54 protein-coding genes (1 of these 54 running past the window's edge) are annotated in these 57,671 nt (G+C 49.6%); 49 read left to right on the forward strand and 5 right to left on the reverse strand.

What is annotated here, in order from left to right; genetic code table 11:
- From OMP95_RS05775 to OMP95_RS05840, 14 genes are all read left to right on the forward strand, one after another.
- Positions 1-1,949, forward strand: a 1,949-nt coding sequence (locus OMP95_RS05775) for a type I secretion C-terminal target domain-containing protein (protein ID WP_266326890.1), incomplete at its 5' end; no start/stop codon positions are given.
- A 141-nt stretch (positions 1,950-2,090) separates the two neighbouring features.
- A complete protein-coding gene (locus OMP95_RS05780) occupies positions 2,091-2,219 on the forward strand; it encodes a hypothetical protein (protein ID WP_266326892.1) in 129 nt (42 codons plus the stop codon).
- Between the two features lie 3 nt (positions 2,220-2,222).
- Positions 2,223-2,630, forward strand: coding sequence for a flagellar basal body rod protein FlgB (gene flgB / locus OMP95_RS05785; protein WP_266326894.1), 408 nt, complete (start codon positions 2,223-2,225; stop codon positions 2,628-2,630).
- A 6-nt stretch (positions 2,631-2,636) separates the two neighbouring features.
- Complete coding sequence (flgC, locus tag OMP95_RS05790; RefSeq protein ID WP_266326896.1) at positions 2,637-3,050, forward strand: flagellar basal body rod protein FlgC; 414 nt, start codon at positions 2,637-2,639, stop codon at positions 3,048-3,050.
- A 23-nt stretch (positions 3,051-3,073) separates the two neighbouring features.
- The gene (locus OMP95_RS05795; RefSeq protein ID WP_266326898.1) at positions 3,074-3,754 is read left to right on the forward strand and encodes a flagellar hook assembly protein FlgD; all 681 of its coding nucleotides are present in this window, start codon (positions 3,074-3,076) and stop codon (positions 3,752-3,754) included.
- Positions 3,755-3,766: 12 nt separating this feature from the next.
- Positions 3,767-5,038: a flagellar hook protein FlgE gene (flgE, locus tag OMP95_RS05800; protein ID WP_266326900.1), complete on the forward strand. Its 1,272-nt coding sequence runs from the start codon at positions 3,767-3,769 to the stop codon at positions 5,036-5,038.
- A gap of 54 nt (positions 5,039-5,092) precedes the next feature.
- Complete coding sequence (locus OMP95_RS05805) at positions 5,093-5,836, forward strand: flagellar basal body rod protein FlgF (RefSeq protein ID WP_266326902.1); 744 nt, start codon at positions 5,093-5,095, stop codon at positions 5,834-5,836.
- Between the two features lie 31 nt (positions 5,837-5,867).
- Entirely contained in the window at positions 5,868-6,653 is a 786-nt protein-coding gene (flgG, locus tag OMP95_RS05810) for a flagellar basal-body rod protein FlgG (RefSeq protein ID WP_266326904.1), read from the forward strand.
- Between the two features lie 339 nt (positions 6,654-6,992).
- Entirely contained in the window at positions 6,993-7,700 is a 708-nt protein-coding gene (gene flgH, locus OMP95_RS05815) for a flagellar basal body L-ring protein FlgH (protein WP_266326906.1), read from the forward strand.
- A 12-nt stretch (positions 7,701-7,712) separates the two neighbouring features.
- Positions 7,713-8,804 (forward strand): flagellar basal body P-ring protein FlgI, encoded by a 1,092-nt coding sequence (locus tag OMP95_RS05820; RefSeq protein WP_266326908.1) that lies wholly within the window; start codon positions 7,713-7,715, stop codon positions 8,802-8,804.
- Between the two features lie 2 nt (positions 8,805-8,806).
- Positions 8,807-9,781 carry a flagellar assembly peptidoglycan hydrolase FlgJ gene (flgJ, locus tag OMP95_RS05825; RefSeq protein WP_266326910.1) on the forward strand — a complete coding sequence of 325 codons (975 nt, stop codon included), beginning with the start codon at positions 8,807-8,809 and terminating at the stop codon, positions 9,779-9,781.
- A gap of 34 nt (positions 9,782-9,815) precedes the next feature.
- Positions 9,816-11,213: a flagellar hook-associated protein FlgK gene (gene flgK / locus OMP95_RS05830; protein WP_266326912.1), complete on the forward strand. Its 1,398-nt coding sequence runs from the start codon at positions 9,816-9,818 to the stop codon at positions 11,211-11,213.
- A gap of 9 nt (positions 11,214-11,222) precedes the next feature.
- Positions 11,223-12,128: a flagellar hook-associated protein FlgL gene (gene flgL / locus OMP95_RS05835; protein WP_266326914.1), complete on the forward strand. Its 906-nt coding sequence runs from the start codon at positions 11,223-11,225 to the stop codon at positions 12,126-12,128.
- A 62-nt stretch (positions 12,129-12,190) separates the two neighbouring features.
- Positions 12,191-14,545 carry a glycosyltransferase gene (locus OMP95_RS05840; protein ID WP_266326916.1) on the forward strand — a complete coding sequence of 785 codons (2,355 nt, stop codon included), beginning with the start codon at positions 12,191-12,193 and terminating at the stop codon, positions 14,543-14,545.
- Positions 14,546-14,571: 26 nt separating this feature from the next.
- Here OMP95_RS05840 and OMP95_RS05845 read toward each other — a convergent pair whose 3' ends face one another.
- Genes OMP95_RS05845 through OMP95_RS05855 form a run of 3 tightly spaced genes read right to left on the reverse strand, consistent with a single transcriptional unit; the run spans position 14,572 to position 17,347 of the window.
- A complete protein-coding gene (locus OMP95_RS05845) occupies positions 14,572-15,753 on the reverse strand; it encodes a Gfo/Idh/MocA family protein (RefSeq protein WP_266326918.1) in 1,182 nt (393 codons plus the stop codon).
- Positions 15,725-16,900 (reverse strand): ATP-grasp domain-containing protein, encoded by a 1,176-nt coding sequence (locus OMP95_RS05850; protein WP_266326919.1) that lies wholly within the window; start codon positions 16,898-16,900, stop codon positions 15,725-15,727. Before OMP95_RS05850 ends, OMP95_RS05845 begins: the two co-directional genes overlap by 29 nt.
- A gap of 3 nt (positions 16,901-16,903) precedes the next feature.
- Positions 16,904-17,347 carry a sugar 3,4-ketoisomerase gene (locus OMP95_RS05855; RefSeq protein WP_266326921.1) on the reverse strand — a complete coding sequence of 148 codons (444 nt, stop codon included), beginning with the start codon at positions 17,345-17,347 and terminating at the stop codon, positions 16,904-16,906.
- A 220-nt stretch (positions 17,348-17,567) separates the two neighbouring features.
- Between OMP95_RS05855 and OMP95_RS05860 the strand changes: the two genes are divergently transcribed.
- The 18 genes from OMP95_RS05860 to fliJ all read left to right on the forward strand — a co-directional run bounded on the left by OMP95_RS05860 (position 17,568) and on the right by fliJ (position 38,447).
- Entirely contained in the window at positions 17,568-18,710 is a 1,143-nt protein-coding gene (locus tag OMP95_RS05860) for a DegT/DnrJ/EryC1/StrS family aminotransferase (protein ID WP_266326922.1), read from the forward strand.
- A 9-nt stretch (positions 18,711-18,719) separates the two neighbouring features.
- Positions 18,720-22,841 carry a glycosyltransferase gene (locus OMP95_RS05865; protein ID WP_266326924.1) on the forward strand — a complete coding sequence of 1,374 codons (4,122 nt, stop codon included), beginning with the start codon at positions 18,720-18,722 and terminating at the stop codon, positions 22,839-22,841.
- A gap of 85 nt (positions 22,842-22,926) precedes the next feature.
- Positions 22,927-23,763: a flagellin gene (locus OMP95_RS05870; RefSeq protein ID WP_266326926.1), complete on the forward strand. Its 837-nt coding sequence runs from the start codon at positions 22,927-22,929 to the stop codon at positions 23,761-23,763.
- Between the two features lie 182 nt (positions 23,764-23,945).
- Entirely contained in the window at positions 23,946-24,779 is an 834-nt protein-coding gene (locus tag OMP95_RS05875) for a flagellin (RefSeq protein ID WP_266326928.1), read from the forward strand.
- A 73-nt stretch (positions 24,780-24,852) separates the two neighbouring features.
- On the forward strand, positions 24,853-25,242 hold the full coding sequence (locus OMP95_RS05880) for a flagellar protein FlaG (RefSeq protein ID WP_266326930.1): 390 nt from the start codon (positions 24,853-24,855) through the stop codon (positions 25,240-25,242).
- A gap of 56 nt (positions 25,243-25,298) precedes the next feature.
- Positions 25,299-26,669 carry a flagellar filament capping protein FliD gene (fliD, locus tag OMP95_RS05885; protein WP_266326932.1) on the forward strand — a complete coding sequence of 457 codons (1,371 nt, stop codon included), beginning with the start codon at positions 25,299-25,301 and terminating at the stop codon, positions 26,667-26,669.
- A gap of 17 nt (positions 26,670-26,686) precedes the next feature.
- Positions 26,687-27,088, forward strand: coding sequence for a flagellar export chaperone FliS (gene fliS, locus OMP95_RS05890; RefSeq protein WP_266326934.1), 402 nt, complete (start codon positions 26,687-26,689; stop codon positions 27,086-27,088).
- 13 nt (positions 27,089-27,101) lie between these two features.
- Positions 27,102-27,404: a flagellar protein FliT gene (locus OMP95_RS05895; protein WP_266326936.1), complete on the forward strand. Its 303-nt coding sequence runs from the start codon at positions 27,102-27,104 to the stop codon at positions 27,402-27,404.
- Positions 27,405-27,611: 207 nt separating this feature from the next.
- Positions 27,612-29,102, forward strand: a complete 1,491-nt coding sequence (locus OMP95_RS05900) for a sigma-54 interaction domain-containing protein (RefSeq protein WP_266326938.1) — start codon at positions 27,612-27,614, stop codon at positions 29,100-29,102.
- A gap of 315 nt (positions 29,103-29,417) precedes the next feature.
- Entirely contained in the window at positions 29,418-29,711 is a 294-nt protein-coding gene (locus tag OMP95_RS05905) for a GIY-YIG nuclease family protein (protein WP_266326940.1), read from the forward strand.
- 226 nt (positions 29,712-29,937) lie between these two features.
- Positions 29,938-31,122, forward strand: a complete 1,185-nt coding sequence (locus OMP95_RS05910; RefSeq protein ID WP_266326942.1) for a sensor histidine kinase — start codon at positions 29,938-29,940, stop codon at positions 31,120-31,122.
- Between the two features lie 11 nt (positions 31,123-31,133).
- Entirely contained in the window at positions 31,134-32,501 is a 1,368-nt protein-coding gene (locus OMP95_RS05915) for a sigma-54-dependent transcriptional regulator (protein WP_266326944.1), read from the forward strand.
- 40 nt (positions 32,502-32,541) lie between these two features.
- Positions 32,542-32,877: a flagellar hook-basal body complex protein FliE gene (gene fliE / locus OMP95_RS05920; RefSeq protein ID WP_266326947.1), complete on the forward strand. Its 336-nt coding sequence runs from the start codon at positions 32,542-32,544 to the stop codon at positions 32,875-32,877.
- Positions 32,878-32,910: 33 nt separating this feature from the next.
- On the forward strand, positions 32,911-34,596 hold the full coding sequence (gene fliF / locus OMP95_RS05925; RefSeq protein ID WP_266326949.1) for a flagellar basal-body MS-ring/collar protein FliF: 1,686 nt from the start codon (positions 32,911-32,913) through the stop codon (positions 34,594-34,596).
- A complete protein-coding gene (gene fliG, locus OMP95_RS05930; protein WP_266326951.1) occupies positions 34,596-35,606 on the forward strand; it encodes a flagellar motor switch protein FliG in 1,011 nt (336 codons plus the stop codon). Before fliF ends, fliG begins: the two co-directional genes overlap by 1 nt.
- On the forward strand, positions 35,593-36,285 hold the full coding sequence (locus OMP95_RS05935) for a flagellar assembly protein FliH (RefSeq protein WP_266326953.1): 693 nt from the start codon (positions 35,593-35,595) through the stop codon (positions 36,283-36,285). The genes fliG and OMP95_RS05935 overlap by 14 nt, the downstream gene beginning before the upstream one ends.
- Positions 36,275-37,705, forward strand: a complete 1,431-nt coding sequence (gene fliI / locus OMP95_RS05940; RefSeq protein ID WP_266327012.1) for a flagellar protein export ATPase FliI — start codon at positions 36,275-36,277, stop codon at positions 37,703-37,705. The genes OMP95_RS05935 and fliI overlap by 11 nt, the downstream gene beginning before the upstream one ends.
- A gap of 292 nt (positions 37,706-37,997) precedes the next feature.
- The gene (gene fliJ / locus OMP95_RS05945) at positions 37,998-38,447 is read left to right on the forward strand and encodes a flagellar export protein FliJ (RefSeq protein ID WP_266326955.1); all 450 of its coding nucleotides are present in this window, start codon (positions 37,998-38,000) and stop codon (positions 38,445-38,447) included.
- A 106-nt stretch (positions 38,448-38,553) separates the two neighbouring features.
- Here fliJ and OMP95_RS05950 read toward each other — a convergent pair whose 3' ends face one another.
- The gene (locus OMP95_RS05950; RefSeq protein WP_266326957.1) at positions 38,554-39,522 is read right to left on the reverse strand and encodes an IS481 family transposase; all 969 of its coding nucleotides are present in this window, start codon (positions 39,520-39,522) and stop codon (positions 38,554-38,556) included.
- A 259-nt stretch (positions 39,523-39,781) separates the two neighbouring features.
- Between OMP95_RS05950 and OMP95_RS05955 the strand changes: the two genes are divergently transcribed.
- The 14 genes from OMP95_RS05955 (at position 39,782) to OMP95_RS06025 (ending at position 53,975) form a co-directional block, all read left to right on the forward strand.
- Entirely contained in the window at positions 39,782-39,970 is a 189-nt protein-coding gene (locus OMP95_RS05955) for a hypothetical protein (RefSeq protein WP_266326959.1), read from the forward strand.
- Between the two features lie 13 nt (positions 39,971-39,983).
- On the forward strand, positions 39,984-40,268 hold the full coding sequence (locus OMP95_RS05960) for an STAS domain-containing protein (RefSeq protein WP_266326960.1): 285 nt from the start codon (positions 39,984-39,986) through the stop codon (positions 40,266-40,268).
- 68 nt (positions 40,269-40,336) lie between these two features.
- A complete protein-coding gene (locus tag OMP95_RS05965; RefSeq protein ID WP_266326962.1) occupies positions 40,337-40,699 on the forward strand; it encodes a response regulator in 363 nt (120 codons plus the stop codon).
- A 51-nt stretch (positions 40,700-40,750) separates the two neighbouring features.
- Complete coding sequence (locus tag OMP95_RS05970; RefSeq protein ID WP_266326964.1) at positions 40,751-42,820, forward strand: chemotaxis protein CheA; 2,070 nt, start codon at positions 40,751-40,753, stop codon at positions 42,818-42,820.
- A 6-nt stretch (positions 42,821-42,826) separates the two neighbouring features.
- Entirely contained in the window at positions 42,827-43,327 is a 501-nt protein-coding gene (locus tag OMP95_RS05975; RefSeq protein ID WP_266326966.1) for a chemotaxis protein CheW, read from the forward strand.
- A 16-nt stretch (positions 43,328-43,343) separates the two neighbouring features.
- On the forward strand, positions 43,344-44,111 hold the full coding sequence (locus OMP95_RS05980; RefSeq protein ID WP_266326968.1) for a ParA family protein: 768 nt from the start codon (positions 43,344-43,346) through the stop codon (positions 44,109-44,111).
- Positions 44,104-46,488, forward strand: coding sequence for a methyl-accepting chemotaxis protein (locus OMP95_RS12495; RefSeq protein WP_323135111.1), 2,385 nt, complete (start codon positions 44,104-44,106; stop codon positions 46,486-46,488). Before OMP95_RS05980 ends, OMP95_RS12495 begins: the two co-directional genes overlap by 8 nt.
- Before the next feature lie 58 nt (positions 46,489-46,546).
- Positions 46,547-47,392: a CheR family methyltransferase gene (locus tag OMP95_RS05995; RefSeq protein ID WP_266326970.1), complete on the forward strand. Its 846-nt coding sequence runs from the start codon at positions 46,547-46,549 to the stop codon at positions 47,390-47,392.
- Positions 47,389-48,015, forward strand: a complete 627-nt coding sequence (cheD, locus tag OMP95_RS06000; protein ID WP_266326972.1) for a chemoreceptor glutamine deamidase CheD — start codon at positions 47,389-47,391, stop codon at positions 48,013-48,015. The genes OMP95_RS05995 and cheD overlap by 4 nt, the downstream gene beginning before the upstream one ends.
- 15 nt (positions 48,016-48,030) lie before the next feature.
- Entirely contained in the window at positions 48,031-49,101 is a 1,071-nt protein-coding gene (locus OMP95_RS06005) for a protein-glutamate methylesterase/protein-glutamine glutaminase (protein WP_266326974.1), read from the forward strand.
- A 70-nt stretch (positions 49,102-49,171) separates the two neighbouring features.
- Complete coding sequence (locus tag OMP95_RS06010) at positions 49,172-50,335, forward strand: methyl-accepting chemotaxis protein (RefSeq protein ID WP_266326976.1); 1,164 nt, start codon at positions 49,172-49,174, stop codon at positions 50,333-50,335.
- Positions 50,336-50,424: 89 nt separating this feature from the next.
- On the forward strand, positions 50,425-51,942 hold the full coding sequence (locus OMP95_RS06015; protein ID WP_266326978.1) for a flagellar hook-length control protein FliK: 1,518 nt from the start codon (positions 50,425-50,427) through the stop codon (positions 51,940-51,942).
- A gap of 40 nt (positions 51,943-51,982) precedes the next feature.
- The gene (locus OMP95_RS06020; protein ID WP_266326980.1) at positions 51,983-53,176 is read left to right on the forward strand and encodes a methyl-accepting chemotaxis protein; all 1,194 of its coding nucleotides are present in this window, start codon (positions 51,983-51,985) and stop codon (positions 53,174-53,176) included.
- 238 nt (positions 53,177-53,414) lie between these two features.
- A complete protein-coding gene (locus tag OMP95_RS06025) occupies positions 53,415-53,975 on the forward strand; it encodes an ATP-dependent zinc protease (RefSeq protein WP_266326982.1) in 561 nt (186 codons plus the stop codon).
- A gap of 60 nt (positions 53,976-54,035) precedes the next feature.
- Here the strand turns inward: OMP95_RS06025 and pyrF are convergent, their stop codons facing one another.
- Positions 54,036-54,734 carry an orotidine-5'-phosphate decarboxylase gene (pyrF, locus tag OMP95_RS06030; protein WP_266326984.1) on the reverse strand — a complete coding sequence of 233 codons (699 nt, stop codon included), beginning with the start codon at positions 54,732-54,734 and terminating at the stop codon, positions 54,036-54,038.
- A 122-nt stretch (positions 54,735-54,856) separates the two neighbouring features.
- Between pyrF and tgt the strand changes: the two genes are divergently transcribed.
- From tgt to secD, 3 genes are all read left to right on the forward strand, one after another.
- The gene (tgt, locus tag OMP95_RS06035; protein WP_266326986.1) at positions 54,857-55,957 is read left to right on the forward strand and encodes a tRNA guanosine(34) transglycosylase Tgt; all 1,101 of its coding nucleotides are present in this window, start codon (positions 54,857-54,859) and stop codon (positions 55,955-55,957) included.
- Positions 55,958-56,042: 85 nt separating this feature from the next.
- Positions 56,043-56,375 (forward strand): preprotein translocase subunit YajC, encoded by a 333-nt coding sequence (gene yajC, locus OMP95_RS06040; protein ID WP_266327013.1) that lies wholly within the window; start codon positions 56,043-56,045, stop codon positions 56,373-56,375.
- Positions 56,376-56,427: 52 nt separating this feature from the next.
- Positions 56,428-57,671, forward strand: partial view of a protein translocase subunit SecD gene (gene secD, locus OMP95_RS06045; protein WP_266326988.1) — the 5' portion only. It continues 610 nt past the right edge of the window; the window shows 1,244 of its 1,854 coding nt (coding positions 1-1,244); it begins with the start codon at positions 56,428-56,430; its stop codon lies beyond the right edge, outside the window.

The raw sequence follows: 57,671 nt of genomic DNA on the forward strand, positions 1-57,671 counted from the left end.
CTGGAGTAGGCAGTCTGACTATCAATGCAAATGGTACTTATACCTTCACGCCTGAAGCGGATTACAACGGTGATGTGCCAGTTGCGACCTATACGGTGACAGACGGTACAGATACCAATGATTCGACACTGACTATCACGATTAACCCGGTGAATGATTCGCCTCAGGTAACGACTGACAGCGTAATTATTTCCGAAGAGGGCTTGCTTGGAGCTATTCCTGATGCAGAGGGTGAAGAAGATGCAACTAATGATGCATCAGCTAATGGTCAGGTAACTGCGACAGATGCAGATGGTGATGGTGATACGCTGACGTATACCCTTGACACGCCTCCTGCTGGTTTAACTTCTGGTGGAGTAGGACTCACGTGGGACGGTGTTGGTACTAACACGCTCACTGGTTCTGTGGGTGCAACTACTATCATCGTTATCACAATCGGTTCTGATGGCGCCTGGACTGCGACACTTGAGGGACCACTCGATCATGATGATGCATCAATTGAAGATGACCTGACATTTACTGTTGGTGTAAAAGTGTCTGATAGTACTGTTGATGTGAATGATACCCTTTCAATCACTGTTGAGGATGACTCGCCCATCATTAGCCATGTTGAGAGTACGGTGGTTGATAACACTGCATCCACATTCAACGGTGTTTGGAACTACTTGGCTGGTGCTGATGGGTTAGCTGACAGTGGAATCAATCCATCATTAATATCTAATCCAGATCTTATTGATCATTGGTCAACGACTGATATCTCTGGAGGTGTTGAGCTGACCGCTTATCTGGATGCTGGTGAGACTGAAGTATTCTTCATTCTGACGATGAAGGAAGATGGTACTTATACCTTTGAGCTGGTAACCCCAAATCCTTCAACAACTATCACAGAAACCGTAAGTTTATCAGGTTCTGTGGGTGGTAATAGCGCTGAATTGTATGCTGAGCAAATTGCTGATGCAAAAGGTAACCCTGATCCTGTAACTGATATTAAATTTACATCACATTTAGGTTGGACTAGTGGAGCAAACCTTGGCACACCAGATACAGTGAATACCAATAATAATGGTATTGGTGCTGGTAGCGGTGCGGGAGGTTTGCGAGTAACCGGTACTGAGTCCTTAACGCTTGAGTTCTTGGTTGGTGATGCTGATACTGATGGAGATACACATCCAACAACAGCTCAAGGTGTCGATGAAGTCAAACTGACCTTTGATGTCACGAAAGGTGATGGTACTACCGATCTTCATATTATTACTTATGATGAATTTGGGAGCGTGCTTGATGAGTACGATACAGCGGTTGCTAATGGCGGCATTATTACTGTCACAAATACGGGTGAACCTATCTACGCGGTTACAGTTGTGAATAGTGATACCGATGGTGGGCAATTCTTCATCTCGGGCTCAGAAACGACTATTACTGAAACAACATTGCCAGATGATCTTCAGCTGGATTTCAATGTGGAAACAGTAGATGGTGACGGAGATACTGCGACCTATGACTTTACAATAGCGATTGATACTGATGGTAGTTTAACAGGAACATCTGGTGATGATGCTATCTTGGGTACTGATGGTGACGATATTATCATCGGTGGACTCGGTGATGATATCCTGACCGGTGGTTTAGGTGCCGATGCATTCACATGGAATGATGGTGATACAGGTACAGACGAAGTCACAGATTTTAATACCAGTGAAGGGGATGTCTTGAACCTGGCAGATTTGTTAGATCCAACAGGGGCTCTTGATATCGGAGGCACACATAGTCTGGATAATTACCTAAAAGCCAGTTTTGATGATGATAGCAACACCACAACCATTGAGGTCTACACCAATGGCGATGCTAATGCAGCTGGTAGCATCGATCAGACTATCGTTGTTAATGGAGATGTGAGTGATCTCACTACCTTGTTGAATGACGGTAATCTGAATGTGGATCAAAGCTAAAAGATAACAATAATAATAAGTTATCAAAGTAGTAAACCTAGGCCGGCTTTTTAGCCGGCCTTTTTTATGCGGTCTGACACAGAACCCGGCTGTAACCGGGCAAGCTATCTGTAGCCGTGGTAACCGGAGCGGAAAATTAAGGTGGCAAAGCTTGCCGCCGCCATAGCTATTTTGTTGCCGCTTATTGCTCTGAAGCCTTTACAAACAGGGCTTTTCATTTCTGGCATGCTTGCTGCTTATGCTAAACCAAGACACATGATTTTGGGATAGCACATGCCGATTACATTTGATTCCGCTTTGGGTATACATGCCGACGCTCTGCGACTTCGCTCGCAGCGGGCAGAACTGCTGGCGACCAATCTGGCCAATGCGGATACGCCTGAGTTCAAAGCCCGTGACATTGATTTCAAAACGGCTTTGAGTATGGCGAGCGCCGGTCAGACATCAGGCCATATTCAAACAACTCATCAGAATCACATCTCAACCAATGCCGGTGGCAGTGACATGATGCTCACGCAAGCACAATACCGCGTCGCTGTTCAGGACTCTCTGGATGGCAATACCGTTGATGAACAGATTGAACAGGCACAGTTCATGCAAAACGCTGTCCAGTATCAGGCGAGTTTGGAGTTTCTTGGCGCACGGTTTCAGGGCCTGAGCAAGGCAATTAAAGGGGAGTGATGAGCGATGTCTCTGTTTAATATTTTTGATATTGCCGGTAGCGGTATGAGCGCGCAGTCACTGCGGCTTAATACTACGGCCAGTAACCTGGCAAATGCTGACAGTGTCAGCAGCAGTGTGGATCAGACTTACCGTGCCAGGCAGACAGTGTTTGCTGCGGTACTGGATGATGCTCAGCAAGGTTATAAAGCGGGTTCGGTTCAGGTTCAAGGCGTAGTCGAAAGCCAGGCGCCGGTCAGACAGGAATATAACCCGTCACATCCATCGGCAAACGAAGACGGCTATGTGTTTCATTCCAACGTCGATCCGATTGCCGAGATGGCTAATATGATGTCGGCATCCCGCTCGTATCAGAACAATGTCGAGATCGCCAATACATCCAAACAACTCCTGCTGCGTACTTTGCAGCTGGGTAGATAACAAGAGCATAGGAGTATCTGAAGATGGCAATTAACGGAATTGGCGATAATCCTTATGCCTTTCTCAACAGTAATTCTTCGACGAGCTCGACTGAAACTGAGCAGGATTCCGGTCAATTAGCGATGGAAGATTTCATGTCGTTAATGACCACGCAGCTGATGAATCAGGATCCGCTCAAGCCGATGGAGAGTGGCGACTTTCTGGGCCAGATAGCTTCGTTCGGTACCGTCAGTGGTATTTCAGACTTGCAGCAGTCATTCGATAGCTTTGCTAAATCCATGCAGTCTGATCAGGCCTTGCAGGGTTCTTCACTGGTCGGTCGTTCGGTCTTGGTGCCGTCTTCGATTGGTGTGATGGGGGAAGACGGATTAAGAGGCCAGATCAATGTGGCAGAAAGCGTCACTGATCTGGAAGTGAAAGTTTACAACGAAGCGGGGGCATTGGTCAGGACGCTGGAGATGGGTTCCGCATCCGGCTATACCAATTTCACCTGGGATGGTTTCAGTGAAAACGGCGAAGCCATGCCGGCAGGGGTTTATCAGTTTCAGGCCACCGGCACCGTGGGCGGGGTTAATACCGCTTTTTCCACGGCGACGGTAGCAAAAGTGGACAGTGTTTTGGTCGGTAGCGGCAGTCAGGGTCTGACGGTGAATTTAGCGGGCATTGGCTCAGTGCCATTCAGCGAAGTACAAGAGATTATTTAGGGAGATCGGGTTATGTCATTTAATACAGCTTTAACCGGTTTGAATGCCGCCACTGCGGATTTGAACGTCAAGTCAAACAACATCGCCAACGTCAATACAACCGGTTTTAAAGGTTCACGTGCCGAGTTTGCCGATGTCTACGCGGTGTCGGCTTTTGGTAGCAGCAATACCGCTATCGGCAGCGGTGTAGTGTTGAACAATGTGGCCCAGCAGTTTGAACAGGGCAACCTCGAGTTCACTGATAATTCTTTGGATCTGGCGATCAGCGGACAGGGCTTTTTTGCGCTGGCACCGAGTCAGAGCAGTGGCGAAGTTATCTACACGCGTGCCGGTGCGTTTGGTATTGATTCTGATGGCTTTGTGGTCAACAGTTCCGGTCAGTTTTTGAGAACATTCCCGGTCAACTCTGACGGTACGGTCTCATCTACCAGCATGTCCAGCACGACGCCTTTACAACTGCCCAGTGCAGCCGGTGTGCCGCAGGCAACGGCAAACGTGGATCTGGCCGCTAACCTGCCTTCAACAGCAGCTGATATTGCGGCGGCTACAGCGATTGATCCGACTGATCCGACCACCTATACCAATTCTACTTCGGTCACGGTTTATGATTCTCTGGGTAACGAGCACATTGTCACTCTTTATTATCAGAAAACCGATGCCGCCAGTAACCAGTGGAATGTTGATGCTTATATTAATGAGCCGGATGGCCTGGGCGCTTCGCAAACCCAATTAGGCACAACCAAAGTGTTGGATTTTGACCCACTGACAGGCGGCTCTTTGTCTACCACGCCAAGTGATCAGACATATTCCATTACCTCACTTGATAGTGGTGCGGCAACTCCACAGGCTATCGTAATTGATTATGCCGGTACCACCCAGAATTCAGGAGGCTTTACCGTCACGTCACTGACCCAGGATGGTTTTACAACCGGCCGTCTGAGTGGTCTTGATATCAGTAGCGATGGTTTGGTGAAAGCAACCTATACCAATGGTCAATCAACACCACTGGGTAAAATCGCGCTGGCAAATTTCCCTAACCCGCAAGGGTTGAAGCAAATTGGTAATACTGCGTGGCGGGAAACCATTGATTCAGGTGAGGTACTGGCCGGTGAAGCTGGCACAGGCAGTTTTGGCCTGATTCAATCCGGGGCGCTGGAAGCTTCCAATATTGATTTGACCAAAGAACTGGTGGGATTGATTACCGCCCAGCGTAACTTCCAGGCCAACTCGAAAGCGATTGAAACCAACAACGCTATTACCCAGACCATTATCAACCTTCGTTAATCACCTTCTGACCTTGGCCCTGCCATTAAGGCAGGGCTTTAGGGGGACAAACTTATGGATCGCAGTCTTTATATCGCCATGAATGCCGCTCAGCAGACCATGCTGGCACAGGCAACGAATACCAATAATCTGGCCAATGTAAATACCACCGGATTTCGCGCTGATCTGGAGCAGTTCCGCAGTATGCCGGTGTTTGGTGAAGGTCTGCCCACCCGGGTCTATTCAATGACGGAAAGACCGATGACCGATTACCAACAAGGGTCGGTACAGTCAACGGGGCGGGAACTGGATATTTCAGTGCAAGGCGAGGGATTTATTGCCGTTCAGGGTAAGGATGGCCGTGAAGGTTATAGCCGCGCCGGTGATCTGCATATGACAGAAACCGGTCAGCTGGTGACCGGCACCGGCCTTGCTGTGTTAGGTGAAGGCGGCCCTATTGCGATTCCACCTGCTGAGAAAGTGGAAATCGGCTCCGACGGTACCATCTCCATTCGTCCGGTGGGGGCGGCATCCAATGCTTTGGCCGTTCTGGACCGAATCAAACTGGTCAAGCCGGAATTGCAGGATGTATTTAAAGATACAGATGGCTTGATCCGTATGCTTGATGGCAGTGAGGCGCCGCTGGATGCGACGGTTCAGGTCTCTTCCGGCACGCTGGAAAGCAGCAATGTCAACGCTGTCGGCGCGTTGGTGAAAATGATTGAGTTACAAAGACAGTATGAAATGCAGGTAAAAATGATGAAAACGACGCAGGAAAACAGCGCTGCATCGGCACGATTAATGCAAATGAGTAATTAGGTTTAATGGCGTCACTTCAGGAGAATCAATAATGAATCAGGCTTTATGGATTGCCAAAACCGGACTCGATGCGCAACAGACGCGGATGTCGGTGATTTCAAACAATCTGGCTAACGTGAATACCACCGGCTTCAAACAGGATCGGGCGGTGTTTGAAGACTTGCTGTATCAGACGATTCGTCAGCCGGGGGCCGAGTCTTCGGCCAGTACGCAGCTACCCTCGGGTTTGATGCTCGGTACCGGTGTGCGCACCGTCGCAACAGAAAAGATGCACAGCCAGGGTAATATCGTTCAAAGCGGCAACGCGCTGGATATCGCGATTCAGGGCCGGGGTTTTTTCCAGATCCTGATGCCGGATGGCTCTCTTTCCTACACCCGTGACGGTACTTTCCAGCTTGATTCTACCGGTCAGGTGGTGATGTCGAACGGTTATCCGCTGGAACCGGCTATTACGATTCCGGATGATGCGCAAAGCATCACTGTGGGTTCAGATGGCACTGTCAGTGTGTTACAGCCGGGCGATAACGCACCGACAATTGTCGGCAATATTGATTTGGCTGACTTTGTGAACCCGACCGGTTTACAGGCGGTTGGTGAAAACCTGTTTAAAGAAACCGGCGCCAGCGGCACGGTCATCACCGACACGCCTGGACTGACCGGTCTGGGTACGCTTGTAGGCGGTGCTTTGGAAACCTCTAATGTCAATGTCGTCACTGAACTGATAAACATGATTGAAACCCAGCGTGCCTATGAAATGAATTCCAAGGCGATTTCCACCGCCGATCAGATGCTGCAATACGCTAGTCAGAATCTGTAAGTCTGATGTTTAAGGCCTGTTAACTCTAATCTGGCTCCCATACCCTGCGTGGGAGCCAAACCTAATAGGGTGTGTTACCTCGAGCGCAAATCATTATGTCATTTCGAGCGTAGCCGAGAAATCCAGGAGATGCCTCCGCTGCTGTTATGTCCAGAGAAGGACGGGGTTTCCCTTCCCAATAGAGTAAGGAGCCCATGCTTTCTCCCTGGAATTCATGGGGATCCCTCAGGGGCTGATGTCATTGCCACTGGATTATTAGGGAGGACCGTGGGAACCAGCGAAGTTATGTTGGCATAAAGCCTGCATCAAGAATCGTTAGAATGAATCCGGAGAAAAATCATGATAACTATGCGGCATAGTTTGATTATTCTGGCGCTGCTTATATTGGCCGGTTGTAACAACAATAACGTTAAGCGTGACCCCGCTTATGCGGCTGTGCGTCCGCTAGCCGTGGAGCCGCAGCAGAGACAGGACGGCGCGATTTTTGACGTCCGTAATAATATTGCCTTGTTTGAAGATTACCGTGCCCGCCGGGTTGGCGATATTTTGACGGTGCGTCTGGAAGAACAAACCGATGCCGAAAAAGAATCTGAAACTACGGTGAGCAAGAGTAATAGCAACAGCATCAATAATCCGGTTCTGTTCGGTACCACGCCGCAGTTTGATCTACCGAGCCAGTTACCGCTGGCTAGCACCAAAGACAATAATCTAGCATTCAGTCTGGGGTCAGAAAGTGACTTCGAGGGTGAGGGCGAGAGCGAACAGAATAATAAACTGAGCGGCAATATCAGTGTATCGGTGGTCGAGGTGTTGCCCAACGGCAATATGATTATTCGTGGTGAAAAAGTCATCACTATCAATCAGGGAAACGAATATATCCGCCTGGCCGGCATGGTAAGTCCTCGTGATATTGCGGCCGATAATTCGATTTCCTCGGTACGCATTGCTGATGCACAAATTTCCTATGTTGGTGACGGGGCTCCTAATGATGCCAATGTGATGGGCTGGTTGAGCCGGTTTTTTGTCAGTGCCTTGATGCCTTTTTAAGAGATTTGACAGATGAAAATAAGAATACTGCTGCTAGCTTTGCTGTTGATGACCACGGGCCTGGCTCAGGCTGAGCGCATCAAGGATTTGGCATCTATTGCCGGGGTGCGTAGTAACCAACTGGTGGGGTATGGTCTGGTGGTGGGGCTTAACGGCACCGGCGATAAAACCAAGTTCACCGGTCAGACCCTGCGTAACATGCTGGTAGAGATGGGCATTAATATTCCTCCCGGCACCGATCCCAAAAGCAAGAACGTGGCGGCCGTATCCGTGCATGCGGAACTGCCGGCTTTTATTAAACCCGGACAGACTATTGATGTGACCGTGTCTTCTCTGGGAGATGCCAAAAGCCTGCGTGGCGGCAGTTTGCTGATGACACCGCTGAAAGGGGCTGATGGTCAAGTTTATGCCATGGCGCAAGGTAATATGGTGGTGGGTGGTTTTGGTGCTGATGCCGGTGATGGTTCCCGGGTCACCGTGAATATTCCCAGTGCCGGGCGCGTGCCCAATGGCGCTACTGTCGAACGTACTGTCCAAAACGCTTTTAATGTGGGCGATAGTATTATTCTGAATTTGCATAATCCCGACTTTACGACGGCCAGCCGCCTGAGCGATGCCATTAATCACACGCTGGGTAAGGGCACGGCACGGTCAATGGATGGTTCATCGATTAAGGTTAACGCACCGCGGGATCCCAGTCAGCGCGTGCCGTTTTTATCTTTGATTGAAAATCTGGAACTCAATCCGGGTGAAGCGCCGGCCAGGGTGGTGGTTAATTCGCGCAGTGGCACGGTGGTCATCGGACAGCATGTGCGGGTCAGTCCTGCTGCGGTCACCCATGGCAATCTGTCAGTGACCATCTCAGCCAATCCGGAAGTGAGCCAACCTAACCCCTTGTCACAGGGGCAGACGGTGATCACGCCGAACTTTGATATTGAGATTACGGAAGAAAACAGCCGTATGTTTGTGTTTAACCCCGGTGTGTCTCTGGATGAGATTGTCCGAGCGGTGAATCAGGTCGGCGCCGCGCCGGGTGATCTGGTGGCGATTCTGGAAGCATTGAAACAGGCCGGTGCTTTGCGCGCTGATCTGGTGGTGATCTGAACATGGCCTACGATTCTCCGGTGGCGCAATCGGCGATTGATTTTCATGGCCTGAATGCATTGCGATACTCCGCCAATCAGGATAGCGAGAATCAGCAAACCCTGCGCCAGGTTGCCGGTCAGTTTGAGTCGTTGTTTGTCACCATGATGTTGAAATCCATGCGTCAGGCCAGCCTGGGCGAAGGCATTTTTGATTCATCCCAGAGCAAGATGTATCAGGATATGACGGATCAGCAGCTGGCATCGGATTTATCCGCAGGCGGCGGCTTGGGCTTGCAGGATGTGATTTTGCGTCAACTCGGGGGCCAGCAGGCCGCCACCGGCAATAAAGTGACAGCCGGTCAGACATACAGCATTGATACCGTAATCATTCGTCCGGCTTTGGGGGCACGGGTTAACGCCCGCATTATTGAACAAATCCGTGAATCAATGGGGTCAGAGTCATTGATTTTGCAAAACCCAAAAATCAATGACTCTGACCCCATTGATTTTGGATCGCCACAGGACTTTGTTGAAAAATTATGGCCATACGCAAAAGCAGCTGCCGATAAAATCGGGGTGGCACCGGAAGTGATCCTGTCTCAGGCGGCATTGGAAACCGGTTGGGGTAAACATATTCTGCAGACAACCGGCGGCGATAGCAGTTTCAACCTGTTCAATATCAAGGCGGATGCCAGTTGGAACGGTGAGTACACAACGATCAATGCGCTGGAATACCGCCATGGCAAAGCCATCAACGAAGCCGCGGATTTTCGCGCTTATGATTCGTATCAGCAAAGTTTTGACGATTATGTTCAGTTTCTGCAAACCCAGCCGAGATATCGGGAAGCACTGCAGCATGTGGATGATGCTGAGGCGTTTGTTGAGCATTTGCACAAAGCCGGCTATGCCACTGATCCACAGTATGCAGACAAGATTAAACGCATTATGAACAGCGCAACGCTGGCACAGATTTCGCTGGATCTGGGAACCGCCTGATGGTTGACGTCAAGCGTGATATGAGGATTCGAAAATGAGCAGCATTCTGAATATTGGCACTTCGGCACTGTCGACCGCACAAACGGCGTTGTCGACGACCAGTAACAATATCAGCAACGTGAATACGGAAGGCTATAACCGGCAGCGGACGGAACAAGTTACCCATCCTTCCCATTATCAGGGATCGTTTTACCTGGGGGCCGGTGTTACCGTCGGCAGTGTCGAGCGGCTTTATGACAGTTTTCTTGCCAGTCAGGTCAGAAGTTATACCTCGCAGGAAGCGCAGCAGGATGCTTTCTTGTCACTGTCCAAACAGGTCGATGATTTGCTTGGATCGTCAGAGTTGAGCATCAGTGACGGGCTGGATAATTTTTTTGGCGCCATTCAGGAAGTGGCTAATGCCCCGACTTCGCTTGCTGCCCGTCAGGTGGTGTTGACCGAAGGCGAGCTGCTGGCTAACCGTTTTAATACGCTGGATCAGCAACTGACACAACTGGATAAACGTATCGACAGTGATCTGGGGGTTGCCGTTAATGATATTAACAATCTGACCCGGGGTATCGCTGAACTTAACCAGGCTATTCTGGCTGCCAAAGGCAGTAATGGTGTTGAACCCAATGATTTGCTCGACAAACGTGACAACCTGATCAATCAGCTTTCTGAATATGTTTCGGTCACCACGCTGGCGCAGGAAAACGGCACCGTCAATATTTTTGTCGGTAACGGTCAGGGACTGGTGATTGGCACCTCGCAAGTTAACCTGTCGACCATTGCTGATAATTCAACCAACCCGCCCAGACTGGGTATCGGTTATGGGCCTTCACAAACCAATGTCACCAACCAACTGGCTGGTGGCAGTATCGGCGGTGCGATTCAATTCCGCGCCGATATTATTGATGGTACCCGAGCCGACCTGGATTTTTTGGCTGAATCAGTCGTTACCGCTTTTAACACTATGCATACCAATGGTTTTGATTTGGACGGCAATGCCGGCGGCAATTTCTTCAATCCGGCGGCAATAACTGCAGGCAATATCAATGTCGTGATTACCGATCCGCGTGCTATTGCTGCTTCGTCCGGCACTAATATTGGCCCCGGCAACAATGAAAACGCACTGGCACTGGCGGATTTGCAGACTGACAAGACTGCCGTTGTGATCAATCCGGGGCCGCCGGCGGTGACCCGGTCATTCGCTGAACAATATGGTGTGATAGTCTCTGAGGTGGCCACACGTACCCGGCAGGCACAGGTCAGTCAGGAAACGCAGCAGGCTTTACTGCAACAAACCCGACAGCGGTTTGATAGTATTTCCGGCGTCAATCTGGATGAAGAAGCGGCGAATTTGATCAAATATCAACAGGCATATCAGGCAGCATCACAAATTGTCGTGGTGTCCAACACCATTTTTGAATCGCTGCTCAGCGCTATTTAACGGGAGATTATGATGCGAATCTCGACTAATCAGATACAGCAGCAGAGTGTTAATGCCATGCTGCGGCAACAGTCGGAGCTGGTTAAAACACAATTACAGATTTCCACCGGTGAGCGTTTGCAATCTCCCTCCGATGATCCGGTGGCGGCCGTCCGGATCCTGGGGCTGGAACGTGATCTTAATTTGACAGAACAGTATATGAGCAATGCCGATGTCGCTGACAATAAACTGAGCGTGACGGACGGGGTTTTGACCGGTGCGGTTAATATTCTGCAACGTATCAGGGAACTGGCCGTGCAAGGGCTCAATGATACCAATGCCGACGCGCGCGCCGGTATCGCAGCAGAAATCAATCAGCTTAACGAAGCGCTGGTCAGCCTGGCCAACACTACCGATGCCAATGGTGAATTTCTGTTTTCCGGTTATCAGTCCAACACCCAGGCTTTTGACCCGGTGAGTTTTGCTTATAACGGTGACAGCGGACAACGTAATGTCCGTGTCGGCAGTGGCTATCTGGTTGAAGTCAGTGAACCTGGCGACCAGGTGTTTGTCACCACCAATCTGGATGGCAGCACCCAGGCTATCTTCCAGACTATTCAGGATTTCACCACCGCCTTGAACAATAATACGATTGGTACTGCGCCTGACAATGGCGATTTTCTGACCAATATGGATACGGCTTTGGATAGTGTATTCTCAGCCAGAACCAAAGTCGGTACCCGCATGAATGCTATTGATCAGCAACGGGCTATCAATGAGGCCAGTACCGCCAGTCTGGAGACGAACCTGTCGCAGCTCAAAGACCTGGATTACGCTGAAGCGGTATCACGCCTGAGTCAGCAGTCGACCGGTCTGCAGGCGGCGCAACAGGCTTATGTTAGAGTGCAGGGCTTGTCGTTGTTTAATTTTCTTTAAACTAAATGTATATCTGGCCGAATCAAAGTTTATGACTTCTGCTGGAGGCAGTATAGGCCAAGATGATGTTCAGTATTATTATTCCAACATTTAACAGTGCTAATGATATTGTCGAGACGATAGAAAGCATAGCGGCTCAACGTTCAGGAAGTGTTGAACTGGAAATTATCGTTGTTGATGATTGCTCAAACGACAATACTGTTAATTTAGTGCGAGGCCTTCAGATCAAGTATTCCTTTCTGAACGTTTTATGTTCTGATAAAAATAGCGGCCCCGGAATTGCCAGAAACAAGGGCATACAGGAATCTTCCGGAGACTGGATTTTATTCATAGACAGCGATGACAGACCGGCTCCCAACATGCTGACTGTATTGAGTGCTGAAATATCTGCTGTTGGCAGGGCTTGTGATTTACTATGCTTTGATTGGGCCTATTCTGCCAATTCTGCTGCACCTGTTTATGGCTTCATGGGCCGAGATGATTTGGCGTTGTTGATTTCTAATGATAAAGAAGCGATTATTCAGGCCTATTTATGCAGTCAGGTTGACAGTTCTGTTATTTATTCGGCTTTCAGAAAATCGCTGATTACCGAAAATGAAATCAGTTTCAGGCCCGGTTTGCATGAAGATGTTGATTTTATGTTTCGTTGTCTGCTTAATGCCAGGCAGGTCAACAGTTTGGATAACTGTCTGTATTTCAAGAATAATCGTCCTGAGTCTATCGTCAATACCATCAGCCCCAGACATATTGAAGGATATTTTGGCGCCTTGGCAGCTATACATCATGAGCTGGCGGCGCACGATAAGTTAGATCGGTACAAAGATGATTTCCTGACCTGCATCATCAACATCGCGGCATCCAGGCTGCTCAGACTGTTACGAATGGAAACGGATAACAGCGCTTGGCATATGGCGCTCTTTTTCATGTATCGGAATATCAAGCAGTTGATGGATCAGGCGGAACTTGATTACTTGCCTGATAACAAGGGGGAGCGTTTTCGAACCAAGTATCAGCAGATATTTGATTTCTTTATGCAAGCCATGCTCAACGTTAACACTCAGGATACGGTGCCGGTCAGTACCATCAAATCGTTTCTGGAAGAAATTAAAAACAAGAGCTGGAGCTGCTATGACCTGCATCATTCCGTGTTTTTGGCACCAGATGAAGTCCGGACCTGCTGCAAAAGGTTTTTCCACGATGGTGAGCTGAAAGGCGATGTCGTGTTGTTGGAGGGTGATAACAGCAATCACTTTACTGAGTTTGACTATGAAGACATTATTGCTGCTAAATCCGAACTGTATAAAGAAATAAACCGCGATAATGCGCCAGCCTGCAAGGGCTGTCCTTTTCTGAGCTTTGCAGATTGGGGGCAGCCGCTGGCGAAAGGGATCGGCTATCTGTCGTTCGAGTACCATTCAGTGTGCAATATGAAATGCAGTTATTGCAGCGCAACCTACTATGGCGGCCAGAAAGTCACTTATGACATTGAAGGTTTGACTGACTCTATTGTCTCGGCGGGTGCGCTGGATAATAACGAATATATTGTGTGGGGTGGGGGAGAGCCGTTACTGGATAAACGTTTTAGCCCGATGCTGCAAAAGATCGCCGAGCATGTCCCTGGTGTGAAACAACGGGTGATTACCAATGCCACACGTTACTCGGACAGTCTGGCCGAGTTGATGGCAAGCAATCAGGCCTATATTGTCACCAGTATCGATGCAGGTACCGAAGACACGTTTAACGTGGTACGTAAATACAACCGTATGTCAAAGGTAATGGCCAACCTCAAACGTTATGCAGAGGTAGCCCAGCACAACGTCATTATCAAATATATTTTTCTTCCGGAGAACAAACACATTACTGAGCTTAAGGCATTTGTGTCGTTAATCCAGGAATACCGGCTGCAGAATTGTAACTTTCAGATAAGTTTTGACTTCAAGGAAGAAATCCTGCCTTTTGATGATTTGAAGAATATGGTGTTGCTGTATGGTTTATTGCTAGAGCTTGGCGTAAGACTGGTGTTTTTTGACGATTTAATCATGCAGCGACTGGCGCCATTGGATTCGGTCGAGCATGAATTGCTCAGAAAAACGTTGGCTGAACATGGGCTCGGAAATACATTGGCCCAGGACATCATTCCAGGCAGGGTGACGGTTTGGGGAACCGGGGCTCAAACCAGGCTTTTGGTGGATAAAAGCCGATTTTTTGTTGGGAAGGAAATAGCATGTTTTATCGATCCCCGTCCACAGAGGATCGGACAGTCTTTCATGGGTAAACCTATTGTTTCGCCGTCGGTATTGGCTGAAAATGATCTGCCGGTTGTGATCGCTGCCGTGCAAAGTGCGCCACAGATCTATTCCCAATACATGGATCTCGGCTTGCCGGAATCCAGACTTGTAAAAGCGTTGGTTATCTGATTTTTGTCAGACAAATAGGTCGCTTATTAGGTGATGGCCACCCAATTTTTTGTTTCGGAAGAAGTGTGGACGGCATGTAGCAGTTTCAAACCTTCAAATGCATCCTCAATACCAAATACATATTGATTATCGTGTTTTTGGAATTGCCGGAATTGAGTCAGCGCTTCAGCTATATCCGAGTAATGATTGGCAAAAGCCTCGATAAAGCCAGCAGGGTGGCCAGCCTTGAAACGATTGTAGCGGGCGCTTTGCGCCAGTTCAACATCGGCATGAGCGCGGTCCAGTAACAGGCGTTGGCCGGTGTTGTCATGTAGCAGCAGGTTTTCAGGGTCAGCCTGAAACCACTCGGCAGCCCCTTCAGAACCATAAACTCGTATGCGCAACCCATTACGATGACCGAGAGCAGCCTTGCTGTACCAGATATTACAAATGATGTCATCGCTGTAACGAGCAATGCATATTGTGTTGTCAATAACTTGGCGGAAACTGCCAAAACTACTTTCCGTGGCGACAACTTCTATCGGAGCTTCTTCGGTAAGAAAGCTGATTAGATGGTGAACGTGTACACCCAGGTCTAGGGATAGCGTCGGCAACTCTTTATCCTCTAGCCGCCATGCCTGAGGTATGACCGGTTGCCGGTTTTTATCAAGACGCGCAAATCCTTCCTGTGGCATTTCAACATGTAGCTGTTCTATTTTCCCTATACGTCCTTGTGATATCAGAGATTTCAGTTCCCTTAGCATGGGATAGCCAGTGTAGTTATAGGTAACAGATAAAAATCCATTCGTTCGATGGAGTACGGCCTTGATTGCTTCCGCATCGGTAACCGAGTTGGTCAGCGCTTTTTCACAAATCACCGGGACGTTGGCTTGTAAACAGGCAATCACATCTGTTGTATGGTTAGGAGTGGGAGTGAGAACCGCAATGGCATCCAGTGCAGACTCGTTGGCAAGCAGTGTTGATAGTGACGGATAACAATTGCTTTCCGGCAAGCCATATTCATGAGCAGAAGTCAGGTTAATATCCTTATCCATGCTAAAACAACCGGCCACCAATTTGAAACGATTATCCATTTCAGCGGCGATTTTATGAACTCGACCAACCGCGGAGTTAGTGCCTCCGCCAATAAAAGCTAAACGTAGTGGAGAAGAAGATTTTAAGTTTTGATGGGATGACAACTTAATACTCCATGGATTCAATTTTGACATGGTTTGCCAGCGAGGGTGTGTGTTCCGACATATCCAAACTGCTGGCAAACTCTGTGAATAAAATTCCCACTTTATCGTACGGAGCCACAGCTAAAATTTCACCACTGTTTTTAAGGGGAATAAAGGCAAGGGTTCGACCAGGAGTATGATCCTGCAGTCCGGTGAATATGGCCTCTCTACTGGTTGAAACTGTATGTCGGCCGATGTGTCGGCAGGCTTTTTTTACTACCTGAGCGGGTAGCGCTTCACCGAGATAGCTGCGAACCAGCATATCGGTATAGTTCACCTCTTCTGAGAGTTCAGCCATTTTGCCATACAAGTCTCCAGGACAGCGCCGCATACATTCGATAATCCAGAATTTATGTTTATTTTTAATGAACTGTGTATGCAGTAATCCGTCAGACAGGTTGAGTGATGTAGCTAATGAACGGATGCTCTTACTGACCTCATTCTTGACTGACTCTGGGATTGAAGAAGGAATGTTGGAGCAGTTAACCTGATAAGGATGAATGGTACAGAACTCATCTGCAAAAGTTTCATACACAAACTGACCTGATTTGATAAAAGCTGAGTGACTGTGCAAACTGCCATCAACAAACTGTTCTACCAACGCTTGGTTCGACCGCGAGTTATTCATTGCATTATTAAGTGCCGGTTCCAACTGCTGTTCGGATATTACTTTTGTAACGCCCCGGCCACTGAAGCTGTCAGTGGGTTTTACTAATAGGGGATAAGATAATTTCGGATCCAGTGAGTGGTTTGCCGAAGTCAGAATCTGACTGTATGGGGCTGGCAAGCCGGAGCGATGGGTAAATTCACGAAAAGCGTGTTTGGTATGAAGTATCAGCGCTGTTTGGTAATCATCATAACCACAAAAAGTTCTCTGCTCAGCGACCCAGCAGCAGGATAAATAAGCGTAGTCATTACAACTTGGTACAAGATAGTCAAAATCTTGTTGATCAACGAGTTCCAGCAGAGCATGTTTATTCGAATAATCGATGATAAAACTATCATCAGCAAGCGCATGGCAGGGGTCATGCGGGTACGCTCCACAGACACTGATATGGAGACCGCGGCAGCGTAAGTGTTGCAGAATAGGTACGGCGCTGAAGCTGCTGCCAACTAATAATACTTTTCCCTCAAACATTAATCAGGCATTCCTTTGTTTTGCCATGGAGAGAAATTGCTCATAATCACGAACATAATCATTTGGATCATATAGCTGATCAGTGAGTATCAGCAGGACACAGTCAGCTGAGAAGTCATGCATTTCTCTCCATAACAACCCTGATAGGAATAATCCCTGCTCTGGTGAATCCAGCCAGTGCTCTTGTTTCTCTGAACCATCATCAGTGATGAAACGACAAGCTCCTTTCAGGCAGATTACCAGTTGTTGGAGATGTTGATGGGCGTGGAAACCGCGAGCTATGTCTGTTCGAGTATCGTATATGTAATAAACCCGCTTGATATTAAATGGTACATTTTTACTAGTCTCTAATGCGATCAGAGAGCCTCTGTCATCACCCATCGGGTCTAGTTGTAACAAACTAACCGAACCCATTGGGTCTGGTTGTAACAAATTAACCGAACACATTTAGCGCCACCTGTTGCTGTTTAACTGGACTATAGCACACAGCAGCAAAATCCACGCCAGTCCGGTAATAACTAGTGTTTTCTGATAGTAACGTGGTTAGTGGAAGATTATGAATAGGCGCTTCGTGCATACAAACGCATATTCTGTGGCATAACATTTGCGTGCGATTGTAAGGATAGATAATCTTGGTTGAAATCAGGCATCACAAATATTTTTGATTATGAAACAGCAAATACAATTACCTTTTACAGATATTTCCGCATGCCATCAGCCTTTCAAGCAGGAGCTTGAAGAGGCTGTTCAGCAGGTTGTTCGGAAAGGTTGGTATGTTCTGGGAGAACAACTTTCTGCTTTTGAAACAGAGTTTGCTGAGTATTGTGGGGCTGCACATTGTATCGGTGTGGGAAGTGGTTTTGATGCGCTGACTTTAATTCTCCGAGCGCTTGAGATTGGTTCCGGTGATGAGGTCATCGTGCCGGCAAATACGTTTATTGCAACCTGGTTGTCGGTGCACGCCTGTGGCGCCAATATAGTCCCTGTGGAACCGGAAGCGAATACGGCTAATATTGACCCGAACAGGATTGAGGCGGCAATTACCCCCAAGACTAGGGCAATAATTGCCGTTCATTTATATGGGCGGGTGGCGCATATGGGTGCTATCAATGATTTGGCCCGACAGTACGGGTTGTATGTTGTCGAAGATGCAGCGCAGGCACATGGTGCGACCTATGATGGACGTCGGGCCGGAACGTTCTCCAGTGCCGCGGCATTTAGCTTTTATCCAGGCAAAAATCTGGGAGCATTGGGAGACGGTGGCGCTGTAGTGACTCAGAATAAAGAGATTGCGGAAGCCGTTCGAAAATTACGTAACTATGGTAGTGAGCATAAATACCATCATGAGCTGTTGGGTGTTAACTCCAGACTTGACGAAATTCAGGCGGCAGCGTTGAGAGTCAAATTACGTTATCTGGATGAAGGGAATCAGCAACGCAGTTTGCTGGCACAGCATTACCTGGAACAACTTACTCACTCCAATATTGTGCTACCTGCTGCGGATGATCTATCTCAGTCTGCCTGGCATTTGTTTGTTATCCGGACACAACAGCGAGATGAAATACAGGCGGTACTGAAACGACAAGGAATAGAAGCCCTGATTCATTACCCTGTTCCACCACATAAATCGAGAGCCTTTAACGGACTTGGTTTGCAGGGAACCTTCCCTGTGACAGAACAACTGGCCGCAGAAAGTCTCAGCTTACCGATGTTTCCCTATGCTATGAAACATTACTCTGAAGCCATAGAAGTCATGCTTGATTTGCTCAATACTTTTGCATATTTACCCGCAGTTCATTTAGACCAATAAGGATACATCATGACAGAAGCCAGACAGGTGCCCAGAGTCAGTGTCGTCATCGCCAGCTACAATTATCAGCAATACATTGGTGAAGCTATAGATTCAGTACTGGCTCAGACCTATCAGGACTGGCAACTGGTTATTGTTGATGATGCGTCGACAGATGATTCTCCGAACATTATCAAGCAATATCAACGACAGCATCCGTGCAAAATCAAATTTATCAGCCTCAGTGAAAATAGAGGCATCGGTTATGTTGCTAATCTGTGTTACGACAATTGCGAAGGTCAATTGATTGCCCACTTGGGAGCTGATGATCGTATGGTACCTGATCGTCTTGCACAGCAGGTGGCTTACTTTGACAGTCACCCTGAGGCTGGGGTGGTTTGTAGTGATGTGTTTGTTATTGATGGTGAAGGCCGGCGGGTTGAAACTAAAACGGTGTTTTCAACCCCGATTACCGATCTCAGAATGCAGTTATTGCAGGGAAACATTATCAATTCCCCCTCTGCAACGTTCAGAAAGAATGTCTTCACAGAGGCAGGTAAGCTGAATCCAGTTTTGCAATATGTGCAAGACTTTGAACACTGGTTGAGGGTTTTGGAAAAGTTTGAAATCGTCCGGCTGGATGAAAAGCTCACTGAATACCGGATTCATGGCAAAAACTTGAGTGTTCAGAAACCGGGACAACACGCGTATGCCGGATCATATGAAACGGTGATCAGTGTGTTGAGGGCGATTGATCGCCGTAATCGTATACTTCACTCGGATGTTCAAATTGATCAGGATGCGCTTATTCAGAAAAAACTTCAGTTGGCTCAGGCGGCGATCGATGTTGAGATGAAATATCTCCAGCAATTCAAGTTCGCCAGTGCACTTGTTTACTTTATTGTGCTGGAGATATTTGAGCTTAATCCTGACTGTGATGAGGCGACGAAACTGTTACAAGAAGTTTATCGCGCCTTGGGCGATACGGCGCGCGCTGAAGGCAAGAAACCCTATACGGTTAATGAGTTTAACCAGAATCGACATCAGTCACGCGGCAATATACCAACAACGCCGCTGGATCTGGCTATTGAGACTGCAACAGGGCTTAACCAGCCGTTGCCGGATGTGGTGGCAAAAATAATCAGCAATACGGCCAACGGTAAAATTAATGCTACCGCCAAAGAGCAGTTGTTGCTGCAAATGGCTGAATATCTGATTAAAGCAGGACTAAAGGATGTGGATTATCATGCCGGTAAAGGCTTGGGCCGCAAGCGTCGCAGCGAGCTTAATCGCGCTCAGCTGCTGCTGAATGAACAATATGATGCCGGCGAAGAAAGCATGGCTATTTCACAAATCAAGCAGCAGCTCGTTCGCTTGCTTGAACACGATGACTATCAAATCTGGATGCGAAAGCATGAACTGCGTGAGGTGGATGCCGAAATTCTGGCTGAGCGCATGATGTTGCACTGGCCGCTGCAGCCGGTGATGCATTGTTTTATGTTCGTATTGCCGGGTGAGGAAAGCCTGCTGGCCGACACGATTGATTCATTGGCCGGTCAGCTGCTTAAGAGCTGGCAACTGACCGTGGTGGCGGCGACACCTGCCCCCGATCCCATTTTTGAACAAGCCGATTTTCTTCACTGGCGGACTTTAGATAGCAGTGACGATGCCAACCAGGTGTTGAATGAAGAAATCAGTCGTTACCCTTCACACTGGGTGAGCTTTATTGAGCCGGGTATGCAGTTCAGGGTGCATTCTCTGGCTAAGATCGCGGATTACATTAATTTGTATCCCGGCTGCAGCTTTATTTACAGCGATGATGATCAGATTGATCAATTCCATCAACGCAGTCATCCACGATTCAAGCCGGACTTTAATCTTGATTTACTGCGTTCATCTCCCTATATCGGTAATGGCTGGATGCCGGCGGGTCATTTGATTCAGCTTGGCGGGATACAGAAGCTGGCGGGCGCTGAAAATTATGATTTGGCATTGCGCTGGTATGACAGCTTTGGAGAGACTGCTTTCTGTCATATTCCAGACGTGCTGATACACAAAAGCAGCCAGGTAGACAGACCGTTTGATGCGATAGCGGGCGAACAGGCCTTGCAACAGCATTTTGAGCGCAACGCGGTTGCGGTCAAAATTGAAGCGGGTTATGTCGATAACAGTTACCGGGTGGAATATTTGCATCAGCAACAGCCTAAAGTCACGATTATCATTCCGACCAAGGACAAACTGGAGTTTTTTCAGCCCTGTATTGAAACGCTGCTGGAGAAAACCCGCTATCCCGACTATGAGGTGTTGGTCGTAGATAATCAGAGCACCGATCCGGATACGCTGGCTTATTACCGGCAACTCAGTGCCGAACATGGGGATCGGGTTCGGGTTTTATTCTATGACAAACCCTTTAACTTTGCGGCCATCAACAACTGGGCGGCAGAGCAGGCGACAGGCGAATTTCTGCTATTGCTGAATAATGATACCGAAATTATTCAAGGCGATTGGCTGAGCCGGATGATGGTGCATGGTCAGCGTGAGGACGTCGGTATTGTCGGTGCCAGATTATTGTATCCGGGCTCCGGTCGCGTGCAGCATATCGGTGTAATTCTGGGCATCCGGCAAATTGCCGATCATCACTATTGCAATATGCTGGCACTCAATGATAGCAGTCATATGGAGCGGGCAAGACTGGATCAGAATTTCTCTGCGGTGACGGCGGCCGTTATGCTGGTCAAGCGCGAGGTTTATCTGCAAGTGGGCGGCATGGATGTGGATCACCTCGCGGTACTGTTTAATGATGTGGATTTCTGCCTGCGGGTGGGGGAGCGGGGTTACCGTATAGTCTGGACACCTTACGCGATGGTGGTCCATCACGGCAGTACCAGTGTCGGTGAAAAACAGGAAAGCAGTTTTTATTACGATTGGCAGGGCTACGGCAGAAAAGCGGAACGCACCCGAGCAGAACAACGTTATATGCTGCAACAATGGTTACCGGTTCTGGCGAATGATCCTGCCTATAACCGCAACCTGACGTTACGCAGCCATCATTTCGGTTTGGATCTGAACGGCATGCAAAACTGGGATCTGCATCACCATCTGCGTTTACGTTGTTTCGGGGTGCCGATTCGGGGAGGCTCGGGTGCGTATCGGATGACCCAGCCTTTTAATGCGCTGGCAAAAGCCGGCCGGGCCTTATGTGAAGTGGGTGACCGTCATCTTACTATTACCGAATTGGTGAGACTGCAGCCTGACACAGTGGTATTTCAGAATGCTATCAGTAACAGTGATTTGGAATATCTGCAGATGTACCGTGAGTTCAGCCCGGATACCCATATCGTTTTTCTGCTGGATGATTTGTTGCACGATTTGCCGGAGAGGAGTTCGCAGTACAAGAAACTCAAAGCCGCGTATCGTGATGCCAGAAGCCGATTGCGCAGAGCGCTGAGCTATTGTGACCGGTTGATTGTGTCCACCCAGCCTCTGGCCGAGCTGTGTGAGGATATGATCGACGATATCAGTTTGATTCCCAACCGTTTGCAGAAGGCAGTCTGGCTGGGGCTGGAAAGCCAGCGCAATCAAGGCGCAAAACCTCGCGTAGGTTGGGCCGGTGCACAACAACATCAGGGCGATCTCGATATCATCACCGATGTGGTGAAGGAAACGGCGTCAGAGATCGACTGGATATTTTTCGGAATGTGTCCGGAGGAAATCAAACCTTTCATCAAGGAAGAACATGATTTTGTTGATATCGACGACTACCCGCAAAAACTGGCTTCGCTGAACCTTGATTTGGCACTGGCACCGCTGGAAATGCATGACTTCAACAAAGCCAAGAGTAATCTGCGCCTGCTGGAATATGGCATATTGGGCTGGCCTGTCATTTGTTCAGATATCTTCCCTTACCAGATCAATAATGCACCGGTGATACGGGTAAACAACGACAAGGCGGCGTGGTTGGCGGCAATACGGCAAGCACTTGCCGATCCGCTTGCTCTGCAGCAGTCAGGTAACCGTCTCAAACAGTGGGTCATCCAGCATTATTTACTGGAAGACCATCTGGATGAATGGCTGCAATCGCTTACTGCAATAGGCCTTGACAGCGATTTTACACAACTGGAATCGGTATCCGGAGGTGTTGCTGGTCATTAATGGCATATATTGTGCTTTGCTCTCTCTGTGTTCGAGTAGTTTTTGATAAATCAACAGCATAGAGAACAACTAAGAGGGTAAAGTTATGGCATTAATTATCAATACGAATATTGCGTCTCTCAATGCACAACGCAATTTGAATACATCGCAAAACGATCTGAATACATCGTTGCAGCGATTATCATCCGGCCTGCGAATCAATAGTGCCAAGGATGACGCAGCCGGCTTGTTCGTAGCAGGCCAGATGACTCGTGATATTCGGGGTTCCAATCAGGCCATTCGTAACGCGGCCGATGGTATTTCTCTGGGGCAAACAGCAGAAGGCGCGCTGGGTGAAATCACTAATAATCTGCAACGTATTCGCGAAATAGCGGTACAGGCTTCGAATGATACCGTCGGTAACGCTGCTGGCTTGCAGCTGGAAGTTGATCAATTGACCCAGGAAATTTCTCGTATTGTTGCGACCACTAACTTCAACGGCACGGACTTGTTGAGCGGTGGCGGTAGCATCAACTTCCATGTAGGGGCTTCCGGTGACGTCAGTAACCAGATTACGGTTACGCTGGATGATGTCACCAGTATTAATGCCTTTGCTGCTGATTTGACAGCAACGGGTACTATTGATGTCTCCACTACCGCTGCGGCTTCTGCGGCTTTGGCGAGCTTGAGTACCGATATTGATGCTGTTAATGCGGCCAGAGCAACTTATGGCGCGGTTCAGAACCGGTTCGAGGCGGTGATTTCCAATCTGCAGAACTATGCAGAAAACCTGACCGCAGCCCGAAGCCGAATCGAAGATGCAGATTTCGCGGCGGAGACTGCCAAGCTGACGCGTGCCCAGATTCTGCAGCAGGCGGGCACAAGCATTCTGGCGCAGGCCAACACCTTGCCTCAGAATGCGTTGTCGCTTCTACAAGGCTAAATAAACAAGCTGCAGAGCGATGACTGATTCTGCAGCCATGACCCAAAAAACATCTTTGAAATTTTTTTAAAGAATATTTTTCTCCTGCCGTTAATGTTTGCGGAGGCGGTAAATACATAATCAATGTATATCTGCCAAAGTCAACAAACAGTACTGATAGTACTGGCGGTTAGGAGAAAGTCATGGCTTTAGTTATCAATAGCAATATTGCTTCTTTGAATGCCCAAAGCAATTTGAATAAATCCCAGAGTAGTCTGAGCACTTCTTTACAACGTTTGTCATCCGGTCTGCGCATTAACAGCGCCAAAGACGACGCAGCAGGCCTGTTTTTTGCCGGCCAGCTGACCCGTGATATCCGCGGTTCCAATCAGGCGGTTCGTAATGCCGGTGACGGTATTTCACTGGGCCAGACTGCTGAAGGTGCGCTGGGTCAGGTTGCTAACAACCTGCAACGTATTCGTGAAATCGCCGTACAGGCATCTAATGATACTGTCGGTGATGCATCCGGTCTGCAACTTGAAGTCGATCAGTTGACCCAGGAGATTTCCCGTATTGTTGCGACAACCAACTTTAACGGTACCGATCTGTTGAGTGGTGGTGGTACGGTGAACTTCCATGTAGGTGCTTCCGGCGCAGCTAACAATCAGATCCAGGTTACGCTGGATGATATCACCAGCATCAATGCCTTTGCTGCTGATCTGACAGCAACGGGTACCATCGACGTCACGACTACGGCTGCCGCTTCTGCTGCGCTGGCGAGTCTGAGTAGTGATCTTGATGATGTCAGCTCAGCACGCGCCACTTACGGTGCGGTTCAAAACCGTTTTGAAGCGGTTATCTCTAACCTGCAAAACTCTGTCGAAAACCTGACAGCCGCTCGTAGCCGTATTGAAGATGCGGACTTTGCAGCAGAAACTGCAAATCTGACCCGTGCACAGATCTTGCAACAGGCTGGTGTGAGCATTCTGGCTCAAGCCAACACCCTGCCTCAAGCAGCCTTGTCATTATTGGGATAAGTTTGAAGAACCGATATCCCGGAGGCCGCGTCTCCGGGAATATCCGGTTCACTGAATAAGGGAGCAGGTGACGATGGCTAATAACGAATTATTAGTGCAATCAAACCTACCGATGTTGCAGCAAAAGCAACCCGAAACCAGGCAGCAGGCCGTCACTGATGTGACCCCTGCTTTTGTCGTTTCAGAAAAGCCAGAAACCGCTTCCTCTACGTCAAAAAAACTGGAGCAGCAACAGGATCGAATTGAAGCGTTACAGGACAGGGTCGCTGAACTTAACGATCATATGCAAAATTTCAACCGCAGCCTGCAGTTTACCGTTGATGAAAGCAGCGGTGATACGGTCATCAAGGTGATCGACTCGGAAACGGATGAACTGGTCAGGCAGATTCCGTCACAGACACTGCTTGACATACGCAATGCGGTCGAGAAGTATCGCGGAATTTTACTGGAAATCAAGGTCTGATTGGCCCGGGATTTGCAGCAAAGTTTTAACGTGTACAGAAGTTTGGAGACAGCATCATGGCAACAATAACCGCAGCTGGTATCGGCTCTGGACTCGATGTAGAAAGCATCGTCAGCCAGTTGGTTGCGTTGGAGCGCCGTCCGCTGGACAGACTCAATACCAAAACGTCCCAGGTCAACGCTCAAATCAGTGCCTATGGTTCGCTGAAAAGTAAAATATCAGATTTCCAATCGGCCATGGCCGCCTTGGGCAGCGCATCCAGCTTCAAGTTATTTCAAGGGTTGTCGAGCGATGAAAGTATCTTTACTGCCAGCGTTGACAGTAATGCTACTGCGGGCAGTTATGCCGTCAATGTACTGGCTTTGGCAGAAAAGGACAAAATTGCCGCTGGTCCGTTTGCCGATAGTAACGCCGTCGTCGGTACTGGCACTTTGACCCTGTCCGTAGGCAGTGACAGTTTTGATATTGTCGTTGATGGTACCAACAACACGGTGACCGGGCTGCGTGATGCGATTAATAGTGCCAGCGATAATACCGGTGTCACTGCCACACTGGTGAATAGCGATGATGGCACGCGACTGGTGTTGTCTTCCAATGACACCGGTACTGCCAATGCATTGACAGTCACTATTGCCGGTGATGGCGATGGCAACGATACCGACAATGCAGGATTATCAGCGCTTGCCTATGATGTTGCCGGCGGCGTCACCAATGCGACGGCGATTTCTACTGCCAAAGATGCCGTTGTTGAAATTGATGGTTTTACCGTCACCAGCAGTAGTAATACGATTTCAGGCGCGCTGGAGGGTATCAGTTTCACCGCTAAAAGTCTGGGATCGGCTACATTGGAAGTTAACCGGGATGATGAAGCTATTCTGGAAGCAGTCAATGGCTTTGCCGAGGCATTTAATGCTTTGCGTACGGAAATCAACAAACAACGAAGCGGTCAGCTGGAAGCTGACAGCACGTTGCTCAGTATTGAACGTTCCATATTTGATGTGCTCAATGCCGGTACGGCTATCAGTGGTTCTTCGTTCAATTATTTGATCGAGGCCGGTGTCTCTATCAATGAAGAAGGGGTGATGGAAGTGGACAGCGATGCGGTCACCACTGCCTTGAATGATGACTTTTCATCTTTTGTGAACCTATTCGCTGCTGAAGGTGAAGGTTATGCCGCCAGACTTGAGACACTGGCCGATGGCTGGTTGGCAACAGATGGACTTATTGATGCCAGAGAAGACGGCCTGAAGACACAGCTGGATAGAATTGAAGATGACAAGTTCAGGATGGAAGCCAGGCTGGAGCTTGTTGAAACCCGGATCCGCGCTCAGTTTACGGCGTTGGATACTTTGGTGAGTCAGCTCAGCAGCACCGGTAATTTCCTGACACAGCAACTGGCATCGCTGCCAGCAGCTAACAAATCATAAGAAAGGAATAAGTTGAAATGACGCAAACTATGGTCAATAAAAAAGCATTGGAAGGTTATGGTCGCGGCGCGGTCGAATCCGAAGTCAATTACGCTTCTCCTTACCGTATCATCCAGATGTTGATGGAAGGCGCATTGTCCAGGATCGCCACTGCCAAAGGCTGCATTACCCGTAATGACATTGCCGAAAAAAGTCGTCAGATCACCTGGGGGATGAATATTATTCAGGGACTCAGAACCAGCCTTGATGCCGAAAAAGGCGGTGATATCGCCGCTAATCTGGATGCCCTCTACGAATATATGGGACGTCGTCTGCTGGAAGCAAATATGAATAATGATGCCGCCATTCTGGATGAGGTGACTACCCTGTTGCTGGAAATTAAGTCCGGCTGGGACAACATTCCCGCCGACTACCATTGATCGCATGGCTGCGATGCCCAAACTTGCCAGTCTCAAGCAGGCCCTGTACCTGACTAATATCATGTATCAGCAGGCACAGGCAGAAAACTGGTCTGTCTTGCCTGATTTACAACAACAACGCAGTGTTTTACTGGATGCGGTTTTCCCTGTCGATGAAGTCGATAATATCGATGCTATCCGTCCGCTGCTGGAGCAGATGATCGCCATGAATCAGCAACTTGAGACTTGTTGTAAAAATGCACGTCAGGCTTTACATGTTGAACTCAGTGGACTGAATAAAAACAAAAAAGCCGTGGCAGCTTACCATTCCAGCTAAACCTCCGAAATATGTTTTGCCAATGAAACCGAGCAGCGACGATCCGTTCCGTCATTTTTTTGACAATTCGCACTTAAAAATGCTTAACTCCTCAAGGTCTGTTGACGTTACAGCCTCGTCTCTGCTGAACCTGAAAAAACGCTGACAGATCTTGGAAAAATAATAAATCGATATCGTCGATTATCAAGGAAAGTCGTTGGAGAACGTATGAATGCAAACAATGTGTTGGTCGTGGAGGGGGACACCAACCGACGCGAAATGCTATCGACCCTTATCGAATTCATAAACTGCCAGCCCATTATTATTGAAGACCCACAAATCTGGTCAAACCAGATTGATGATTTGAATAAAGTCGTCATGGCTATTATTGGTGATTGCGGCGGTCACCATATGACCAGGCAGCTGCTTAGAGAGCTGGTTAATCATGAAGCCCGCGTACCGGTGTTTACGCTGGAGTTGCCGGACTCCGAGGTGCTGGATTTTCCTGGTACCATTGGTTCTTTGCGTTTTCCTATCAAATATCCGCAATTGAATAATGCCCTGCAGCAGGCGACGATATATCGTGGTCCGGTGGCTAGTAGTGACCTGTCCAGTGGCAATCTGTTTCGTTCGCTGGTGGGTAACAGCCGTTCAATCAAGATAGTACAGCGCATGATCGATCAGGTGGCTGACTCTGATGCCAATGTACTGATCCTGGGTGAATCCGGCACCGGAAAAGAAGTGGTTGCCCGTAATCTGCATCACTTTTCTGCCCGACGTGATAAACCTTTTGTACCGGTCAACTGCGGTGCGATCCCCGGCGAATTACTCGAGAGCGAGCTGTTCGGACACGAGAAAGGGGCCTTTACCGGTGCCATCACCGCACGGAAAGGCCGTTTTGAAATGGCAGAGGGCGGCACCTTGTTTCTGGATGAAATCGGGGATATGCCTTTGCCGATGCAGGTTAAACTACTGCGTGTATTGCAGGAGCGTACTTTTGAGCGCGTCGGCAGCAACAAAACCCAGATCGCCAACGTGCGGGTGATTGCCGCCACGCACCGGAACCTGGAAGATCATATTAATGCCGGGCGTTTTCGTGAAGACTTGTTCTACCGGCTCAATGTTTTTCCGATAGAGATGCCTGCGCTGCGTGAAAGGCCGGAAGATATCCCGCTGCTTATCAACGAACTCGTTAAACGTATTGAACATGAAAGTCGTGGCACCGTCAGACTGACTGCTGCGGCCATTACTTCTTTATGCCGTTATCCCTGGCCCGGTAATGTACGTGAACTGGCTAATGTGGTGGAAAGACTGGTGATTCTCTATCCTTACGGCATGGTTGATTACGACGACCTGCCGGAAAAATATCAGTTGCAGGGAGAAGATCTGCCCGAGCAGATCACTGCAATGATCAGCGCGGCCCCACAACCGGTTCTTCATCGTAACCTGCCGCTGCCGCCGGACGCTGTCGATCAGAAGCCGGTCCCGGACGGTAGTGCAAAGCAGCCATCAACCCCGATTGACGCAGTAGTGGAGGCGTTACCGGAAGAAGGACTGGATTTACGAGAGCATTTGGCTAATCTGGAATACCTGTTGATTAAACAGGCCCTTGAGGAATCTGTTGGTGTTGTCGCTCATGCAGCTCAAAAATTGAAGATGCGTCGTACCACGCTGGTGGAAAAAATGCGTAAATATGGCATTCAGCGTGAGGGGGATTAGGGGCGGTACTTCGTCTCCTCGCCAAGCTCAGAGCTCAGCACTAGCAGAAGAAAAATACCCGTTCGCCCTAAGCTCTTCGTCTTTGCTCAGGCCAGGCTTGTCGAGGGTTATTGTGAAAAGGGGGACATGCTTCGACAAGCTCAGCACGAACGGAGAGACGGCCCGTTCTCCCAGAGCCTGTCGAAGGGTGGTGTGGAAAGGTGCTCATGCTTCGACAAGCTCAGCAGAACGGAGAGAAGGCCACGTTCGCCCTGAGCCCACAGTCGAAGGGCTAGAAACCGATAAGCTTAATCAACATAAGCCAAGGAAGCGGCAATGGGATTTTGGGTATATATTCTGCAGTGCGCTGACGGAAGCTATTACACGGGGCATACAGATAATCTGGAAAAACACGTTTATGAGCATTCGGAAGGAATAATTTCTTCTTGTTACACGTATAAACGGCGGCCGATAACGTTAGTATTTTCTCAGGAAGTTATTAGCCGTGATGAAGCATTGCAGTTTGAACAGCAAATCAAAGGTTGGAGTAGGAAAAAGAAAGAAGCATTGATGCGCGGGGATTGGGCTGAGATTAGCCGTTTAGCCAGATCTCCAAAAAGTAGTGTGTAAAAGCGTTCATGCTTTGTCTCTTCGTCAAGTTCAGCACGAACGGAGAGAGGACCCGTTCGCCCTGAGTTGTCGAACTATTCGCTACCCATGATTTTCATAGTGTCATGGTTTTGACAAACAGGATTTGTGGGTAATTTAAGTGATTGAAATAATTAGGTAAAAAAGACAGGCATATTAATTGCAAAGCATGCGTTGAGCAGCAACATCGTATGTGGGAGCAGTTTTTATGAACTTGAAGTTATCCGCCAGACCCGACGCTATCAACCATAGCGCCAATGCCAGAATAGCCTTACGCCAGGCAGAACAGTACTGGCAACCGGCTTCACAACCCCGGCAGCCGGAACCTCTCAGTAAACCTTCATCGCCAACAGATAAAGCTGAACGCTTGGCTAACCGTCACAGCCGCCTGTTGGCGGTATTACCGGCCGGTGTAGTTGTTCTGGATGGCGAAGGGTTTGTGCAGGAAGTGAATGCCGCGGCAATTGCTTTACTGGGTGAGCCGCTGGCAGGCGAACGCTGGATCGATATTATCGAGCGGGCTTTTCGGCCCCAACCCGGTGATGGCCATGATGTATCGCTTAAAGATGGCCGGCTGGTCCATATTTCTACCAGCCCGCTGGATTCAGAGCCGGGGCAGATTGTGTTATTGCATGATGTGACCGAAACCCGGTCATTACAGAACAAAGTTTCCCATCTGCAGCGTTTGTCGACTATGGGGGAAGTCGCCGCCAGACTGGCCCATCAGATCCGAACACCTTTGGCTTCAGCCTTGTTGTATTTGGCGCCTCTGTTAAGAGAAGACAGTGAACCGTCAGTTAAACAGCGCTTTGCCCAGCGTTTGAGAGACCGCCTGATCCATATGGAACAGCTGGTTAAAGATCTGCTGGCGTTTTCCCGTGGTGATATGGCGGCCTCAACCTCGCCGGTTGCCATCAACAGCCTGCTACGCGAGATCGAACAACAGTTCATGTCACAACCCCATGCGGATAATTATCATCTGCAAATTCACAACGCGGTTAACGATGGTCATGTCTATGGCAGCCAGACTGCGTTGGCCAGTGCCATCAATAACCTGCTTAACAATGCCAGACAGGCGTGTGGTGAGCAGGGAAACATCACCATCTTTGCTGAATATGTTGAAGATGAAGAACAGCGCACCTGGATTGAAATCAGTGTTGAAGATGACGGCATGGGTATCTCGCCTGCCGACAGAGATAAAATCATGGCTCCTTTTTACACCACCCGATCATCCGGAACCGGTCTGGGGCTGGCGGTGGTTCAATCCATTGCCAAGGCGCATAAAGGTTATATGTGGCTGGACAGCGATGAAGGTGAAGGCAGCACATTCAGTTTGCGTTTGCCGGTGTATCAAGCTCAATCTCCTTTCCACCGTACAACCGTTTCAAGATAGGAATCCAACCCATGAATCAATCAACCATTTTGGTGGTCGAGGATGATGCTCATCTTCGCGGTGCATTGTGTGACACTTTGGAACTGGCCGGTTACCGGGTCAGCGCCATGGAACACGGCCAGTCGGCACTGGATAAAATTGCCAGCGAACCCGTGGGGCTGCTGCTCAGCGATTTGCAGATGCAGCCGATGGATGGTTATACGCTGCTGAAAAAAGCCAAAGCGATGATGCCGGATCTGCCGGTAGTGATGATGACGGCTTATGGCACGGTGCAAAGCGCGGTTGAAGCCATGCATGAAGGCGCGTCGGATTATCTGATAAAGCCGTTTGAAGCTGATGAGCTGTTGCAAAGAGTGCAGCGTTACGTTTCCAGTCTGACACTCAATGAAGAGGATATGGTTGCCGAGGCTAAATCATCACGTGATCTGCAAACTTTGGCACGTCGGGTGGCGGATACCGATGCCACTGTATTGATTAATGGCGAGAGTGGTACCGGTAAAGAAGTACTGGCGCGTTTTCTTCATGCCCATTCATCCCGTGCCGAACATCCCTTTGTGGCGATTAACTGCGCGGCGATTCCGGAAAATATGCTGGAAGCCACTTTGTTCGGTTACGAAAAAGGGGCGTTTACCGGTGCCAGTCAGGCTTATGCCGGTAAATTTGAGCAGGCCAATCACGGTACCCTTCTGCTGGATGAAATTTCAGAAATGGATCTGGCGTTGCAGGCCAAACTGCTGCGCGTATTGCAGGAGCGTGAAGTCGAACGTATCGGCGGTCGCAAAGTATTGTCACTGAATGTCAGGGTATTGGCGACCACTAACCGTACCTTGCGTGACGAGGTCATCGCCGGCCGTTTTCGTGAAGACTTGTTTTATCGTCTTAATGTTTTCCCGTTGCAATTGTCACCGCTGCGTGAACGTCGCGATGATATCCTGCCGCTGTCTCAAAGATTGATGGTAAGACATTGCCGTCAGGCACAACGTGTTGTTCCGCAGATGGATGAGGCGGCCAAAGTTCGTTTGTTGGCGCATCACTGGCCGGGTAATGTCCGTGAGCTGGACAATGTTTTGCAGCGAGCCTTAATCCTGCAGCCCGGACAGACCTTGCGCGCTGACGATATTGCGTTTGAAGCCATGTCCGGCCAGCAAGAGTCCATCGAAATACCTTCAGTTGTGACCGAAAGCCTGCAGCAGAAAGCACAGGATCTGCGCAGCCAGGAACAGCGTCATATTATCGACGTACTGGATAAAAATAATGGCAGCCGCAGGCTCAGTGCCAGAGAGTTGGGCATCAGTGAACGTACGCTGCGCTACAAAATTGCCCGTTTTCGTGAGCAGGGCATTGATATTCCGGAAAAGGTTGGCAAGAAGTCTGCATAAGCAAACAAAGCTTATAAATCAGAATTGATGGGAGACATTTATGATTAACGCGATTGATCCGAACCAACTACTTACTCAAATGCGTGCGTTACAGGCACAGGCCTCAGCGAATATTCAACCGATTCCGGCCCAGGACAATCAGGGCGCCGGTCGTGTTGATTTTGCCAATGTCATGCAGTCAGCGGTGAATCAGGTTAACCAGACCCAGCAAACGGCGGGGGATCTGAAAACGGCTTTTGAAATGGGAGATCCCAATGTCAATCTGGTTGATGTGATGATTGCATCGCAAAAAGCCAGTGTGGCTTTTGAAGCGACGCTACAGGTGAGAAATAAGATGGTCGAGGCGTATCAGGAAGTGATGCGGATGTCGATTTAATGAGCCTCCATTTTGGTCAAGTAGAGTAAAAATATGGAAAACGTACCGGCTACAGCCAGTAATCAAGCCAATATGAATTTGGTTGGAGCAAATACGCCCTTGTCGGTGATGCAGCGTAATGTTTCGCGCCAGCCCATTTTGAAACAGATGGCTTTTCTGCTGGCGATTGCCGCCAGTATTGCTGTGGGTGGTTATGTTTTGATGTGGTCTCAGACCCCTTCGTATCAAGTGTTGTTCGCCAATATGGCGCCGAAGGAATCATCTGAAGTCGCTGATATGCTGCAACAGATGAATATTGATTACAAACTGGATCCTGCAAGCGGTGCCCTGATGGTGCCGGCCGGCAAAGTGCAGGGACTACGTCTAAAACTGGCCGCAGAAGGCCTGCCCAGAAGTGCCTCGCAGGGCATGGAAATGCTCAACGGTGATCAAGGGTTTGGTACTAGTCAGTTTATTGAGCGAGCCCGTTATCAACGCGCGATGGAAGAGGAATTATCCCGTTCGATTGCCGAACTGAGCAATGTTCGCAGTGCCCGCGTGCATCTTGCTATACCCAAACAATCTGTATTTGTTCGTGATCGAAAAAACCCTACGGCATCGGTTGTGATCAATCTGTTTGCCGGGCGCAAACTGGAGCGGGGTCAGGTGGCGGCGATCACCCATATGGTGGCTTCGAGTGTGCCCGATATGGCCAATTCAGATGTTACCGTGGTTGATCAGCGCGGCAATCTGCTGACTAAACCTGAGCGTGACAGTGGTATTGCGATGAGTGATAGTCAGCTGGAATACACGCAGAAACTGGAACAACTCTACATCAACCGTATCGAGGATATACTGACACCTATTGTCGGTATGAACGGTGTGCGGGCGCAGGTTGTGGCGGAAGTGGACTTTACCATGACGGAACAGACGCATGAAAGTTACAACCCGGACATGACCGCTTTGCGCAGTGAACAGGTACAGGAAGAAAAACGGGTAGGTAGCGGTGGCCCCATGGGCATACCTGGCGCCCTCAGCAATCAGCCACCCGGCGGTGGTGTTGCACCGGAGCAGGCAACTGCTGAAGAAGGTGAAGCAGGCAGTTCGGTGATACCGGGTTCGACCACCAAGCGAGCTACCCGTAATTTCGAAATGGATCGCACCATCAGTCATACCCGTGTTGCGCCTGGTCATGTCAGAAAGCTCAGTGTCGCTGTGCTGATTGATGAACGTCGCAGTGTCGGTGCTGACGGCAACGTGGAGTCCAGTCCCCTGACTGAGGCTGAAATGACCCGTATCAACGCTCTGGTCACTGATGCCATTGGTTTCAACAAAGCGCGCGGTGACAGTCTCAATATTGTTAATGCCGCCTTTATTGCACCGGAAGCGCTGGAGCCGCTGCCTGAAGAGCCTATCTGGCAACAGGCCTGGGTCTGGAATGTGGCCAAACAAGCAATGGGGGCACTGGTGGTATTGTTCCTGATTTTCGGCGTGATCCGTCCCGCATTCCGCGATCTGAACAAGACCCCGGCCTCAGCCGCTAACCAGCAAGGTGCCGCGCTGGCGATAACGCCGGAACAGGCTGTTGTAAGCAGTGGCGTAAGCGGTGAAGACATTGCTAAACTAACCAAAGGTTCGGAGCAAATGGAGGAGCAAGTCGCCAATGTTCGCAGCCTGGTGCAACAAGACCCTGCACTGGTGGCACAAGTGGTCAAGAACTGGACAGCGAGTGATGCGTAATGGCAGAAGAAGTCAGAAAACTCAGCGGTACTGAAAAAGCAGCCGTTTTTCTTCGCTCCATCGGTGAAGCCGATGCTGCCGAAGTGCTCAAGCATATGGGGCCAAAAGAAGTGCAAAAGATTGGTCATGTCATGGCGACCTTGCACAATGTAACCCGCGAAGAAGTGCAGACGGTACTCGGCAGTTTTGTATCGACCGTTGAGCAGGAAACCGGCCTGGGCATCGGCTCTCACGATTATGTCCGTAAAATGCTGATCGGCGCATTGGGGGAGGATCGCGCCGGCAGCCTGTTGGACAGAATTTTGTCAGGCAGCAATACCAGCGGGCTCGATCAACTGAAATGGCTGGATGCCCGCGGGATCTACGAGGTTATCCGGCTGGAACATCCGCAAATTATAGCCATCGTATGCTCATTTCTGGATGCGGATCAGGCGGCTGAAGTACTGGCCTTATTTCCGGATCGGGATCAAGCCAATATTGTGCTGCGTATCGCTACGCTGGATGGGGTACAGCCTTCAGCTTTGACCGAGCTTAACGAGATTCTCGAGAAGCAGTTCAGCGGTAGTTCCGGCGCGCAGACCACCACGGTGGGCGGATTGAAAACGGCAGCCGATATTCTTAACTTTGTTGATACCACGATTGAAGCGTCGATCATGGAACGCATCAAGGAAAGTGAGCCGGATCTGGGGCAAAACATTGAAGATCTGATGTTTGTATTCGACAACCTGATCGATATCGATGATCGTAGTGTGCAGACGCTGATGCGGGAAATTCAGTCCGACCAGCTGCAATTGGCATTGAAAGGTGCTGACGAAACCCTGAAAGAGAAATTCCTCAACAATATGTCACAACGTGCTGCTGAAATGATGCGTGATGATCTGGAAGCAATGGGACCGGTGCGTGTCAGTGATGTGGAGTCCGCACAAAAAGCCATTCTTGCCACAGCCCGCAATTTATCTGAGAAAGGTGAAATCATGCTAGGCGGCGGGAGCGGCGATGACTTTATCTGATGATGCGCTGGTAACCCAGCAGGCTGATGTATTGTCAGCGGAAGAGTTGGCCGATGCCTACGAGCGTTGGGAAGCGCCACAAATGGTATCGGTCACCGATGTTGATGGCGAAACGGGCATGCTCACGATTGAAGCCATTGAAGCGCTGCAACAGCAAGCACAGGAAGAAGGTTATAAAGCCGGATTTGAAGAAGGCCGCAAGGCGGGGTTTAAGGCCGGACAGGATGCAGGTGCAAAAGATATCCAGCAGCAGTTGACGCATCTGCGGCAAATCCTTAACACCTTGCAGCAGCCGCTGGCAGAACTGGATCAGGATATCGAACGAGACTTGGTTAACCTGAGTATCACCATGGCCAGACAATTGATCCGGCGCGAGCTTAAACAGGAGCCGGAACATGTGATTGGTGCCATGCGCGCCGCCTTGCAGGTTTTGCCGATTACCGACCGTAAACTGAAAATCTTTGTGCATCCGCAAGATTTGCCGATTATTCAAAAAGGCCTGTCGATGGAACAGGATGATAATAACTGGCAATGGATAGAGGATCCGCTGCTGACCCGTGGCGGTGTGCGTCTTGAAACCGCAGACACCCTGGTGGACGCTACCGTTGAAGCGCGTTTAAACAGTCTGATCAGCAAGCTGCTCGGTGAAGAGCGCAGTGACGGTGGCTATGACGATTGACAGCAATCGTCAGTCTGTCTGGCGAAACAGAATAAAAGAATATCAGCAGCGGCTTGACCATGATTCCGGGCCATTGGTACCGGTGGAAGGCCGGTTAACCCGCATGGTTGGCATGACCCTGGAGGCCGTGGGGTTTCAGGCTCCCGTTGGCAGTCGTTGTGAAGTGCTGGGTGCGGGGCAGCGCCCGATTGAAGCCGAAGTGGTAGGCTTTTCCGGCGAAACTTTATATCTGATGCCTACCGGTGATATGCGCGGTTTGGTTCCCAATGCCCGGGTACGGCCGATTCGAAGTGATTCCCAGGTGCCGGTCGGTGAAGGTTTGCTGGGACGTGTTGTTGATGGTGCCGGTAAACCGTTGGATGGCAAAGGGCCGCTGAGAGTCAGGGATAAAATGCCTTTACATGGTGAGCCGGTCAATCCGCTGGCACGCTCGCCTATCCGCGAACATCTGGATGTCGGGGTGCAGAGTATCAACGCTTTGCTCAGTGTCGGCCGTGGCCAGCGTATGGGCTTGTTTGCTGGTAGTGGTGTTGGTAAAAGCGTTTTACTGGGCATGATGACCCGTTTTACCGAAGCCGATGTGATCGTTGTCGGCCTGATTGGTGAACGCGGACGTGAGGTCAAAGAGTTTATCGAGGACATTCTTGGTGAGGCTGGGCTGCAACGGGCAGTCGTGGTGGCATCACCGGCAGATCATTCACCGCTGATGCGCCTGCATGGTGCCATGCTGGCGACCAGTATCGCAGAATATTTCCGTGATCAGGGCAAGCAGGTGTTACTGCTGATGGATTCCCTGACACGTTTTGCTCAGGCGCAACGGGAAATTGCATTGGCCATTGGCGAACCACCGGCGACCAAAGGTTACCCGCCATCAGTGTTCTCTTTGCTGCCGCAATTGGTTGAGCGGGCGGGCAACGGCCCGGATGACGGTGGCGCGATCACGGCTATCTATACCGTATTGACGGAAGGCGATGACCAGCAGGATCCGGTAGCCGATGCGGCCAGAGCAATCCTGGACGGGCATATCGTGTTATCGAGACAGCTGGCTGAAGCAGGTCATTATCCTGCTGTTGATGTTGAAGCTTCGATCAGCCGGGTCATGCCGCATATTATTGATGCAGAACAACTGCAGCATGCACAACAATTCAAACAGCTATATGCCGCCTACCGGCATAATCAGGATTTAATCAGTGTCGGCGCCTATAGCCGCGGCAGCGATCCACTGATTGATGAAGCGATAGCGATATTCCCTGCCTTGCAACAATTACTCAGACAAGGCATGGATCAGGCGGTAAACTGGCAGCAAAGCATTGATAGCTTAAAACAGACTATTGAACTGCGACAGCAGTTACAAAACCAGAACAACCAGAGCCTGGCCCAGGCCCCTGCCGCGATGAATGGCACGGCCAGAAGGTTTTAATATTTTTTAAACGTTTGACGGAAGCCTAATGCTCTTTCAATTTGATATTGTGGTATTCAGTTGGCCTGTCAACGTTCAGGGCAAGGCGCAGCTCGCAGCGAATGGCCGCCCCTTTGTAAGAGCTGCAACACCGCCATGGACGTTGACAGGCCGACCCTTCGGGCGCCCCTGTGGTGTCCTGCCGTGGTGTTGCGGTGCTTGACAAAATGGTCCTTGCCTGCGCATCGCGCCTTGCGGCAAAACACCACAGGGACGCTGAACCCGACAATATCAAACTGAAAGAGCATTCACTATGAGTCGAACACGAAAATTGACCCCTGTTGTGGATATGGTGCGCAAAGCAACTGAATCTGAGCTGGCGAGGCTCGGTGAAACGAATGCGCTGTTGCAGCGTGATCAGTACCAACTGGATGATTTGATTCGCTACCGGGAGGAATATCTGCTGCGCTTCCGTCAGGATGATCCGATGGTCATGTCGGCAAAAAAAGCGTTGGAGCTACGGGCGTTTCTGGCGCAACTGGATCAGGCTATTCATGCCCAGCAATTACAGGTCAATCAAAGCCGCGGCCAGGTTAACAATCAACAGAAAATATGGTTGCAAGCCCGCAATAAAGAACAAGCCTTGGATTCTTTAATGTCACGCTACCGGGCACAAGACGTAAAACTTGAACAACGCCGGGAACAGCGGGAAAACGATGAACACACCAACTCAATATGGTTGCGTAAACATATACCGAAATAACCTGGACTGCGCGTATCAGAGCCCATGTAAACAGTGAGGGTTCTTTCGGTATAAAGGGCTTCTCTAAAAATTAGAATTTAGAGAAGCCCTGAAAACTGATTAGTGGCTAGGTGTTTAGTCCCATCCAGTGATGGAGAGGATTAATGTTGAAGAGTTTTGGCTGCTTATCCCACCAAAACAAGATAGCTTCATAGGGCGTTTTTCTTTTGAGAGCGGAAAGTTTTTTCGCACAGTTATAAGCCATCAGAAAGCTCTCCAGATGTCTTTTTAGCTGTTCAACGTTTTCATAATAGTAGCGCTTGGTGGTGGCGTCTTTGAGGGTACGGTTCATACGCTCAACTTGTCCGTTGGTCTGTGGTCGGTAGGGCTGTGTTATTTTGTGGCGAATACCGTGTTTCTGGCAGGCCAGGTCAAAACGGTGACGCTTTGCGGGACCTTTGCCACGTTTGACGATGTTCTTTATATAGGTGAATTGTGGACCGTTATCGGTCAGGATAGTGTGAATTTTGAAGGGGCAGGCTTTGATGAGGTTGTCGAGGAAAGCGAGTGCATCAAGGGTGGTCATACTCTCGAAGACTTCAGCAAAGGCATATTTGGATACGCGACAGATACCGACAAAGAGATAAAGTTTTTGGCTACCGACATGAATGTTCGAGATGTCCACATGCACAAAACCGATGGGATAGTCCTTGAATTGTTTCTTCGGTGCGGCATCCTGCTCTTCCTTGGGCAGACGTGACAAGCCGTGTCTTTGCAGACAGCGATGCAAGTTGGAGCGACTCAGTTGTGGAATTTGCTCTTTAAGGACATCGTAACAATCGTCCAGGGGAAGTCGTGTTTGACGTCGAAATTCGCAAATAATAGCTTCATCCGTTGCGCTCAACACTGAGCGCGACATTTTTGCGCCCATCTTTCGGTCTAAGGCCCCTTCGTCTTTGCGCGCACGCCATTTCGCCACTGTCTTCGGGTTTATGCCGTAACGCCGGGCTAACACCATCAAGCTCTCTTCACTATTTTGTATTGCTCGACGGGTTGCCTGTGTCGTTTTGGCGCAAGGGTGTAATACCTGTCCCATAATTGACTCCTTTCCAAGTAACGGTATTGTATGTGTGAATACAAAAATAAACCTTCACTGGATGGGACTAAACAACTAGGGCTGTTTCTCTTTCGTATTTATCACTGCTTCAGACTTTCATGGTTTGTATTTGGTCACAAATCAACTTTCTTCACAAATTTAGTAAGTTTTCCCTCCGAACAGCCGATATATACAGTCAGCGACGACGCAGTTGTTTAGCTTGCTCTGCTGATAACAAGCCCGATTGAGGACCGTCGCGATGATAACAGGCAAAAGCGCAGCAAAAATGTCTTCTGGTCGACAAATTGCAATTACCGCAGCGACGAAAATTTATTCTCAAATGGCAACCACTCTTTCCCCTTCAAATAAAGTAATGATAAACATTGGCTGGCAGGATGGCGGCTCCAGCCTGATTGATAGCGATACAGATTTTTTTATCCGTTACTAGGCTGGCAGTAAACATGATGGCTGACAATATTATCGAAATTGACTGTGGCGAATCTCTCACCATTGCTCAAGTGGCTGGGATGTATTCCAGATTGCTGACTTCACTGGCCGAGGAGCAAGCGGTCAGCATTGATATCAGCCGCATAGAGCGTATTGATACGGCTGCTGTGCAAATGCTTTACAGTTTTCAGCGTGATGCCAGAACACAAGGAGTAGTGATTATTTGGTCTGATCCGAGTAAGGTTTTTTGTGACACAGTCGATATATTAGGAATGAATGCTTTCTATATCGCTGCATAGTGGAAAGATTGTATGAAGCGGAATAATGCATAAAGCGGTTAAGGTTTGGATAAGGAGCGTTTATAACCATGGCTAATATTCTTGCAGTGGATGATTCAGCATCAATGCGGCAGATGGTCGCTTTTACGCTGAAGGGCGCTGGTCACATGGTAACGGACGCGCAGGACGGCAAACATGCGCTGGATATTGCCAAAAACCAGTCGTTTGATCTGGTGTTAACCGATGTCAATATGCCGGTGATGGATGGTTTGAGTTTGACTCGCGAACTGAGGCAACTGCCTGCCTATCGTTTTACGCCGATTCTGGTGCTGACCACCGAAGCCGGGCCGGATAAAAAACAGGAAGGCCGGGCCGCCGGTGCAACCGGCTGGCTGGTAAAACCCTTTAATCCGGAACAGTTGCTGGTGACAGTCAAGAAAGTACTGGGCTGACAATATGTCTATAGCCGCGATACCTGGAAATGCACTCTGCGGAATAATCTCATGAGCATCAATGTCTCGCAGTTTCATCAAATCTTCTTCGAAGAGAGCTTTGAAGGACTGGACGCCATGGAAATGGGGCTGCTCAGCATGGGTGAAGGCCGCCCGGACATCGAAACAATCGATACCCTTTTCAGAGCTGCGCATTCAATTAAGGGCGGGGCGGGTACATTTGGTTTCAGGCAGATTTCTGCTTTTACCCACAGTCTGGAACCCTTGCTGGATGAAATGCGTAATGGGCAACGCGATGTCAGTACGGAAGCTGTGAACGTAATACTGGAAGCCGTTGATGTGTTGCGTGAAATGCTGACGGCCGTTCAGCAGTCAGCCGCTACGGATGAGGCTCGTATTGCTGAAGTCTCGATCCGGCTCAAGCAATTACTTAGTGTAGCGGACAGCGATCCTCAGATTAACGAACAAAGCGTTGCCGATAGTGATAGGGAACCTTCCGGCTGGCTGATTCAGTTCAACCCTCACCCGCATTTACTGCAAAGCGGGAATGACCCGGTGCGTATGCTGTGCGAGTTGGCGGAACTGGGTGACATAAAAGCGACACTGGATGACAGTCAGCTACCGGCGTTCACTGATCTGGAACCGGAAGACAGCTATTTAAACTGGCAAATTGAACTGACCGGCGCTGTAACTTTAGCGGCGATAAACGAGATTTTTGAGTGGGTGGAAGGTGACTGTGAACTGAGTATTACGCCGTTACCGCCTGTTCATGACTCAGCCAGTGAAATACGCTCAACTAAGCCGGATGCGGAACTGGAAAACATAAGCGCTGGCAAGACGCCGGCTGCTGTGGCCGCAGCTATTCAACCGCCTGACAAAACACCGGAAACCAAAAAAGTCGCCAGCAGCGACCCGGCCATGTCTTCGATTCGGGTAGGCACCGATAAAGTGGATACATTGATCAATCTGGTCGGCGAACTAGTGATTACCCAGTCCATGCTCAGTCAGATGGGGGAGAATTTTGATCCGCAAAAACTGCCGCAATTGATTGATGGACTGGAGCAACTGGAACGTAATACCCGTGAGTTGCAGGAAGGCATTATGCGTATTCGCATGTTGCCTCTCAGTTTTGCTTTTAACCGTTTTCCCCGGCTGGTGCATGATCTGAGCGCCAAAATGGGCAAGCAGGTGGAACTGAAGCTGACAGGGGAACAAACCGAGCTGGATAAAACCGTGATGGAAAAAATCGGTGATCCGCTGGTGCATCTGGTTCGTAACTCGCTGGACCACGGACTTGAAACGTCGGAGCAGCGTATTGCTGCCGGTAAACCAGAGACGGGTTTGTTGCATCTTAATGCCTACCATCAAGGCGGCAATATCGTGATTGAGATCAGCGATGATGGTACCGGTCTTAACGAAGACAAGATTCTGCAAAAAGCTATTGAACGAGACCTGATTTCACCCTCAGAAATACTGACAGCCGATAAAATTCATGAGCTGATATTTCTGCCCGGCTTCTCCACTGCCGATGTTGTCAGTGATGTGTCCGGCCGTGGTGTTGGCATGGATGTGGTACGCAAGAATATCAACAGTCTGGGGGGCAGCGTCGAAGTTCATTCAGAACGCGGTGTGGGGTCCACTTTCACTATTCGTTTGCCGTTGACGCTGGCAATTATGGATGGTCAGATCATTCAGGTGGCGGATCAGAAATATATTATTCCGCTGATTTCGATTATTGAGTCGGTGGAAATAAAACAGGATACGGTCAAAAACGTGACCGGCAAGGGTGAGTTATATCCATTGCGTGATGAGTATGTGCCGCTGATACGGCTCGGTGATGTATTTAATTTGAAAAACACAACCGAGCGCCTAGAAGACGATTTGCTGGTGGTGGTCGAATGCGAGGATCACAAAGTCGGCCTGTTTGTAGATGAACTGCTGGCGCAGCAACAGGTGGTTATCAAGAGTCTGGAAACTAACTTTCGCAAGGTCATGGGCGTGGCCGGTGCCACCATTCTGGGGGATGGCTCGGTGGCTTTGATTATTGATATTGCCGGTCTGATGGCCTTGTATCGTGATCCGTCACTGGCGCAACAACGCCAGTCAGTACAAGCAGCCTGAGGAGTGATGATGACGGAGCTTAATCAGATTGGCGAGATGCTGGATGTGATGGGCAATGTTGCAGACGGCACGCTGCAGTATCTGACTTTTGAGCTTAATAATGAGCATTATGGCGTTGAAATTCTGCGGGTGCAGGAAATCAAAGGCTGGGATCCGGTCACGCCTATTCCTAATACTCCGCCGCATTTGTGTGGTGTCTTGAATCTGCGCGGTGCCATCGTGCCAATTGTCGATTTACGGCTGTTTTTTGATATGCCTTTTTGTGCCTACAGCAATACCACCGTTGTTGTGGTATTGAAAGTTCATGATCTCAGTCAGCGTACGGTCGGTATCGTGGTGGACGCGGTATCGGATGCTCGCAATATCCGCCCGGAAGAGATTAAAAATACGCCGGATTTTGGCCAAGTGGCGAGTACTGAATTTATCACCGGCATAGTCAGTATCGATAACAATATGACGATGCTGCTGGACATTGACATATTACTCAGTCGTGAACAGATAGGCTGAAGGTGCTTATAGAATTATGAAAACCCGGGTAATCGCAATCATGAACCAGAAGGGAGGTGTCGGCAAAACCACCACCACCGTTAACCTGGGGCATGCGTTGGCGCAGGCGGGTAATAAGGTCGCGTTACTTGATATGGATCCACAAGGTCAGGTGGCTACCAGTCTCGGCTTTAATAACAGTGTGGCAGGTATGGATCAGGTGTTACTTGACGGCGCCGCCATCGACGACATCAAATTCAAGGCGCGGGACAATCTTGATTTGCTGGTTGCAGGCACGCGTCTGGGCGAATTTGAGCATCTCAGCCAGGGAGGGATGAAACGGGGCAACAGGCTTCGCCAGGCGCTGGAACAATCGTCACTCAGTCGGTATGACTTTGTGTTGATTGATTGTCCGCCTTCATCCGGGCTGCTAGGGGTTAATGCGATGTTTGCGGCCAATGAATTACTAATTCCGGTTTCCGGAGACTATTTATCGCTGCAAGGTTTATCACGGATGATGCAAATTCTTAAACGGGCTGAACAACTGGCGGGACATCGCATCCGTTTGTGGCTGGTTTCAACCCGGATGCAGATGCGGCGGAAGCTGACGGAAGAAGTGCGTAAAAGAATTCTGAAATACTTCCCCGGACGGGTGTTTCACACGCCGGTACGTGAAAACGTTGCGCTGGCGGAGTGTCCGAGTTTTGGCAAAACTATTTTTGATTATAAAAAAAGCAGTGCCGGTGCTGAAGATTATCAGTCTTTGGCTTCTGATCTGATGAGCGGGAGAACAGCCGATGGCTGAGAAAAAAACAGCAATGGGAGACGATCCTCTGGCATGGCTGGCGGAGGATAATGAAATCGCTGTCGAAGCCGGACTTGAGAAGGCCACGGCACCGCGGATCCGATCCAGACGTGCCGTCAGGCTCAAAGGTGTGGCAAAAAAGTCCGATACGGAACTGGTGGAGGAGAGCTTCGCTGAGCTGGCCACTCAGGGAGAGCAGATTGTCGTTGATTTTTATCAGTACTTGTTTAGCCACTACCCTGAACTCAAGCCATTGTTCGAGGGTGTATCAATGGCCGGACAGCATAAGAAATTGCTTGCTTCACTGGTATTGCTGGTACAGAACCTGCGTAACCCCCAGATCCTTAACGATTACCTGCAAAGTCTGGGTGCCCGGCACCAGAATTATGGCGTGGAAGCCGAAGATTTCGACAAAGTGATGACAAGTTTGCTGGCGGTACTGAGCATGTGTGCCGGTGATGACTGGACAGACGAAGTCAATACAGCCTGGACTAACACACTGAACACGGTCACACAAATAATGTTGGACGCATATGAAGCTACGGAGGCAAATGATATGGCGGTGACGTCAGTCAGCAAAGAAGAAGATACTATGTCCAGCATACTGGCATCGGCACTGGATGGTGCCGCTACCGCAGTCATGATGATTGACCGTGACTTCAATATTACCTATGCCAACCAGTCAATAATCGATATGTTGACTGAGCATGAGACGGTATTGCGCAGCATTTTTCCGGGTTTTACGGTAAGCGATCTGGTTGGAACGAATATTGATATGTTCCATAAAAATCCAACACATCAGCGGCAACTACTCAGTGATCCGAATAACCTGCCTTACCTGGCTGACATTGTGGTTGGGCCGCTGGCTTTCCGCCTTAATGTTACCGCTATGTACAATGACGCCGGTGTTTATGCTGGCAATATGCTTGAGTGGCACAACGTGACTGCCGAGAAGCTCAGAAGTGCCGATATTCAAGGTCAGATTGATGCTATTAACAAAGCCATGGGAGTTATCAGTTTCGAGATGGATGGCACCATTATCGATGTGAACGATAACTTTCTGAATGTTGTGGGTTATTCACGAGATGAAGTGATAGGAAAACATCACCGCATGTTTGCTGAACCAGATCTGAGCCGAAGCCCGGAATACACTGAGTTATGGGCCAAATTAAATCGGGGTGAATTTGATACGGGCGAGTACAAACGCGTAGGTCGTGGCGGTAAGGAAGTCTGGCTGCAGGCCAGCTATAACCCGATTCTGGATTTGAATGGCAGACCCTACAAAGTGGTTAAATACGCAGCAGATATCACCGAGCAAAAACACCTGCAAATGACGGTTCATGATGTGTTGGCGTCGACTTCTGTGGTGATGAATGCCATGTCCGAAGGCGATTTGACCAAGCTTTTGGAGGGTGAATACGAAGGTGAATTCGCCCTGTTACAGGAAGCGATTAATGACACCGTGACCAAAATCTCGGCAATTGTGCAGGACATTACCGAAACGGCAGTCAGTATATCTTCCGGCGCTGCAGAGATTTCTCAGGGTAATGTTGACTTGAGTCAGCGCACGGAAGAACAGGCTTCTTCTCTGGAAGAAACTGCCTCCAGCATGGAGGAGTTGACCGGCACGGTGAGACAGAACTCGGACAATGCCCGTCAAGCCAATCAACTGGCAGCCGATGCACGGGAAAAAGCTGAAAAAGGCGGTTACGTGATTCAAAATGCGATTGAAGCGATGACGGCGATCAGCACATCCAGCAAAAAAGTAGCGGATATTATCGGTGTGATTGACGAGATTGCCTTCCAGACCAATATGCTGGCTTTGAATGCGGCGGTTGAAGCCGCACGTGCCGGTGAGCAAGGCCGCGGTTTTGCGGTGGTGGCTTCAGAAGTGAGAAATCTGGCACAGCGTTCAGCAGCCGCGGCCAAGGAAATCAAAGAACTTATTAATGACAGTGGTGAAAAAGTCAGAGAAGGCTCCGCCCTGGTGGATGAGTCCGGACGCACGCTGGAAGAGATTGTCGAAGGGGCCAAAAAAGTCGGCGATATCATCTCTGAAATTGCGGCGGCCAGCGTAGAGCAGACTTCTGGTATCGAGCAGGTTAACAAAGCAGTGAGTCATATGGATGAGATGACACAGCAAAATGCGGCGCTGGCCGAACAAGCCGCCGCAGCGAGCGAATCACTGGACGAGCAAGGTAAAAACCTGCAAAGGATGATGGCGTTTTTTGATACCGGTAAGGAAACTGCCTTGCCCTTGCTGCAGGACCGGCGATCTCAGGTCAGAGTGGAGCGCCCGCTTGCACGGTCCCCAAAAGCCGTCACCCCTTCAAACCGCCGGGCGCAGCAGGACGACGATGAGTGGGATGAGTTCTAGGAACTCAATAAATGGCAGGTGCTGACCTGTCGATATCCGTTCTCAGGGAGAGCTTGAAGTGACCGGAGCATTGGGGCGTGAGTTTGAGTTTTCTGAAAGACATTTCAATCGCCTGCGAGCGTTTGTAACGGCCCAGACGGGTATTGTGTTGTCGGATGCTAAGAAAGATATGGTCTATGGCAGGCTGTCGAAACGCATTCGCAAGCAGTTCGCCGGCAGTTTTGATGCTTTTTGTGATGCGATTGATGCCGGCAACAATGAGGAGCATGAGTTTCTGATCAATGCCATCACCACCAACCTCACTGCCTTTTTTCGTGAAAAACACCATTTTGACTATCTCAAGCATAAGGTCATTCCTGATTTACTGCGCCATAATCAGGCCAGTAAAAAAATTCGCATTTGGTCTGCAGGTTGTTCTACCGGCGAAGAACCCTACAGCATAGCGATCTGCCTCAGAGAAGCTGTGCCTGATCTTGAGGACTGGGACATCAAAATACTGGCGACGGATCTTGATGCTAATGTCGTTGCTCACGGTAAACAAGGTATTTATGCTGCCGAACGTATCAGCGCCTTGCCGGAAGCGATGAGCAAAAAATGGTTCCGGCATGGCACGGGACAGAATAAAGGTCTGGTCAAGGTCAGGCAGAGCCTGAAACAACTGGTGACTTTCAAACAGCTTAATCTGTTGCATTCCTGGCCGATGAAAGGTTGTTTCGACATCATATTCTGCCGCAATGTGGTGATTTATTTTGATAAGCAAACACAGGCCCGATTATTCAGGCGCTATGCGGACATACTCGTTCCTAATGGTTATTTGTTTATCGGCCATTCCGAATCCCTGTACAAAGTCACGGACCGTTTTATATCGCTCGGACACACGATATACAGGCAATTGCCCATATGATGGCGCAACGCCCTGTGCAGCCAGCCTGCCTGAAAGGCTTTGAGCATATCAATCGCTATTGGGACCGGCTAAGTGGTCGTTGGGCCGCAAAGCTCATGCCCGGTGAATTTTATGTCACCAGTGATCCGAAGGAAATTATCGCCACGACATTGGGCTCTTGTGTGTCAGCCTGTATTCGTGATCGGACATCCGGCATAGGTGGTATGAACCATTTTATGCTGCCACTCAGCAATAACAGTTCATCACAATGGTTGAGCGTGGAAACCCGCTATGGCAGCCATGCCATGGAACATTTGATCAATGAAATTATCAAGTTGGGCGCGCGCAGGGAAAACCTGGAAGTGAAACTGACCGGTGGCGGCAAAGTTGTCAAAAATATGTCCGACGTCGGCCAGCGGAATATTGACTTTGTACTGGAATACGTTCGTCTTGAGAGCCTTGATGTTGTTGCCCTGGATCTGGGTGATGTCCACCCGAGAAAGGTTATTTACCACCCGCAGACCGGTCAAATGCGAGTCAAACGTTTGCGATCCATGCATAACGATACCCTCATTGTACGTGAAGCGAATTATGTCAATGCGCTTACAACACAACCTCAAACGGGTGAGGTTGAGCTGTTTTGAACAGGGGATAGCGGCATGAAAAAGATTTCGGTTATTGTGGTTGATGATTCGGCGCTGATACGGCAGTTGCTGAGCGATATACTCAATGCCGATGCTGAAATTGAAGTGGTCGCGATAGCGGCCGATCCCTATCAGGCCCGTGAAAAAATAAAAATCTTTAATCCTGATGTATTGACGCTGGATGTGGAAATGCCCCGGATGGATGGTGTCACCTTCTTGCGCAATCTGATGCGGCTCAGACCGATGCCGGTGGTGATGGTATCGGCGCTGACTGAACACGGTGCCCAGGTTACTTTGGAAGCCCTGGAACTGGGGGCGTTTGATTTTGTAGCAAAACCCAAACTGGATTTGTCCCATACTTTTGCAGATTACGCCGAAGAAATCATCGCCAAAGTAAAAGCCGCCGCCGTAGTCAATGTAAGCGCATTGGAACGTAGGCCCGGTCCCGGAGCAGCAGAGAAATTGAGTGTAGAGACTGTATTGGCGCCACAAGCTGGAAAAGCGACCAGGCTTAAAATGACAGAAAAGGTGATTGCCATGGGCGCCTCAACCGGTGGTAGTGAAGCCATTAAACAAGTTTTGTGCGCGCTGCCTGCGGATGCGCCCGCTATTGTCATTACCCAACATATCCCTGTTGCTTTCAGTGCTGCATTTGCCAAACGCGTTGACGGGCTTGCGTCCATACAAGTCAGGCAGGCTGAGGAGGGTGAACAGATTTTACCCGGTCATGCTTATATTGCCCCGGGCGACCGGCATTTGCTGGTTGAGCGAAGCGGCGCTTGTTATTACTGCCGGCTCAATGACGGGCCGCCAGTATCGCGTCACAAACCTTCGGTGGATGTGTTGTTTCGTTCAGTGGCTCAACATGTCGGCCCCAATGCGGTCGGTATCATGCTTACCGGAATGGGAAGTGATGGTGCGCGGGGTATGCTGGAAATGCGACAGGCAGGTGCCTTTAACCTGGCTCAGGATGAAAAAACCAGCGTGGTATGGGGCATGCCGGGGGCGGCAATAAAAGCCGGTGCTACGGAAAAAGTTTTACCTTTGCAGGGAATAGCTGCGGAAATCATGGCGCTGAGCCGATAACTGGAACGGACGGGAACAAGCTTTAACTACACTGTCATGTGCTGATGGATTATGGCTGGGAAGACAATTTATGAATAAAAATGGAATATTTGCATGGGTTATTGCTGCTTTGGCTATGCTCGCCGCTTTGCTGATATCGGGATGGCCCAGTGCTTTGTTGGTTATGCTACCGGTGGTTATCTGGCATTTTCTTTTGCCGCTTGAGAACAAACCCGCTGATGTGCTGATTGCACAAGAGATTGATGCCGACGTGGCTGAAAAAGTGCAGGCACTGAGCAAGGAGACTGTCGGTAATCTTCAGTCGCAATTGAACAGTATCCGTGATGAAAATCAGCAGATCATGAATTTGATCCAGGGGGCTACAGCTCAACTCACTGATAGTTTTCAGGGGTTGAATGAACAAACTGAAATTGAAAACAAAATGCTGTGCAGCCTTATTGACCATGATGCAGGCGGGCAGAGCTTTTCCGATTTTATTGCGGAAACAGAATCCTTGCTCAACTTACTGATGGATACGCGGCTCAAAACTACTGACGACAGTGCCGCAGTTATGCAGAAACTGGAAAAGATGGATAAGAATGCCGATGGTGTGATTTCTTTGTTGGATGAGGTCAAGGAAATTGCCTTGCAGACCAATTCACTGGCATTAAATGCGGCGACTGAGGCGGGGCGTGCCGGTGAAGTCGGGGGTGGTTTTGCGGTAGTGGCTGATGAGGTCCGTAAACTGTCACAAAAATCTGATGCTTTCAGTGATGAAATCAGCCAGATAACCATGAATGTGAAAACGACACTCGAAGATGTGTCTCATGTCGTTAATGATGTGGTAACGGCCGATTCCGACCTGGTATTAAACAGCAAAACCAAAGTGGCGGCCATGACGGCGACCATGACTTATTTGAATCAGAAAACCGAAGGTGTGATCAGCGGCACCGCTGCCGTCAGTCAGCAGATATCGGTCTTGGTGAATCAGGCCGTGACCTCATTGCAATTTGAGGATATGTGTACGCAGCTCAGTCAGCAGATTCTGAAACGTCTCGAAGCGGTTGAAGATCTGACTCAGCTTATGTATCAGCTGCAGCAGGCACAAATAGAGCCTGATAATCTGGCACATTGTCGGACGCTGTTGAATACGGTGAATACTTCTGTCACCTCGCTTTGCCCCAAAATTCAATCGGTGCAGCACAAATCAGTCATGCAGCAGAATCTTGATAGCGGCGATATCGAGTTGTTCTGAACTGTATATGAAAATCTCTTTTGGCATACCGATTGCAGATTCTCCTGTGAAATATAACGGGTCATTGATGATCTTAAGCAGGAGGCACTATGCCACAACCAGTCACTATTCAGATCGACAGCCCTATGCCCGGCGCGGGCAGAAAACACCCTGCCCCTGCGGATAATGCGGCTGTAGAGACTTTTTCAACTCAGTTTGATAAACAATTGCAGTCTGCTGGCAATAAACCCGCTGAACAGTCTCAATCAGCCAAAGCTGAAAAAACGGGGCTACAGCCTGAAGCGGCAATGGTCGAAGAGACGGAAAAAACTGCAGCCGATGACGGCAAGAATTTGCCGCTGGCAGAGCAGCAAATCCAGTTCAGCCCAGAAGACGGTGTTGATACGGAAACGCATTCTGACAATGCCGCTGAGAATTCAGATGCTGAACAAGCTGCACAGTCAACTACGTTGGATAGTGACGACAACAAGACAGGGGTGGCAACCGGAGCTGAATTTGACCAGCCAAAAGGAAGCGCGCCTTCACTTACCGAGAAACCTGTCCGCGCTGAAGTCGAAGTCAGTCAGCAGGCCGTGGATCATGCCCGTGCCGCACCGGTGGCCATGACCGCCAGGATGCAACCCCGCATAGGAACAGAGGTCGCAGATAAAGCGCAGTCAGTACAGGCAAAGGATAGCCCGGCCCCGACAGTCGCTCAGCTTATTGAGGCTGATAAAGCCATCAGCGAAGAAAAACAGGCCGCTGTTTCCACCTCCCGTCCTGACGTAGTCGGTGAACTGGTGTCCGCCAAGACAGAGAAAAATGCTGTAGAAGCCGTGCTGCCGTTAAAAGCCGATAGCACAGAAACAAAAGTAGCGCAGAGCGTGAAAGCCGTTGAAAACAGTGATAATAAACCGCTGGCGCTCAGGGCCGATATTCTGGAAGCAATAAACCGGCAAAACAAGGGCGCTAAAGAGGTGCCGCTCAATTTACGAAACCTGATTGCCGCCAGAATCAATGAGCAGCAGCAACAAGAATCAGCCGCAGGCCGTCAACTAACACAAATGCTGGATAAACCACCGGAACGTACAGCTCCGGTTTTGACTTCGGCTTTCAGTTTGCCGACCACGGCCATGTCGCCTAACGCCACAAGCTCGGCTGCAGTTACGGCTGCCGCACCGCAGTCACCCAGCCTGCATATTCAGCCGAGTTTGCAGGATGCCGCCTGGTCCAAAGTAATGAGTAGTCGTGTGGTCTGGATGGCCAAAGAAGGTGTGCAACAAGCCGAATTGCGACTCACACCTGCCAATCTGGGCCCGGTTGAGGTCAGGTTGCATGTACAAAACGACCAGGCCAGTGTAACGTTTCTCGCCCAGCATGCAGCAACACGCGACGCTTTAGAGCAGGCCCTGCCCAGATTGCGTGACAGTTTTGCTGAAAGTGGACTTGAATTGGCGAATGCGGAAGTAGGTGAGCAGCAACATCATCAACAAGGTGATGAATCTGAACAAACACAATCTTCACATATTTTTGCTCAAGCCAGCGGTCAGGATGACGATATAGATAGGGAGATCGAAGAAGATCCTGATTCAGACCAGGTTTCGGTAGGCCTGAGTTTATATGCCTGAATCTGAACTATAACTACAAGCGTTATCCGGGAGAGCGGACGTGTTTAAATTAGAAAACTTCTCACTAAGAAAAAGAATGTATCTTGTGGCGGGCCTGGGTATTTTCGGGTTGGTGGCACTGGCATTACTGGAGTGGTACATGATGCGAGCCAGCATACCGCCGCAACAGCAGTTATACACTGTGCTGGGTTTTGTTGTCCTGGGTAGTGTGCTGATCATGTATATGGCCCATGTGATCGGTCGTTTTGGTGACAGAAGAGCCACCACGCTGGTGGAAGCGATTCAGAATATTAAAAAAGGTGATTTGTCACAAAAAGTGGTCATCCCGGGTAAGAGCGATTTCAGCTGGATGGCGTTTGAGCTGGACAGCGCCCGTAAAAATGTCGCCAATCTGGTTCATACCCTGGTAGGAGGCGTTTCTCAGCTCAACACTGCAACACAAAACATGGAAGGCATTAGCCGGGAAACGGTAGATGGTGTATTGAGGCAACAGTCAGAAACTACCCAGGTAGCGACAGCCATGAACGAAATGGCCGCTTCGGTGCAGGAAGTGGCCAGAACGGCATCCAATGCCGCTGAAGCTGCGCGTAATGCTGATAATGAAGCCAAGGCCGGCAAACAGGTTGTATTGGAAACGATGGAAGCGATTGATTCGCTGGCCAGTGAAGTGGAAAAAGCCGCTGAAACGTTAAGTAGTCTGGAAGCGGATATCGGTAACATCGGTGCAATAGTTGATGTTATCCGCGGTATCACCGAACAGACCAATCTATTGGCACTGAATGCGGCCATCGAAGCGGCCCGCGCCGGTGAGCACGGTCGTGGTTTTGCGGTGGTCGCAGATGAAGTACGAACGCTGGCGGCCCGCACCCAGTCCTCCACACACGAAATCGAAGAAATGGTGGAAAGACTGCAACAGGGCGCACAAGTGGCTGTGAAGGTCATGAACGAAAGTCGTGAACGTGCCCGCGACAGTGTGGATAAAGCGTCCAGCGCCGGTGCGGCTCTGGATACTATCACTGCCATGATTTCCACCATGGATGAAATGAGTGCTCAGATTTCCAGTGCGGCCAACGAGCAGTCCTCGGTCGCGGAAGATATCAACCGCGGTATCGTCAATATCAGTCAGGTTGCCGAGCACACCGCGGAAGGTGCCCGCGAATCTTCTGTCGCGGTGGAGACGCTGAGCAGCCTGTCATCACAATTGCAGGAAGCATCCGGCAAATTCAAAGTCTGATACGGTGATTATCGACACAATCAAAAAGCTTGCTGCATGCAGGCTTTTTTTGTTGATGAAAATAACCATAGATTGCACAATACAAAAAAGGTTTTTATTTAATTCAGGGATGGCTGTTAACGGGCGCGATGCGCAGACAAGCATTTCCCTGAAACAGGGCGCAGTGGTTTTAGCATCCGGAACTTGAAACAGAACATTCAAACTAACTCTACTAAGTGAACGTTAGCGAGAGAACTTGATGATTCGAAAACTGTTTAGCATATTTGGCATCGTGGCCTGGCTGGCAGGGTTTAGTCATGTAGCATTGGCTGAACAAGCCTATGGCTGGATAGAAAAGATCAAGGTGCAGCCATGGGGTGTTGAAGCCAAAGCGAAGCTGGATACCGGCGCCCTGACCTCATCCATGCATGCTGAAGATATTGAGCGCTTTGAACGCGATGGGGAAGACTGGGTCAGGTTTACCGTGGATCTTGGAGATAACGAAGTCGGTGAGCGCGTCAAGCAGCGTATAGAGCGCCCGCTGTTACGTGATTTCAGTGTCCGGGGGGCCGGCGGGCGCGACAAGCGTTCGGTTGTGCTGATGCAAGTGTGTATCGGTAACACGGTTTTTGAGGAGCAGTTCAGTTTGCGCAATCGCGACAATATGCTGTATCCGATTTTACTTGGACGTCGTACCATTCAGCATCTGGGGCCGGTGGATGTTACGCGTACCCATCTGATCAAGTCAGAATGTGGCAGTGACTCACCGATACTGAGCTACAACGAGCTGGAAAGCGGCGAGGGTATCGGCTTCAATTAGCAAAGCGTAACCAGTCAGAGATATAAAGGCCATCATGATGATGGCCTTTTTTATTGAGGCTTAACCGTTACTCAGACTGCTTTCAATCTCCAGCAGGGCCTGCATCGGATCGGCAGCAGCGGTAATCGGACGACCGATGACCAGAAAATGACTGCCGGCATCGAGGGCTTGTTTCGGTGTCATGGTGCGGTGCTGGTCACCGCGATCACTGCCGGCCGGACGAATGCCGGGTGTAATTAACTGGAAGTCTGCGCCCAATGCCAGACGCAAAGGCGTAGCTTCCTGTGCCGAGCAGACTACGCCATCAAGTCCGCTGTTTTTGGCAAGTTGTGCCAGCCTGACTACGGTATCGGTCATACTGCCGGAAAGACCAATCTGATCAAATGTTGCCTGGTCCATGCTGGTCAGCAGGGTGACACCAATCAGGATGGGGGAGTCTTCGCTGTCACCGACTGCCTGGCGTGCAGCCTGCATCATGGCAGCACCGCCGAGGGTATGCACATTAAGCATCCATACGCCCAGATCGGCCGCCGCCGCACAGGCGCGACCGACGGTGTGGGGAATATCGTGATATTTCAGATCCAGAAATACATCAAATCCGCGACCAATCAGGGCTTTGACCACATCAGGGCCGGAGCGGGTAAACAACTCCTTGCCCACCTTAACGCGGGCACGATCGGGGTCGATTTGATCGGCCAGTTTCAGTGCCGCCTCGGCATCGGCATAATCAAGGGCGACGATGATTTTCGGATCGGACATTCATGACTCCAGATTGGGTTAACAGGCGTGATCTTAGCGTAACGTCGGGGATAATGCGTCGTTTTCGCTGTTGTATCGCATAAAATGGTATCCTGTGCCACGTTTTTTGTGGAATGACATAAATGAAGTTTGATTTGCTTGCGCAGGACGGCCACGCCCGTCGCGGACGGCTGACATTCGATCGGGGCACGGTGGAAACACCGGCATTTATGCCGGTCGGGACCTATGGTTCGGTAAAATCAATGACGCCGGAAGAGGTCTCCGCCACCGGTGCTGAGATTATTCTGGGCAATACCTTTCATCTGATGCTGCGTCCCGGTATTGAGATTATCGCGGCACATGGCGATCTGCATGATTTCATGCGCTGGCAGGGGCCTATTCTGACCGATTCCGGCGGCTTTCAGGTATTCAGTCTCGGTGATTTGCGCAAGATTACCGAGCAAGGGGTGCATTTCCGTTCGCCGGTCAACGGCAATAAGGTCTTTCTCGGTCCGGAAGAGTCGATGGCGGTGCAGCGTGCTTTAGGCAGCGACATCGTGATGATCTTCGATGAGTGCACGCCGTATCCTGCCGATGAAAAAACCGCTGCTGAATCAATGCAATTATCTTTGCGCTGGGCCAAACGCAGTAAAGAAGCACACACGGAGAATAAGTCTGCCTTGTTTGGCATTGTACAGGGAGGCATGCACGAAGAATTGCGAGCTGAGTCGCTGGCGGGACTGACGGATATCGGTTTTGATGGTTATGCCATCGGTGGCTTGTCGGTGGGCGAACCGAAAGAAGATATGCTGCGCATACTGACTTATCTGGCTAGCCGTATACCGGCCGATAAACCGCATTACCTGATGGGGGTGGGGCGGCCGGAAGATTTGGTGGAAGCGGTGATGCTGGGTGTGGATATGTTTGACTGCGTGATGCCCACTCGTAATGCCCGCAACGGACATCTGTTTGTGCACCACGGCGTGATTAAAATCCGTAACAGCCGTTTTAAAAATGATACCGGGCCGCTGGATCCGCTGTGTGATTGCTATACCTGCCTAAATTACAGCCGTGCTTATCTGCATCATCTGGATCGCACCAGTGAAATGCTGGGGCCGCGACTTAATACGATTCATAACCTGCATTACTATCAAACGCTGATGCGCGGACTCAGACAGGCGATTGAAACCGCAACCCTGGCCGAGTTCCGCCAGGAATTTTACGCCTTGCGTGAAACGGACTGAACCTGATTACTGTCCATTGCTATCAAGAAAACGGATGGCTGTGGCATAATCGGTTTCTTTTTTCTCTTTGATTTGAGGATTTATGATGGATTTTTTCATTTCTCCTGCTTTTGCTGAAGCAGGTACTCAGGCAGCATCATCTCCCGGTTTGCTGGATTTTGCTTTTCCAATCATCTTGCTGGTGTTGTTCTATGTCATGTTGATCAGACCTCAGCAAAAACGCGCCAAAGAACACCGTGCCATGCAGGCTGCTTTGGCCAAAGGTGATGAAGTGGTCACTGACGGTGGTTTGATGGGCAAAATCCTTGAAATTACCGATAACGCCATCACGGTGCAGATTGCAGAAAATGTGGAAGTGAAGGTACGGCGTGAGTCAGTGAATGCGATTTTGCCTAAGGGTACGCTGAAAAAACTGTAATTGCGTCTCCTACCGTCGTGAGATGGCTTGAATTAGACCTCAGGAACTAGAAATGAACCGATATCCGTTATGGAAGAACCTACTGGTGCTGGCTGTTTTATTAATGGCCGGTGTGTATGCAATGCCGAACCTGTTCGGTGATGATCCGGCGGTTCAAGTATCGGCAGGTCGCGCTGCAACGATTGACCTGGCGCTGGTGAATGAGGCTGAAACGGCACTTAAAGAAGCGGGTATTGAGTATAAAGGCGTGGAGCTGGAAGACGGTCGCTTATTGATTCGACTGACTTCTGCTGACAGTCAGTTGAAAGCAAAAGAAGTCTTGAGCCAGACCTTGCCGGCTGATTACATTATCGCCCTCAACCTGGCAGCAACAACACCTGACTGGTTGGCGGCGTTGGGTGCTGAGCCGATGAATCTCGGTCTTGATTTACGGGGCGGGGTGCACTTTTTGATGGAAGTGGATATGGACGCTGCCGTCAAACAGGCATTGGAAGGTTATGCCAGTGATGTTCGGCTCACTTTGCGTGACGAGAAAATTCGCTACAAACAAATCAAGATTGATAAACAAAAGCTGATCGTTGTGTTCCGTAACGCAGAATCCCGTGATCAGGCCGAAACGCTTATCAGTCGCGATTATGATGCCCTTCAGGTTGCGGTACTGGACGACGAAACTGTTTCTGCTTTGCAAATGCAGCTAACGGAAGTCACGTTACGTGAGACCAAAACGTTAGCTTTGCAGCAGAATATTACCACCCTGCGTAATCGTATTAATGAATTGGGTGTGGCCGAGCCAACCGTTCAGCAACAGGGTGATAGCCGCATTGTGGTGCAGTTGCCGGGCGTGCAGGATACCGCGCAGGCCAAGAAAATTCTGGGTGCGACCGCCACCTTGGAATTCAGACTGGTCGATTTTGAACATGACGTTCAGGACGCGCTGAATGGCCGGGTGCCCGCCAACTCAGAATTATTCTATCACCGTGATGGCAGGCCTTATCTGCTTAATAAACGGGTGATGCTGACCGGTGAACATGTCATTAACGCCGCCTCTACATTGGATCCGCAATCCGGTTCACCGGCCGTATCGGTCACGCTGGACGGTAAAGGGGCACGTGCTTTCAGTAATGTCACCCGTGACAATATCGGCAATCCGATGGCGGTGGTATTTATCGAGTCCAAAACCGAAACCAAGGAAGTCGACGGCGAACTGGTTAAAGTACGCCGTCAGGTACCGGAGATCATTAATGTCGCGACTATTCGCGATCAGTTAAGCAAGAAATTCCAGATCACCGGACTGGA

The organism is Methylophaga sp. OBS4, assembly GCF_026319305.1.
Lineage (GTDB): Bacteria > Pseudomonadota > Gammaproteobacteria > Nitrosococcales > Methylophagaceae > Methylophaga.

Coding starts and splice junctions, on each gene's coding strand:
- OMP95_RS05845 (WP_266326918.1), bottom strand. CDS start 15,753: ATGTCAAAATTGAATCCATGGAGTATTAAGTTGTCATCCCATCAAAAC.
- OMP95_RS05980 (WP_266326968.1), top strand. CDS start 43,344: ATGAAAACCCGGGTAATCGCAATCATGAACCAGAAGGGAGGTGTCGGC.
- OMP95_RS05900 (WP_266326938.1), top strand. CDS start 27,612: ATGAATGCAAACAATGTGTTGGTCGTGGAGGGGGACACCAACCGACGC.
- fliG (WP_266326951.1), top strand. CDS start 34,596: ATGGCAGAAGAAGTCAGAAAACTCAGCGGTACTGAAAAAGCAGCCGTT.
- OMP95_RS05965 (WP_266326962.1), top strand. CDS start 40,337: ATGGCTAATATTCTTGCAGTGGATGATTCAGCATCAATGCGGCAGATG.
- pyrF (WP_266326984.1), bottom strand. CDS start 54,734: ATGTCCGATCCGAAAATCATCGTCGCCCTTGATTATGCCGATGCCGAG.
- OMP95_RS05870 (WP_266326926.1), top strand. CDS start 22,927: ATGGCATTAATTATCAATACGAATATTGCGTCTCTCAATGCACAACGC.
- OMP95_RS05820 (WP_266326908.1), top strand. CDS start 7,713: ATGAAAATAAGAATACTGCTGCTAGCTTTGCTGTTGATGACCACGGGC.
- OMP95_RS05915 (WP_266326944.1), top strand. CDS start 31,134: ATGAATCAATCAACCATTTTGGTGGTCGAGGATGATGCTCATCTTCGC.
- OMP95_RS05905 (WP_266326940.1), top strand. CDS start 29,418: ATGGGATTTTGGGTATATATTCTGCAGTGCGCTGACGGAAGCTATTAC.
- flgK (WP_266326912.1), top strand. CDS start 9,816: ATGAGCAGCATTCTGAATATTGGCACTTCGGCACTGTCGACCGCACAA.
- OMP95_RS05910 (WP_266326942.1), top strand. CDS start 29,938: ATGAACTTGAAGTTATCCGCCAGACCCGACGCTATCAACCATAGCGCC.
- tgt (WP_266326986.1), top strand. CDS start 54,857: ATGAAGTTTGATTTGCTTGCGCAGGACGGCCACGCCCGTCGCGGACGG.
- OMP95_RS05970 (WP_266326964.1), top strand. CDS start 40,751: ATGAGCATCAATGTCTCGCAGTTTCATCAAATCTTCTTCGAAGAGAGC.
- fliI (WP_266327012.1), top strand. CDS start 36,275: ATGACGATTGACAGCAATCGTCAGTCTGTCTGGCGAAACAGAATAAAA.
- cheD (WP_266326972.1), top strand. CDS start 47,389: ATGATGGCGCAACGCCCTGTGCAGCCAGCCTGCCTGAAAGGCTTTGAG.
- flgC (WP_266326896.1), top strand. CDS start 2,637: ATGTCTCTGTTTAATATTTTTGATATTGCCGGTAGCGGTATGAGCGCG.
- OMP95_RS05880 (WP_266326930.1), top strand. CDS start 24,853: ATGGCTAATAACGAATTATTAGTGCAATCAAACCTACCGATGTTGCAG.
- fliD (WP_266326932.1), top strand. CDS start 25,299: ATGGCAACAATAACCGCAGCTGGTATCGGCTCTGGACTCGATGTAGAA.
- fliF (WP_266326949.1), top strand. CDS start 32,911: ATGGAAAACGTACCGGCTACAGCCAGTAATCAAGCCAATATGAATTTG.
- OMP95_RS05855 (WP_266326921.1), bottom strand. CDS start 17,347: ATGTGTTCGGTTAATTTGTTACAACCAGACCCAATGGGTTCGGTTAGT.
- OMP95_RS06025 (WP_266326982.1), top strand. CDS start 53,415: ATGATTCGAAAACTGTTTAGCATATTTGGCATCGTGGCCTGGCTGGCA.
- fliJ (WP_266326955.1), top strand. CDS start 37,998: ATGAGTCGAACACGAAAATTGACCCCTGTTGTGGATATGGTGCGCAAA.
- flgJ (WP_266326910.1), top strand. CDS start 8,807: ATGGCCTACGATTCTCCGGTGGCGCAATCGGCGATTGATTTTCATGGC.
- OMP95_RS06015 (WP_266326978.1), top strand. CDS start 50,425: ATGCCACAACCAGTCACTATTCAGATCGACAGCCCTATGCCCGGCGCG.
- OMP95_RS05975 (WP_266326966.1), top strand. CDS start 42,827: ATGATGACGGAGCTTAATCAGATTGGCGAGATGCTGGATGTGATGGGC.
- flgH (WP_266326906.1), top strand. CDS start 6,993: ATGATAACTATGCGGCATAGTTTGATTATTCTGGCGCTGCTTATATTG.
- OMP95_RS05955 (WP_266326959.1), top strand. CDS start 39,782: ATGATAACAGGCAAAAGCGCAGCAAAAATGTCTTCTGGTCGACAAATT.
- flgG (WP_266326904.1), top strand. CDS start 5,868: ATGAATCAGGCTTTATGGATTGCCAAAACCGGACTCGATGCGCAACAG.
- OMP95_RS06005 (WP_266326974.1), top strand. CDS start 48,031: ATGAAAAAGATTTCGGTTATTGTGGTTGATGATTCGGCGCTGATACGG.
- OMP95_RS05865 (WP_266326924.1), top strand. CDS start 18,720: ATGACAGAAGCCAGACAGGTGCCCAGAGTCAGTGTCGTCATCGCCAGC.
- fliE (WP_266326947.1), top strand. CDS start 32,542: ATGATTAACGCGATTGATCCGAACCAACTACTTACTCAAATGCGTGCG.
- flgE (WP_266326900.1), top strand. CDS start 3,767: ATGTCATTTAATACAGCTTTAACCGGTTTGAATGCCGCCACTGCGGAT.
- OMP95_RS05950 (WP_266326957.1), bottom strand. CDS start 39,522: ATGGGACAGGTATTACACCCTTGCGCCAAAACGACACAGGCAACCCGT.
- OMP95_RS12495 (WP_323135111.1), top strand. CDS start 44,104: ATGGCTGAGAAAAAAACAGCAATGGGAGACGATCCTCTGGCATGGCTG.
- OMP95_RS05960 (WP_266326960.1), top strand. CDS start 39,984: ATGATGGCTGACAATATTATCGAAATTGACTGTGGCGAATCTCTCACC.
- OMP95_RS05795 (WP_266326898.1), top strand. CDS start 3,074: ATGGCAATTAACGGAATTGGCGATAATCCTTATGCCTTTCTCAACAGT.
- fliS (WP_266326934.1), top strand. CDS start 26,687: ATGACGCAAACTATGGTCAATAAAAAAGCATTGGAAGGTTATGGTCGC.
- flgB (WP_266326894.1), top strand. CDS start 2,223: ATGCCGATTACATTTGATTCCGCTTTGGGTATACATGCCGACGCTCTG.
- OMP95_RS05805 (WP_266326902.1), top strand. CDS start 5,093: ATGGATCGCAGTCTTTATATCGCCATGAATGCCGCTCAGCAGACCATG.
- OMP95_RS06010 (WP_266326976.1), top strand. CDS start 49,172: ATGAATAAAAATGGAATATTTGCATGGGTTATTGCTGCTTTGGCTATG.
- OMP95_RS05895 (WP_266326936.1), top strand. CDS start 27,102: ATGCCCAAACTTGCCAGTCTCAAGCAGGCCCTGTACCTGACTAATATC.
- OMP95_RS05850 (WP_266326919.1), bottom strand. CDS start 16,900: ATGTTTGAGGGAAAAGTATTATTAGTTGGCAGCAGCTTCAGCGCCGTA.
- yajC (WP_266327013.1), top strand. CDS start 56,043: ATGGATTTTTTCATTTCTCCTGCTTTTGCTGAAGCAGGTACTCAGGCA.
- OMP95_RS05875 (WP_266326928.1), top strand. CDS start 23,946: ATGGCTTTAGTTATCAATAGCAATATTGCTTCTTTGAATGCCCAAAGC.
- OMP95_RS05935 (WP_266326953.1), top strand. CDS start 35,593: ATGACTTTATCTGATGATGCGCTGGTAACCCAGCAGGCTGATGTATTG.
- OMP95_RS05860 (WP_266326922.1), top strand. CDS start 17,568: ATGAAACAGCAAATACAATTACCTTTTACAGATATTTCCGCATGCCAT.
- flgL (WP_266326914.1), top strand. CDS start 11,223: ATGATGCGAATCTCGACTAATCAGATACAGCAGCAGAGTGTTAATGCC.
- OMP95_RS05840 (WP_266326916.1), top strand. CDS start 12,191: ATGATGTTCAGTATTATTATTCCAACATTTAACAGTGCTAATGATATT.